We start from the raw sequence: 57,165 nt of genomic DNA, 5'->3' as shown, positions 1-57,165 counted from the left end.
GACGTTCCTTCTTTTGATCGTTCCCCGTATGATGGATTTGCAATTCGATCAGTAGATACAGAAAGTACATCTAGGGATAGTCCTCAAACATTAACTGTTATTGGAGAAATTGGTGCAGGCAGTGTATTTGAAGGCATTGTACGTCAGGGAGAGGCTGTCAGAATTATGACTGGTGCACAGGTTCCGGACGGCTGTGATGCTGTTGTAATGCTTGAGTTAACAAAGGAATTAGAAATAAACGGAAAGCCACATATTCAAATTAAGCGAAATTTCAAGCAAGGTGATAACATTTCGTTTATCGGTGAAGATACCAAAAAAGGCACTGTGCTCGCAGTAAAAGGAACCTATATAAATCCTGGTATTGTGGCATTACTAGCCACTTTTGGCTATGAAAATGTACCGGTTAGTAGTAAACCGAAAATAGGAGTTATTGCTACCGGAAGCGAATTACTAGAAGTTGGTGAAGCTTTACAACCAGGGAAGATCCGAAATAGTAATGCCTATATGATGATTTCTCAAATTGAACGTGCAGGGGGACAGCCGGTTTATCTAGGTCAATTCAGTGATGATCTAGCAACTTGCTATAACCAAGTAAAGGATGCTTTAAGTAAAGTAGATTTCTTAATTACTACAGGTGGTGTATCAGTAGGTGACTTTGATTATTTACCTGAAATTTACCAGAAATTAGGCGCGAACGTGTTATTTAATAAAGTAGGTATGCGTCCGGGGAGTGTTACGACAATTGCTGAAAAGGATGGGAAATTACTTTTTGGTTTATCTGGTAATCCGTCAGCATGTTATGTTGGTTTTGAATTATTTACAAGACCAATTATTCGAACATTTTTACACTCTACACAACCATTTTCAAAGAAAGAAACAGCAGTACTTGGTGCTGATTTTACTAAACCAAATCCCTTTGATAGATTTGTTAGAGGAAACTTGACGTTTGAAGAAGGAAAATTAATTGCTACTCCGGCAGGTTTAGATAAATCAAGTGTTGTCTCTTCATTAGGATTGGCAAATGTTCTTATTGTCCTTCCCGGTGGAACTAGAGGATACCAAAAAGGAATGAATGTAAAAATAATCTTTTTAGAAGATCAAGATGGCACAACATTTAAATCCTTTGTTCATGTCTAGGAAATTATAAAATGGACTGCTGTGGATAATTAATTCCTAAGCTTAGCCACGTCCAGCTCCGGCACCTACCACCTCAAGGTCTTAAGTCAATCCTCTCTGTGGCAAAGAACACCACGCCGAGGCTTGTCTTAAGCTTGTCGGTAGTGAGCTAGGCGCCTGCGCTTTTGTTCATGCTTAAGAACACCATTTGGAAGGGGTTGTATTGTGAAAGAAGAATTATTTGAAATTGTAGATAAACCTATCAAACCAGAAATTTTAGTGAAGAAGGTTGAGAGTAGAGAAGCGGGTGCGATAACAACATTTATTGGTACCGTAAGAGAATGGACTAAGGGGGAGAAAACAGTCTATCTTGAGTATCAAGCATATAAGCCTATGGCAGTCAAGATGTTAAAGACGATTGGGGACGAGATACAAGCTAAATGGCCGAAAACTCTCGTGGCAATTACTCATCGAATTGGTCAGTTAGATATATCCGATATTGCTGTTGTTATAGCTGTTTCTTCTTCACACCGAAAAGCGGCGTACGAGGCAAATGAATATGCTATTGAGCGTATAAAACAAATTGTGCCAATTTGGAAAAAGGAACACTGGGAAAATGGCGAATCATGGCTCGGCGATCAGTTAGAAAATGTTCCGTATCCTGATGGAAAACCAAGTATAAAGGAATGATCTAATGTTTACTGTCCTGTTATTTGCTCACTTGCAAGAAGAAGCTGGGCAAAATCGTTTAGAAATAAATAGTGAAGAAATAACTGTTAGTGAATTTAAAAGAATGTTACAAGACAAATATAAACTAACTCAGTTGGACCAAGTGATGGTTGCAATAAATGAAGAATTCGCACTTAACGACGATACCATAAAAAATGGCGACACTGTTGCTTTAATTCCGCCTGTGAGTGGTGGTTGATTAGAGTAATCACTTTATTGTAGTCTCACTAAAAGAGTTCGTTGACTTAAAAATGTTAAAACAAAACGAAAGAACAAGTGCTAATGTTACACATCTGTATTCATTAGGAGTGAAAGTATAGTGAAAACTGTACAAGTAGTTGGATATAAAAATAGTGGTAAGACAACTTTATCTAGTTTTATCATTAAGAATTTAACAAATCATGGATTGGAAGTTGCAGCGCTTAAGCATCATGGGCATGGAGGTGTCCCAAGTAGTCAGGAGAATACTGATAGTGCTAAACACCATCAAGCGGGTGCGGTAATAGCTGGTGTCCAAGGAGATGATATTCTTCAGTTAACTATTCAAAAATCAACGTGGAATATTAAAAAAATAATTGACTTTTATTCTATCATAAATCCTGATGTGCTAGTAATCGAGGGTTTTAAGAATCTTGATTATCCAAAAATAGTGATGATACGTTCTGAAGAAGATGTTCATTTATTAGATAAGTTAACAAATGTTAAAGCTGTTATAACCGATATAAAGCTAAGCAAACATCAATCTTATCAAATTTTCACTATAAAAAGAAAAGAAGAGTTAATCGAATGGCTATTAACACAATTTAAAAGTAAGCAGTTTTGATAGAACTTACTAAGTACTCTAAAAAGCTGTGGATATAAAGCTAAGGGAGATTTTTTAGTGCCATTTTCATATGTGGGTATTGTGATTGCTGGAGGGAAATCAAGGAGATTTGGATCTCCAAAAGCTTTTGCTAAATTAGAAGGTAAACCACTCTACAGTTATTCTTTATCCGTTTTAAACAAGTATTGTTCTAGCGTGATTCTAGTTACAAGCTCTTCATTAGAGTATTCATTTAAGCAAGAAAACCTACCGGTACAGGTTATTCAAGATAACATAAAATATCAAGGCGAAGGACCTCTGGCGGGAATTTACTCTGCAATGGTTAAGGTTAAGAAAGATTGGTATATTGTTTTACCAATCGATGTCCCTTTCATGCAAGAATGGGTAATTAAAGAGTTAATCAATCAAATTGATTGCTATTGTGATGCAGTTGTCCCTATAGTAAACGGCAAGAGACAACCATTGGTTGCATTGTATCATTACAGGTTGAAGGATAAAATTGAGGATAGCCTTAAACAAGGAAAAAGATCATTTGATGAACTATTAGATACGGCAAATGTAAAATATATATCGAATATAAAGGACGAAAAGCCTTTTATAAATATCAACCGTCAGGAAGATTTTCCTGAATGAAAAAGTAGTTTGAGCTGGAGCGAGGAACTGATGAATAAACTATCTAAACCATTACTAATCTTCTTTGGAACATTATGCTTATCTCTTGGAGTAATTGGAGTGATTTTGCCACTTTTGCCAACTACTCCACTTTTGTTACTTGCAGCATATTGCTATGGAAAATCGTCAAAAAAGCTTAATCATTGGTTGAAAACGAATAAATTTCTTGGCAAATATATAACTCAGTTTCAACAAGGTCACGGTGTTACAAAAAAAACAAAAGTAAAGGTGCTAGTAATTTTATGGATAAGCGCACTATATTCTATACTATTTGTAGTAAATAGCCTTGTCATTTCAATCGTATTATTACTTATTTTTCTCTCTGTATCGTATTATATATTATCACTTAAGGTTATACCCCCAGAAGAAGTAAAAAAATCCTAAGGATTCCTTAGGATTTTAGTGTTTTTACGGTTAATTTTAGTCCACGTCTTTGTCATTAGCAGCACTATGTGCCAATCTGCTTGAGGCAGCTGCGGCTATTGCTCCAACAATATCATCTAAGAAAGTATGGCAACTTCCGCTGGATTTATCATTTAATTTTTCTAAAATTCCTGGTTTTTGTTTATCAATGTAGCCATAGTTTGTAAAACCAATTGATCCATAGACATTAACAATGGAAAAGGCAATAATTTCATCGACCCCATATAAACTCTCATCTCTTTCAATTGTATCCTGCAATGGTTGTTCTAGCTTTTTTTCTTCTGCAAGTACATCAAGCTGAATTCCAGTTACAATAGCATTTTGTACTTCCCGCTTCATTAAAACTTTATCAACATGATGGCGGCAATCGTCCATTGATAGGCTATCGTGGTATTTACTCTGTAAATAATAAACAAGGTCTGCAATATCATCCATGGTAACACCACGTTCTTCCAACCATGTTCTTGCTTTGGTTTCCAATACTGATTGATTTGTAATTTCATCCATAACTTTTACCACACCTAACTTTTTATTCTATAATCTAATTATACCCTTATTAGATACTGATAAATCAAATAATTTGGTTCAAATTCATTTTTCTGAAACATAGACTTTTATAAAGTGGGTTTAATTTTTGAATAATCTTAACTAAAATCCCCTTATTATGAAGGGTTTCACTTTATGGAAGGAGAGAAATAGTTTTGGATGAATTACTATCGCAATATATAGAGAACTTTAATGGAACTAGTACAACAATAGATGGATTTAAAGGATATATAAATGGTAATAATGGTTTTTTTATCATTACAGATTCTAATAACGAGGAGGTTCATTACGAACAAAAAGCAATTAGTGACTTTTTGATATACAACGGCGTACGTAATATTGCAACGCCCTTATTTAATCGACAAGGACAGTTAATTACAACTATTGATAATAGAAATTACATTGTATGCAACGGGACAATGAGTGAAAATAAACGGGATTCGCCAAGTGCAAGACAATTAGCATCATTTCATAAAATTGGTGCAGGTTACCCGTATGAACCCAACTATGTATCAAGTTATGGACAATGGAAAGGGTTGTGGGCAAAAAAGATTGCGGATTTTGAACATATGTACACTAATTATTATGATGAACGACCAGTGTCACGCTACCGTCGTCTATTTATAGATACCTTTCCATATCTAGTTGGACTTTCTGAAAATGCTATTCAATTTTTGCAAGAAGCTGAAACTGATGGGCGTTTTCATACTATTGATCGCCCGGCTATTACTTTTCAGAGATACCATTATCAGCTTCAGCAACAAATTATTTGGTCACATGACTTGGTCCACGATCATCCAGTCAGGGATTTGGCAGAATATATTCGACCAATTCTGCTAGAAGAAGATAAACCATTCACGAAAGTAGAAACTTTTCTAAAAGAGTATGAGAGTGTCCAATCCCTTTCTATTTTTAGTTGGCGATTATTATATGCAAGACTCCTATTTCCAATCCATTTATTTGATTTTTTGGAAGTTGGAGTTAACATGAATGACCAAGAAGCTTTATATCGACAATACAAAATACTGTTAGAAAAACAATATTATTATGAAAGAAACTTAAGAAATTTTTTCAGTGAGTTGGACTTAGATACACAATCCGTCAACATATCTGTTATCGAATGGTAAAACGGAAACTTGGTTATAATAGAAACGAAAATTACCGTAAACCTTAAAAGAGAACACTCTTTTAAGGTTTTTTGTTTTTTAAAAAAAGAAACCTATATATTAGTTTACTGACAAGTAATCAAGTGTTATCGTTTACATTAAACTATTTTTAAAATTTTTAGAAAATTAGTTGTTTGTGCCTTGATAATAGATTATTTGAGAGGTATAATGTCCACTATAGATAAACACATGTACTCTTTAAGAATACATAGGGGGCTAAAGAAAATGAAAGAAATAAATGTAGGATTATGTGGACTAGGCACCGTTGGAACAGGTGTGGTTAAGATATTAAAAGATCACCAGGAGGAAATAAAATACAAACTAGGCTGTGAAATTGTAGTAAAAAAAGTCCTAGTTAGCGATATTAATAAACAAAGAGATGTAGAAATCGATCCAAGTTGGTTAACTACAGACCCTGATCAACTTGTTAATAATAAGGATATAGATGTAATTATTGAAGTAATGGGTGGTATCGAGAATACAAATATTTTGTTAGAACAAGCACTCAGAAATAAAAAGCATATTGTAACTGCGAATAAAGATTTAATGGCTGTACACGGTCAAAAGCTACTAAAACTCGCAAAAAATAATAACTGTGACATTTACTATGACGCAAGTGTTGCTGGAGGCATTCCAATTCTTAGAACTCTATCTGACGGCTTGGCATCCGATCGAATTCAAAAGATAATGGGAATAGTCAACGGTACGACCAATTATATTCTGACTAAGATGACAGATGAAAAGCTAGCCTTTGAGAAAGTGCTGAAAGAGGCTCAAGAATTAGGTTTTGCAGAGGCAGATCCTACTTCTGATGTTGAAGGACTAGATGCAGCAAGAAAAATGACCTTGCTTGCTAATTTAGCATTCAAGATGGAAATTAGTTTGGATGACGTTGTCGTTTCAGGTATTAGTGATATCACACAAGAGGATATATCCTTTGCTAGTAGCCTTGGATACACAATTAAATTGATAGGGATAGCTTCTATTAGTAATGGAAAAGTTGAAGTTAGTGTCGAACCTACTTTACTTCCGCAAGATCATCCATTAGCATTAGTTAAAAATGAATATAATGCTGTATATGTCTATGGTGAATCAGTTGGTGAAACAATGTTTTATGGTCCAGGAGCCGGCAGTTTACCAACGGCAACAGCTGTAGTTTCCGATTTGATGGAAGTAATAAAAAATATTCGTCTAGGCATAAGTGGTAATGCTTATGTATATCCACAATATAAAACGCAGTTAAAGGAAAATAAAGAAAAGTACACTAAGTATTTTATCCGAATGGAAGTAAATGACGAGGCAGGCACTTTTCAGGAAATTACCAATATATTTACTGCAGAGAGTGTAAGCTTTGCTAAAATATTACAATTACCCGGTAGCACAAAAGAAACCGCGGAAATTGTAATGGTTACGCACAAAATAAGTAAACAGCAATTACTGAATAGTTTAGATGAGTTAAAAGGCTTATCTGTTGTTAGTGATATTATTAGTTATTATCGAGTAGATGGGGAGGAATAAAATTATGTCATGGCAAGGTTTGTTATCTGAATACGAAAATCATTTACCAGTAAACGAAAGTACTCCAAAGATAAGCTTGTTAGAAGGAAATACACCATTAATTAAATTAGAAAAATTATCCGAAACTTTTTCAATAAATGTATATGCTAAAGTCGAGGGTGCTAACCCGACTGGGTCATTTAAAGATAGAGGAATGGTGTTAGCGATGGCTAAGGCAATTGAAGACGGAGCTAAAGCGGTTATTTGTGCTTCAACTGGAAATACGTCAGCTTCTGCAGCGGCATTTGCAGCTAGAGCAGGCCTAAAGTGTATTGTTGTTATACCAGAAGGGAAAATTGCGCAGGGAAAACTGGCGCAGGCGGTTATGTATGGTGCCGAAATCTTTTCTATTGAAGGTAATTTTGATGATGCGCTTAAGATTGTAAGAAAAATAAGTGAAAACGAAAATATTACCTTAGTTAATTCTGTCAATCCATATCGAATCGAAGGACAAAAAACTGCGGCATTTGAAGTCTGTGATACTTTGGGTAAAGCCCCAGATTATCTTTTTATTCCTGTTGGAAATGCTGGGAATATTACTGCTTACTGGAAGGGATTCAAAGAGTTTGATAAACAGAAACATACCGGTCTACCTAAGATGATGGGATACGAAGCAAGTGGAGCAGCAGCTATTGTTCATAATAGAGTATTTGAAAAACCTGAGACAGTAGGGACTGCAATTCGTATTGGAAATCCAGCTAGTTGGCAAGCTGCAATTAGTGCTAGAGATGAATCTAACGGGATGATAGATGAAGTTACAGATGAGGAAATGATTGAAGCATATCAATGGTTAGCAGCAAATGAAGGGATATTTGCAGAGCCAGCATCGTGTGCATCAATTGCTGGATTATTTAAAGCTTTAAAGAACGAACAAGTGGTGACAGGTTCAACAATTGTAACAGTGCTAACTGGTAATGGACTAAAAGATCCAAACACTGCGATCGATTATGCAAAAATTAAACCACGTGTATTACCTAATGATGAACAAAAAGTAACTCAAGAGATTATGGGTAGTGTTTTGGTATGAGCTGGGTTATAAAAGTCCCGTCAAGCACGGCGAATCTTGGAGCGGGATTTGATTCTGTGGGATTAGCATTAAACCTGTATCTTGAACTTAAGGTAACTCGTGCAGATGAATGGGAATTCATTCCGGTATCCAATCATTTAAATGGTACACCTAGAGGAAAGGAAAATTTAATTTATCAAATTGCTCTAGAAGCAGCAGAAAAATATGGTATAAGTGAGTTACCGCCGTGTAAGGTTGAAATGAAAAGTGACATACCACTGGCGAGGGGATTAGGTAGTAGTGCAACAGCTACCATAGCAGGAATAGAGCTTACTAATCAGCTATTAGAGCTTAATTTTACCGAGGAAGAGAAGTTGGAAATTGCAACTGCTATTGAAGGACATCCAGATAATGTAGCCCCATCATTAATGGGTGGATGCGTGATAGGACACTATGACTACGAAGTGAATTGGATTAAATTACCTATAGAAGGAATAACATTTTTGGCGGTAATACCAGAATTCGAGCTAAAAACTGAGGAAGCAAGAGCAGCTCTTCCTGAACAGTTTAGCTACCAGGAAAGTGTGCTAGCGAGCAGTATAGCAAATGTAAGTGTTGCGGCAATTTGTCAACAAAATTGGAAATTACTAGGTAAGATGATGAAAAAAGACCGATTTCACCAACCATTTAGAAAGGCACTAATTCCTCATTATGATCAGTTAGAGTCCTTCTTAGAGGATAAGGTTTATGGTACATTCCTAAGTGGAGCAGGACCAACGATGATAGCAATCGTCGAAGATTCAATCGTAGAAAGAAATTTACCAATATGGAAAAAGGAATTTCCACACTTTGATTGGTTAGCATTAAAAGTAGAAAATGAAGGCTTAAAATCATTGAAGTTGAATGTTTCTTATTAGACATTATTAGACATAAAACAAACACCCCTTAAATGAAGGGGTGTTATTTATATCTAACGTTTAAGTTTGGAATCAAGAAAATATTTCTTTATTTTAGAAGACCTGTTCTATCTCAGTTACACCTGGTACTTCAGCCATGAGTGCACGTTCAATGCCGGCTTTCAACGTAATTGTAGAACTAGGACAATTACCACATGCTCCCATTAGACGAAGACGTACAATACCATCGTCGACATCGACTAATTCCACATCTCCACCATCACGTAGTAAGAATGGACGTAGTTTATTTAAAACTTCTTGTACTTGATCGTTCATCATCCATCGTCTCCTTTCTAATACATTATTCATTATAAATGCTTTCTCAGAAAAAATCTATCGCAATTGTTATGAAAGTAAAAAATTTATATTTAATGATAATTTCATTTTATCTTTAGTATATCTTTTTGTAAAATATAAATAACTATATTTTACAAAAAAGGGGAACCGAAATGAAAAATCAACCGGTAAAAGTGACTGTTTATGGAGCTGAGCAAATTTGTGCAAGCTGTGTTAACGCACCAGGATCATGGGAAACCTATGAATGGTTACAAGCGGCTATTTCAAGAAAATATAAAGATGCAGAAATTGATTATCAATATATAGATGTTTTTCAGCTGTTAAATCGAGACGAGAATATAGATGTGGTGCAAAGAATACTTGATGATGATTTATTTTATCCTGTCGTGATGGTGAATGAAGAAATTGTTGATGAGGGAAATCCTAGACTAAAAAAGGTTTACCAAGCATTAGAAAAATTGGGAGTTAACTAATATAAAGACGAATGAATTGCTTTATTTTCTGTTGTCATTTATTTTAATTATAGGGGAATTCATCTTCACTTAATGTAAGAGGAGAGAACGATGAATCCAATTATTGAATTTTGTATAAATAATATAGTTAGTGGATCAAAAAAAGCTAAAGAAGAACTGGAGAAAGATCCAGACCTTGATGTAATAGAGTATGGTTGTACAAGTTTTTGTGGTATTTGCTCTCAGAATTTATTTGCAGTTGTTAATGGTGAACCTGTCACTGCGGATACGCCTGAAGATTTAGTGGAAAACGTTTATAAATATATTGAGGAGAATCCCCTATTTTAAATTATTTTTATATTAGACAGCAGGACGGGTTCACTTAAATACTACATCGTTTGTATATATTAACTTGAGTTTTTAGTGCCATAGGTGGACCTAGTGGTCTTTCTATGGCACATTTGCATACTATATAAATAATTACGGGGGTACAATATGAAAATTCCATTCACTAAAATGCATGGTCTTGGCAATAGCTATATTTTTGTAGACGCATTTAATTTTAAAATAGAAGAAGAATACCTTAGCTCACTTGCCATTGACATTTCTAATGTCAATACAGGAATTGGTTCAGATGGGCTAATATTAATTCATCCATCAACATTCGCCGATGTCGGTATGAAGATATTTAACAAAGATGGTTCGGAAGGTAAAAATTGTGGAAATGGTGTTCGTTGTGTAGCGAAATTTGCCTATGAGAATAACATAGTGAATCAAAAAACTTTTACCGTTGAAACGAAGGCCGGTATTGTTACAGCGGAAGTTCATGAGACTAATAATATCGTAAGTGAAGTGACTGTTGATATGGGAGAACCTTTGTTAAATCGTTCAGAAATACCAATGCTTGGGTCTGATGATGCTCCTGTTATTATGGAGAATTTCCAAGTAAGTCACCATCCTTTACAAATAACTACTGTTTCAATGGGAAATCCACACGCGATATTTTTTGTTGATAATATAGATGAAGCACCGTTATATGAGTTGGGCCCAATTATTGCAAATGATCAGCGTTTTCCAGAAGGGATTAATGTGGAATTTATTAAAGTTATTAATGAAAAAGAAATTGATTTCCGGGTTTGGGAACGTGGTTCAGGTGTAACACAAGCTTGTGGAACTGGTGCATGTGCAGCTGTTGTAGCAACAGTATTAAACGGATATACACAAAAAGGTATGTCTGTTGTTGTTCATTTAAGCGGTGGTGATTTAACTATTAAGTGGGCGGAAGATGGTCATGTATGGATGCGAGGTAAGGCAGAAACAACGGTTATTGGAGAGTTTAAATGGAGTCGAATCAACTAAATGATTGTTGTTAGGTTTTAGCTGGACAGTAAACACAGTGTAGCCAGGATTTTAAATCAGGTGAAACCCACTGTTTGAAGTTTTGTTTAATTCCTAGTATACTTTATTTAGTAATAGATGAGGAGGACATGAAATGGTTCTAAATATTACTGACAATGCAAGTCTTCAAATTAAAGAAATGATGAAAGAAGAAGAAAATCAGGAATCAGTTCGTCTACGTTTTGGAATAAAAGGTGGCGGATGTAGTGGATTGTCTTATTCGATGGGTTTCGATCAAGATGTAAATCAAGAACTAGACTTAGTTGAAGATATCAACGGGATTCCTTTAATTATATTTAAGCAAGATATTCCAATAATTGAGGGCACGACAATCGATTTCAAACAAAACATGATGGGCGGCGGATTTACGATTGATAATCCTAACGCCATTGTATCCTGTGGTTGTGGCTCTTCTTTTAAAGCGAAAGAACGAGAAGGAACACCAGAGAACTGTTAATGAAAAAAGGTGAAGCACTTGGCATTAATTGCCGTGGGCTTCACCTTTTTAGCCAATAATAACAGGACTGAACTATCTAGGATACAGGCCATGCTAATGAACGAATTTTCCTTTTTCGGGTATAGCAATCGTATCAAAGTGATCTGCAAGTTTTTGTAGTTCATTTCTCAAAAACTCTCCATTTATTGGTTGGCCGTGGCCTGTTACCGCCAGTTCAGGTTTCAGATCATTTAATTTTTTTACAGAATCCCAAGCTGCTTTCCAATTAGTTGTGAAATATTTTGGTGGACCACTAACTTCTTGTTGTTGTGTTATAACCTTATATAAAGATTCTTGTTCGACTGTAACAAATGCGTCTCCAGCAATTAATGACCGGTCTTCATCTCTGAATAATGAGACATGTCCCTTGGTGTGACCAGGAGTATGAATAGAGCGCCACCCCTTCATTCCGGGTATTGTGTTATCCGAAGGCAATGCTTGAACATGCTCTTCTAGATTTATACCATGGTTAGGGAACAGTGGAGACATTTTAGCTACTAATCCATCAGCTACGGAGGGATCACCTTCAGGGTAAGAGGCCTTCCCTGTTAAATAAGGCAATTCTAACTCATGTGCAAAAATTGGTACATTCCACGTTCTGGTTAAGTCTACAATGGATCCAACATGATCAAAATGGCCGTGTGTTAATACAATAGCCTGTGGTTTCGCGTTGTTACCAAAGTGCTCTTCAGCTTGCTCAATTATTTCTGTTGACGATCTTGGCATACCAGCATCGACAAGCACCCAGTTATCTTTCGTACCAATAAAGACTATATTTACTATTTGGTCGGTATAACAATAGATATCTGAGGCAACATTTAGTCCAATTCTATTAGCAACAGAGGTAACTGGCATAATTCTTTCTTCAAATTCATTCTCCATTTTGTCTGCCCCACATTTCTGACTTTGTACTTGTTAATCATTGTAAAAATTCATTCTTTTTATGAAAAAATTCAACTGAATTTTTTCATAATTAGTATCCCCAACGATAAACAATTACATTACTTATTTATTGATACAAGAACAACAATTAAAAATAAAACAGCAAAAACAGCCTTTTAAAGAGGCAGTTTTTGCTGTATCAAGATTATAAAATTCTCGTAGAATAGCTACTTGTTTAAAACATGCTCGTTGAATGTTTTGGTTGTACTCGAGCTTCAGGGTCAATATAGGCTTTTGCATTATTGATGGCTGTTGGGCCCTCCCCAAATCCTGCAACAATCAAGTTTACTTTACCTGGATAAGTACAAATGTCTCCTGCCGCATAAACTCCAGGGATATTCGTTTCCATTTTAGAATTGACAATTATGCTATTTTTGTCAATTTCAAGTCCCCAATTTTTAATCGGACCAAGTGATGAAATAAAGCCATAGTTGACTAATACAGTGTCTACATCAATAATTTCCTCTTTGTCACCTTTAACTTCCTTCAATTTAACTTGTTCAATTTTATTTGTTCCAATTAATTGTTCCGGGATATACGGAGTCATAATTTTAACGGTTGATTTCATTAAGTTTTCAACACTATGTTCGTGTGCTCTAAACTTATCGCGTCGGTGAACAAGAACAACTTCTTTGGCAATAGGTTCTAACATTAGTGCCCAGTCAACGGCAGAGTCGCCTCCACCAAAAAGTACTACCCTTTTATCTTTATAAACTTCCATATTTTCAACAAAATAATGAAGATTGTTCCCCTCAAATTTCTCAGCACCCTCAACTGCCAGTTTCCTTGGTTGAAATGCACCGTTCCCTGCAGTGATTATCACGGCTTTTGTATAATGTACCCCTGAATTAGTACTGAGTTTTAAAGAACCGTCTTCCTGTCGTTCAATCGTATCTACTGATTCATTCAGTACAATAGTAGGATCAAATAAATCAGCCTGTTCCTTTAGGTTATCAACTAACTTTTGAGCCCGGATTTTTGGGAACCCAGCTATATCATAAATATATTTTTCGGGATATAACGCACTTAATTGCCCGCCAATATGTGGCAAGCTTTCTATTATTTTCACACTAGCCTGACGTAACCCACCATAAAAAGCGGTGAATAAACCGACAGGTCCGGCACCAATTATAGTAATATCATATATTTCATCGGACATGGGTGATTCCTCCTATAATAAACAAGCATTAATTTACCGATACTTATTTTAACACATTTTTGATTTTCTTTTATAGTGAACAACTTAATAATGAAGACTTAAAATTAGAAATTTTACTTAAATATACTTAAGGGTTGAAAATTATAATAAAAGAGTCTAAGATTAGCAATAGGTTAAAATATTACGAATCTGTGACATTACATAGTTTTACGTGAAATATATCACGATAGTGTAACATGTTTAAAGAATTGAAACAATAAAATTATAAAATGGAAGTGATTTAGGATGAAGAAACCAAACATTGTAGTCCTTGGAGCAGGTTATGGTGGTTTAATGACTACCGTAAAATTGCAAAAGAAATTAGGAGTGAACGATGCTCACATTACCTTAGTTAACAAGCATGATTATCATTATGAGGCAACATGGCTTCATGAGGTAGCAGCTGGAACAATTAGTCCAGATCAAGCTCGTTTTCCGATTAAAGACGTAGTTGATTTAAGTAAAGTGAACTTTTTACAAGATACAGTAGTATCCATTCAACCAGATGATAATAAAGTCATTCTTGAAGACGGTGAATTAGAATATGATTATCTTGTCGTAGCATTAGGATTTGAAGCTGCAACTTTTGGTATCCCTGGGTTGTTAGAAAATGCATTTACACTTGGTAACATTAACTCATCTCGATTAATTAGAGAGCATATTGATTATAATTTTGCTATGTATAACAATGAAAAAGACAAGAAACAAGAGCGTTTAAATATTGTAGTAGGTGGAGGCGGATTTACAGGCATTGAGTTTTTAGGTGAACTTGCCAATCGTATTCCTGAACTATGTAAAGAATATGATATTGATCGTGATCAAGTACGTATCATAAACGTGGAGGGTGCTCCTACAATTTTACCAGGGTTTGACCCACAACTAGTAGAGTACACGTTAAACTCCTTAGAGGCTAGAGGAGTTGAATTTAAAGTTGGTGCGCTGTTAAAAGGCTGTACTCCAGAAGGAATTGTAGTCGAAAAAGATGGTGAACAAGAGGAAATTCCAACATTTACTACTATTTGGGCAGCTGGTGTTAGAGCAAATAGCATTGTAGAACATTCAGGACTTGAACATAACCGTGGGAAAGTAGAAGTTAAACCTGATCTTCGTGCTCCTTCACATGAGAATGTATTTGTTGTCGGTGATTGTGCTTTAATTTGGAATAAAGAAACTGACAGACCTTTTCCTCCAACAGCTCAAATTGCAATGCAGGAAGCAGAAGTTTGTGCACACAATTTAGCGACACTTGTTTCAGGTGGTAATGAGCTAGAAGGATTCGAATTTAATAACATGGGTACTGTAGCCTCATTAGGTCATGGGGATGCCATGGGTGTAATAATGGGAGACAAGAAATTGTTTGGCTGGTCTGCATCAGTAATGAAGAAAATTATTGATAATCGTTCTTTGCTCAAACTAGGTGGAATAGGACTAATGCTTAAAAAAGGTAAATTTAATATCTTTTAAATTTTTATTAGCAAAGACAGACTATCTGTCTTTGCTTTTTCTTATTATTAATAATAAAATAGTTGTGGATAATCTGGTTATGTATTACTAAATGAATCGTGTGAAGAACACAAAGGGAGATAAGTAATGTTACAATTTATTGTTTCAATTCTTTTATTTTTTGTTTTATTTTTCGGTATTGCTTTTATTTTAAATATGTTATTAAGACAGACTTGGCTGATGGCTTTTGTCTACCCGATAGTTATTATGCTTATTGTCGATAAGTTTCCGATATCTAACTATTTTAAGAACCCAGGGACCGCGCTAAGCACAGTTTGGGATAATATTTTGAATTTAAATGGATTTGATATCGTAATCTTAGCATCAGGTTTTGCAGGAACTATTACCTCTGGAATAGTTATAAGGATATTAAGGAAAAGCGGTTATCGAATGTTTTAGGATATTTTTAAATAATACTGTTTTTTTGAAAGTTGTCATCCACATAGTTGGGATAAACCGTTCCCAAACTATAAGTGGATGATATTTGTTACATATGGTAATTATGAAATTGATTCAGTCATTAATGTATAAAATGTACCATTAATGGAAATGATAACACTCTAGAGAGGTGTTATTATTAAAATGATAAAATTTAAGTTTCTAAGAAGAGTTCTGTTGACAGTTTTATTTCTTGGGGCGTTTTACACTACAGTATCATCAGTATCAAATGTTTCGGCAGTTGATATTAAGATTGACTTTTACGAAGGTACTAGTGGTGGAGAGACAACTACTAATTTATCAGATCAACCAACACGTGATATTGCCTTATGGAAAAAATCCTTAAATCATCAAAAGGCTACAACAAGATATATTTCTAGTGAGCAAGTAGAAGAACCGAAGTCATTAGAAGAAGCAATTGACTTTGAACAATATTCTAGTACAACGGTTATGGCTACAGGATACACAGCAGGGGTTGAGTCAACTGGTAAGACAAAAGACCATCCTCAATACGGAATAACTTATTCAGGTGTGAAAGTTAAACGGGATTTATACTCAACAATAGCAGCTGATTTAAATGTTTATCCGATTGGTACAATTTTGTATATACCAGGGTATGGTTATGGTGTGGTGGCTGATAAGGGTTCAGCAATTCAAGGGAATAAAATTGACTTGTATTATCCAACGGTAAAAGATGTTTATGACAAGTGGGGTAAAAGAGAAGTAAATGTTTATGTGATAAAAAAAGGTGAAGGAACATTGACGGAAGAAGTGCTGGTAAACTTAAATGAGACAGAAGCACTTCAAGTCTTTCGTGAACAAGTAAAAAAGAGTTAAATAATAGTTAAAGCAAACAATCCACCATAGCGATGGTGGATTGTTTTAGATTATAGAAATACTGTTGCTTACTATTAGTTTTTGCTAAAATAGCGGATATAGAATAAATGCGAGGACAATACCTGTTATTCCTCCGAAAAATACTTCAATGGGTTGGTGACCCAATAATTCTTTTAGTTCTGCCCTTTTTTCATATTCCTTTTTCTTAGACCATACTTTCGCTTCCTCTATAAAGTAGTTAAAGTCTTTTACAAGCATATTAAGAACAACTGCTTGTTCACCAGCTTGTCTTCGTACACCAGTAGCGTCAAACATAATAATAATACTAATTACACAGGAAACAGCAAATAAACCGGAAGATACCCCATGCTCAATGCCAATTCCTGTTGTTACTGCAGCTACTGCCGCGGAGTGACTACTAGGCATCCCACCAGTACTAAAAGCTAGTCCAGGTTTGAATTTTCTTGTTGCAATATACTGAATAGGAATTTTAATAACTTGTGCAAAAACGATTGCTAAAAGTGCGGCCCAAAGTGGAAAGTTTAAAAATAAATCCAAAAACGAACATCCTTTCTACTAGTCCTATATGTAGCTTTCCCTTTCAATATAAAGCTAAACTAGACTGATATCTACGGTAATTTTGTTTTGATTATATCATATAGCCTAGTCCTTGAGGAAATCAGATGCAAATAAAGGAAGAGACGATGGAAGGATGTCTTTGGTGAGCACTAAAGTTGGCAATTTAGAATAGTTTTCGCAGACTTTCGAAGGTGCACTTGAACTTTTGTTCTTTCTCAATCCACGTGTTAAGTGGGAACTAAATAACTATTATTGACTATAATGTAAAGTTGACAATAACTCCTTAGTTACCACCTAAGGGAAATTGTTAATTTGCAGCATTTGATGTTGTTAGTTTCATTTACTAACTTTAAGCGAATGCTATCAGGATTAAATTTAATTTCTACTGGTCTGTTAATTCCAATTTCAGTTATATATTGTTTAATATCATCTGTTTGAGAGTGTTGTGCTGCATCTTTTATTTTATATGCAAAATCATCATTATTTGAAAACTCTCGAACTATTTTATTTGCATCACCTAATAAAGGTTGAAATGAGTTCGCTGATTGCTTTAGTTGTTCAATATTTACCTCTGGATAAGGTGGTGGGGTTCTTGTTGGCGAAACAGGCAGATTAGTAGTTTCTTTGTAATAGGCGGAATGAAGGGGATAATAGTGATCGTAGCACATATGGATAGCTCCTTTTTTTAGCTTACCGGATTTTTGCACCATTATAGCTGACAAACATTTTTGGAAAACTAAGGTGTTGCTTTGTTTTAGATTATGCATATTGATCACTACGAGTGTGGTTTTTGGTTAGAATTTTTCATAGTTAAAAGTGGAAGGGCGAACAGTAGTTAATCATCGTCCTTCCACTTTTAAATTTAAACAAACTTTTTAAAAGAAACTGAGGGATGATTATGGAACCTCGTTTCAAATTACAAAATTTATTACTTTATAGCTGCGTCAAGAGAAACTTCAATCATTTCGTTAAATGTTGTTTGTCTTTCTTCAGAACTTGTTTCTTCTCCTGTTAAAATGTGATCAGAAACAGTTAATACAGATAATGCTTGGCGGTTAAATTTAGCTGCTAGAGTGTATAAGGCAGTAGTCTCCATTTCAACAGCTAATACGTTATACTCAGCTAATTGTTTGAAAAGATCTAAAGCATTGTCACGGTAAAAACTATCACTAGTGAATACATTACCTACGCGCAGTTTTAATCCTTTTTCTATTCCGCTGTCATAAGCATCTTTAAGTAATTGAAAGTCAGCAGTGGGCGCAAAATCTATGCCTCCAAACACCATTCGGTTCATCTGAGAATCTGTGGTTGAGGTTGATGCTAAGATGACATCTCTAACTTTCACATCCTTTTGGATGGCACCACATGTACCAACACGAATCAATTTTTGAACGTCATAGCTTTGAATTAGTTCATTAGCATAGATAGAAATAGAAGGAACGCCCATTCCTGTTCCCTGAACGGATATCTTCTCACCTTTATATGTACCGGTATATCCATACATTCCTCTAACTTCGTTGTAGCAAGTAGTGTTTTCTAAGAAGTTCTCTGCAATATACTTCGCTCGAAGCGGGTCACCTGGTAGTAATATCTTGTCTGCAATCTCGCCTTTTTTTGCACCTATATGAACACTCATATTGATAACCTCCTAAGTTCTGTCTATTTTCATAAAATAACGTACCATAACAGTTGATGGAACACAAATTGTTGTGCATATATTGTTGATTGACAAAGTAAAATGAATTAAAAAATTAATAAATCAATGTTTTTTTAAAATTAGTTACAAAGTACTTGCCTTTTTTGTTTCTTAACTATAATTTTTCGTATATAATAGTATTAGTTAGTAATTTCACATATAGTAAGGTTTGGATACACAAATTTTATATGTATAGTACTTGATGAAAATAAAGGGAGGATTTCTAATGAAAGAGAAAAAGTTCACAATTACAGATGACACAGGAATTCACGCTAGACCAGCTACATTACTTGTTAATAAAGCAGGTCAATATGAGTCTCAAATTGAGATGAATTACAACGGTAAAACGGTTAACTTAAAATCCATCATGGGTGTTATGTCTTTAGGAGTACCAAAAGGTGCTGAAATTGTAATTACTGCCGATGGAAGTGACGAGGAACAAGCATTACAGGGTGTAGAAGAGACAATAAAAGAGCATCTTGGAGAGTAATAGTACATTAACATGATACTAAAGTGAAAAGCTAGAGAGACTCTCTAGCTTTTTTGTATATTAAAATGTTTTTAGTGGTTTTACTATTACCGGTAACTTTCTTTAGTTCCATGCACCATGTTATCCAATTGGATCAATTTCATAAATAACTTATGCAAAAAGTTTGGAAACGGTTTATTCCAACTATCTGCGGATGACAACTTTCAAAAAATCAGTATTATGAAATTGACTAATCTAAGTTATACTATTAAGTAGATTTAAACAAAACGTGTAATAAGAGGTGTTTATTCGTATGAAAATTCAAGTATCACAGTTACCTGGAATCGGACAGAAAATTTCTTTAAAAACAGCAGAGGATAGCATGTTAGTAGTAATTGTTCATCACACAGGAAAAAGAGAATTATATTTCTTTGACGACGCAGATGGCGATGAAGCAGATTTTGCGATGGATTTAACTCCTGATGAAACTAGAGAACTTGGTGCACAATTACTGGGTGCAACGTATCAACCGGTTAATGCAGAGAAGTTGAAAATGTTTAAACGGCAAATTGTAGTAGATTATATCACGTTAAGTGAAAAATCTGAATTTGCTTATAGAACATTGGAAGATTCAGAAATCAGAAATAAGACAGGAGCAACAATTATAGGCATTGTTCAAGGTGATGATATGATCGCCATCCCAGAACCAGACAGAAAGCTAGAGCCTGGCGATGTACTAATGTCTATTGGGAAAAAAGAACAAATAGAGAACCTAGAAGCGTTATGTAAAGGAGAGGAATGATCATATTTTATTAAGTGATTTTCCATTACTACTAGGAGCAGGATTAGTGTTGCTTGGAATTTTTTATTTAGGATTTTTAAGTATAAAGATTAATTTTCCAAGTGTCATTTTATATATCTTATTTGGTGTGGTTCTAGCTGATTTGTTAAGCGATAACGAAATTTTACACTTTGCAAGTGAGATAGGTATAGTATTGCTGTTTTTTTTACTCGGCCTTGAGTTTAGTGTGAATAGGCTCGGTGGGATAGCGAAAAAAATCTGGCCTTCAGGTTTATTGGATGTATTTCTTAGTTTAGGGGTATCTATGCTCATTGCACTCGGGTTTGGAATGAATTTATTCAGTGCTTTTTTAATAGGTGGAATTGCTTATGCTACTAGTTCCTCGATAACTGCGAAATTATTGGATGATAAAAGCAGAATGGCGAATAGCGAAACAGAATTTATTTTAGCTATTTTAATTTTCGAAGATTTAATTGCTCCAATTGTTATTGCGATTTTAATTGGGATAAGTACTGGTGGAAGCTTTGAGGCAAATGATTTATTTTTGCTTGTAGGTAAGGTTATTGGTTTAGCTGCCTTAGCAATTATTTTAGGTAAAACGCTATTTAAGAAATTTGATAAGTTGTTAGATAAAGTCGAAGATGAAGACTTTAAAATTACATTATTAATTGGGATTGCAGTAAGTTATGGAGGTTTCGCTTTATACCTGGGCCTGTCAGAAGTACTTGGTGCGTTTTTAGCTGGTATGATGTTAGCTGAAATTGGCAAAATTGAAAGAGTCGAACAAACTGTAAATCCTGTAAGAGATCTCTTATTACCAACATTTTTTATTTACTTTGGAACATCGATTGAATTTGGGAACGGGATCCCTATGCCAGTATTTTTGGTAGTACTACTATTGTGGTCGATAATAGCTAAGATAATCGTTGGAATAATTGGTGGCAGATGGTATGGTCTCTCGAAAAAGGTATCCTTAAGAGCTGGACTTTCCTTATGTGCGAGAGGAGAATTTTCTGTTGTTATTGCAAGTGTTGCAACAGGAGCGGTAAAAGTAATGGGTGGTATTTATATTGTAGCAGCTGCTTTTATAGGTATGCTTTTATTTGAACGAGCCCCAGCTATTGCAAATAAATTTTACGGGAAAAAGAAACCTAAGAAAACGGACCTTAAAGTCCCTGGAGAATAACCTAAGTAAAAAGTTACTGCCACAGTTTGCGAGGCTGTGACAGTAACTTTTTACTTATCTAATATAGTTATTAACCGAAATATTGTTGTTCTAAGTCTCCTAAATTTTTCATTGCTTTTTTATTGAAATCAGACTCTTTTGCGCTTAATTTAACTTTTAATGCGTCCACTGACTGCTTAAGAGATACATAATAGTCAGGAACTGCTTCGTTGAAGGGATGAACAGCTGATCTTGAAACATTTGTTTTTTCTTGGAAGCTTAGTGCTTTTCTTTGATGAAAGAAAACATCTTCGGTTTGACCAAAGTTATGAAGGTCTCCTTGCAAGGGGTGTTTTAAAACAGCAATTACTTTTATTAAATAATCTTTACCTCGTTCTTCTATTACTTCACCAATGTAAGTGCCTGAATTGTAGTGAGCTTTTACTATTTCGCCAATTTTAGCATTATCCATTCAAATAACTCCCTATCCTACGTAGTTATATACATTTTGACAGAAAAACCAATGGTAATACAAGTAATTAGAGTTAATTGAATCAATTTCATCATTACCTTATGAGCAGTTGTCATCCGCATATAGTTTGGGTGCTTTCGGCATCCCAACTCTATGCGGATGACAACTTTCAATAAATCAGTATTATAAAATTGACTAAATTAGTTTAAATTATGGTTGTAATTTTGATATAATAGGTAATAAGGACGTGATAATTATGATGGAGTTTCTTTACTTTCCAGAAGATAAATCGTTGTATATTCCTGCTGTAATAAGTCTACTTTTTTTCGTAATGGGTGCATGTGTAACCATGTATTTATTTCATAAATCCTCAAAAAAAGAAGCAGAAAGAATTAATGAAAAATACCAACAAACAGATACATCGTTAACAGACAAGTCAAAACAGAAATAAATTTAAACCTTTATCAGCTGATAAAGGTTTTTAATTTGATTTTTTTTAGGGTTATTGATGATAATTATTGGCGATACTAGATTGGAATATGGAAAAGAAAGGGAGTTTTTTAATGAAGTTAAGGTTAATTTTGACTATTATGGTTAGTTTTTTACTTGTGTTAACTTCATGTCAAAACGAAGAACGTTCTCCTTTGGCGGTTGATATGTACAATAATGAAGGAGATTCAATAGGAACAGCAACTCTTACGGAACAACCAGATGGTGTTCAAATAAAATTATCTGTCGAGGGTATAGAGCCAGGTTTTCATGGGATACACGTACATGAATTTCCAGAATGTGAAGGGCCAGATTTTAAGTCTGCAGGTAATCACTTAAATACAGAAGGTAACGAACATGGTTTAATGCATCCCGAAGGAGCACATTTAGGCGATTTGCCTAATATTGAGGCGGGTGAAGATGGAACAATCGACGACATCAAACTCGTACTTAGTGGTGCGACATTAATGGATGGGAAAAATTCTCTCTTACAAAATGATGGGACGTCTTTGGTCATACACAAAGGACAGGATGATGGAGTTAGTCAACCAGCCGGAGATGCTGGTGAAAGAATTGCGTGTGGTTCGATAATTTTAGATGAGTCAAAAGAGGGAGAGTCTCCTACAGACCCTACTGAATTAAATGAAGATGACGAGTGACAGATATAATAAAAAACGTACTATAAAAACAGTTACCCTCTTTAGGTTACTGCTTTTATAGTGCTAAATGTAATCTACTTTAAATTATCTAAAGCTGTTATAATTCGATTTATTCCTTCTTCTAAAATAACTTTCGGACAGGCAATATTCATTCGCATAAATCCTTCACCTTCTTCACCAAAGGATAATCCATCATTTAAGCCTACTCTTGCTTTACTAGCCATAAATTCCTTCAACTCCTTGTTGCTTAGCCTCATCTCTCTGCAATCCATCCAAACTAAATATGTTCCTTCGGGTTCAACAATGGTGATTTCTGGTCTAGTTTTAAATGAACGGGTAACTAGATCTCTGTTTTCTTCTAAAACGGATAACAGATCCTCTAGCCATGGTTCTCCGAATTGATATGCAGATTCTAGAGCAGTTACTCCCATTGTATTTAACATGTGAAAACCTTGATTATTAAACAAATTTTTTATTGAATTTCGATCTGACTCATTTGGTATAACTGCAAATGACGCTTGTAGTCCGGCTAAGTTAAATGTTTTTGTCGGTGACATACAAGTAATCGTTTGTTCATTAATTTCTTGTGAAAGTGATCCAATTGGAATATGAATGTGATTTGAATAAACAAGATCACTATGGATCTCATCAGAAAACAGCTTCACATTGTATTTTAAAGATAATTCTGCCATTTTGGTTAATTCTTGTTCAGTCCATACTCTTCCTGCCGGATTATGAGGATTACATAATATAAATGCTTTTACACCCTGTTGCATCTTTTTTTCAAGGTCTATAAAATCAATTTCATAACGATTATTTATTAGCTTTAAAGGATTAGTGACTAATTTGCGATCATGGTTTTTAACAAGACCATAAAAAGGAGGATAAACAGGGGTCTGAATCAATATTGAATCTCCTGGTTCTGTTAATGCCTGAACTGCCATATGTAACGTAGAAACAACACCAGGACTGTATAACAACCATGACTTGTTTATTTGCCAATCATGTTTTTTGTTCAACCAATTTATTATAGAAGTATTAATTTCAGAATCTGTAATCGTGTAACCAAATATTCCGTGTTTTGATCTTTCCACTAAGGCATCTATCACCGGTTGAGGTGTCTGAAAGTCCATGTCTGCTACCCACATAGGTAGTACATCCTCCGAACCATAAATAGATTTGATTAAATCCCATTTTACAGATCGAGTTCCTTTTCTAGGGTGAATATTTTTGAAACTCATTAATAGTCCTCCTTCATATTTTAATATAATAAACATTATATTAAAATAAAGATATGATTGGAAATGTTTGAGGTTTTGAACTACCCGCCACTTACCACCCTTACGGGTTGCTTGAAGTGGGGGATTCCTAAGAACACCAACCTATCGGTTAGTTATGGATTAGGCTATCCCCGCAGTTCCTGGGGTTAATCGTAATGCTTCATTACGAAGATTGATACTTGCGTTAATATCCCTTTCGTGATGACTCTTACACATTGGGCATGACCATTCACGTAAGGCAAGATTTTTAACGTCTTTGTGTCTATGACCACAATTGGAACAAGTGTTCGAAATTGCGACCACGATACTTCACTAATGGCTTTTGCTAGATTGTGATTCTTCAACATGTTTTTGACAGACAAATCTTCGATTCCGATGATGTCGTGGTTTTTGACAATCACGGTAGAGATTTTACTAACATGTCTTTTCGTGTGTCTGAACCATTTCATTCACGACATGCCAATAAGAATCTTTCTCTTTTTGCTTGCCAACAAAATAGTTATGCACGAAACGTGAACAACCAGTTGTTTTATTGATAAGTATGACTTGTTTGGGTTTTGGATAGATTCTGAATTTATAGGCTCTTTTCACTAACATTGAGTTTCATCTCCCTTTTATCCATTATACCAAACAAAAAGGCGATTTCGAACACTTGTCTGAAGGCGATTCATCTCCCCCTTACCGTTGGGCTGCGCCCTTCACACGCTTGAAGAGGGAGTTTTCTCGCCTGTTTTAGATAAATGTATAAACTATTAATCTTACTTAAAATGGTAAGACTGTTTATGCTAATTGCAATGGGCTAGAATTCTGTCACAAATGATGTTGGGAACTTCTTCAGGAAGTAGATGACCAGCATAATCAAATGTACAAAGTTCTGCAGCTGGTAAATCTTGAACTAATTTATATCCGATTGATACAGGTAGGATTTCGTCTTTTTTTCCCCAAAAAATGAATGTTTCTGTTTGGATTGTTGCTAGGCATTTCATATCTAAATCACCTTCTCGGTCTCTTACCATTTTTGTTAGGCATAGATAAATCGCATTATCCAAAAAAGGTTTGATATATGTTGTTAACATATCTTTTGTTATTACTGACTCATTGTAAACGCATTGCCTGAGGGTTTCAAAGACACCTTTTCGATAAAGAAGTCTCTTAATTAGTGTAGGGAAGAATGGAAGCCAACTTATTAAGTAGCTAAAACGATCTGCCTTTGATAAGTAACTACAAGGCGCAAGCAGTATTAGTTTCTTAATTCGATCAGGATAATGATAAGCGCAAGTTAAGGCGATTTGTCCACCCATTGAGTGTCCAACTAGATACGCAGAGGGAATCGATTTTGTATTCATAAAATATACAATTATATTAGCTAAATTTGAATATGAATAGGTGAATTTGGTAATTCGATCACTATCTCCAAAAGGTGGAAGGTCGATGGTTATAAGATTAAATTTATCTATCAGTAACGGTACCATTTTTCTAAAACTATACTGTGAAGAGAGAAATCCATGAATGAAAATAATATAAGGCTTATTGGAGTTTAAAGGGTGTTTATATGATTGATAACAAATGTTAGTTCCTTTGTAGTCAATCCATTGTTTTTTTTCTTTTATATTTTCCATGAAAGGTATTACTCCTTCCAGATGTTTATATTTATGGTTTATTATTCTATATGTAACACATTAGTACGTTTAGAAATCTGAAGTAAAAAAAGCAAAGCGATATAATCGCTTTGCCTCACAGGGGGAATACGAGAAAGTCTTACATCTATAGTTATTTCCAAAATTCCTTACTATTAAACATATTATTGCATTTTTTATGATTAAAGTATTAAAATAGACTAATTTCCATAATATTCATTGCCGAAAATGACTTTTTTATGCTAAAATAGATAATTGCGTATAAAGTTTTAATTTTTCCACTAGTAGAACGTTCGTGATAACTTACTATTGGATTGGGTGTTAACATCTGTAGACAAATGTATTCATGAACTTGTTTGCATACCATACAGGTAATTACATCAAGATAAAGATATGAAAAAAAACGGGAGTTGTTCATTATGGGTAACAGTATTGAAGTAGGTCAAGTATTAGAAGGAAAAGTAACAGGTATTCAACCTTATGGAGCTTTTGTAGCTTTAAATGAAGAAATACAAGGGCTAGTTCATATATCTGAGGTAACACACGGTTATGTGAAAGACATTAACGAACATTTAAATGTAGGTGATGAAGTTAAAGTGAAAGTACTTCAAATTGATGAAGCGAAAAATAAATATTCACTTTCTATCCGCGCTACTGAAGAAGCTCCAAAACAAGCTACTAGAAAGCCGCAACAATCTGCTAAACAAACGTATCAACAGGCTGATCAAGAGCAGGGCTTTAATACATTAAAAGATAAGCTTAGTGACTGGATTAAGCAATCTGAAGAACGTGAAAGTACATTTAAGAAATAGTAAAGTTTTAAAAAGCTCCCTTTTAGCTTGAATGCTAAAAGGGAGCTTTTTTATGTTCGTTTCTTTTTACTGATCTGTTTTTGGTTCTCTTCGGTCAGCAACTTCCTCAGATGGTTTGAAAAGTAGAGATAAGCAAACTAATCCACTAATACCTACAAGTGTATAAATGATGCGCGCAAATGCTCCACTTTGCTCCCCTCCACCAAAAATAGCTGCTACTAAATCAAATTGAAACAGACCAATAAGTCCCCAATTAATACCACCAATAACTAGTAACAATAATGAAATTCTTTGTAATGTACTCATTGTTAACCTCCTATTTTTAGATATTTTCATTAGTATCTTTGCTATTTCCTGATAAAATATACGCATGAAACCAGTAAAATAGTGTTATTTTTGTTGGGATTATAAAGAACGTTCAAGTATTCACTTGATTTAATGGAGCAATTTAGGGTAAATTTAAAGAGGTACTATTTTTAAATCTATGGAGGTTTTTCAATGAGTTATGTACGTTTTGAATATGAGAAGGCGTTATCCTTTTTTGGTCAACATGAACTAGATTATCTGAAAGAGCCTGTTAAATTAGCTCACGAAGCAATACATAATCAAACAGGGGCAGGAAATGATTACCTTGGATGGGTTGACCTACCAGAAGCGTATGATAAAGAAGAGTTTGGTCGAATTAAGCAGGCAGCCGAAAAAATCAAATCGGATTCAGACGTGCTTTTAGTTGTCGGAATTGGTGGATCATACTTAGGAGCTCGTGCTGCAATCGAGATGTTAAACCATTCTTTTTACAATGTATTGCCGACAGAAAGCCGAAAAACTCCTCAAGTGTTTTTCGTTGGAAACAGTGTTAGTGCACCTTATATAAATGATTTGTTTGATTTATTAAAAGATAAAGATGTTTCTGTTAATGTTATTTCCAAGAGTGGAACAACAACAGAACCTGCGATTGCATTTCGTATTTTTCGAAAAATGCTTGAAGAAAAGTATGGCGTAGAAGAGGCAAGAGGAAGAATTTATGCTACTACCGATAAAGAACGTGGTGCTCTAAAAACACTTGCTAATGAGGAAGGCTACGAAAGCTTTGTTATTGCAGATGATATTGGTGGTAGATATTCTGTTCTTACTGCAGTTGGATTACTCCCAATAGCTGTAAGTGGTGTGGATATTGATGCTATGATGAGTGGTGCACAAAAAGCACAGGCTGAATTAAGTGAGGGAGATTTGGAAAAAAATCCTGCTTATCAATATGCTGCTGTAAGAAATATTCTTTATAATAAAGGAAAAACAATTGAAATGTTAATTAACTATGAACCATCACTTCAGTACTTTTCTGAATGGTGGAAACAATTGTTTGGAGAAAGTGAAGGAAAAGATTTTAAAGGAATTTTCCCTGCATCTGCAAATTTCTCTACCGACTTACACTCTATGGGACAATACGTGCAAGAGGGAAGAAGAGATTTATTTGAGACAGTTCTTCATGTTGAGGAACCAAAATCAAATATTACAATCGATGAAGAGAAACAAGATCTTGATGGTTTAAATTATCTTGCTGGTAAAACAATCGATTTCGTCAACGAAAAAGCATACCAAGGGACTATGCTTGCTCATACGGATGGACAAGTACCTAACTTAATTGTGCATTTACCAAAACTTGATGCCTATACGTTTGGTTACACTGTTTACTTCTTTGAAAAAGCCTGTGCAATAAGCGGTTATTTACTTGGAGTAAATCCATTTGATCAACCAGGTGTAGAGGCATATAAAAAGAATATGTTTGCACTATTAGGAAAACCAGGATTTGAAAAAGAAAAAGAAGAATTAGAAAAGCGTCTATAAATATAAGAAAAGGGGGATCCTTGTCGACAAACGATAAGGATCCCTTTTTCTAAATGTAGGAAAATATAAAATTTGGCGTTTCGATGTCTAGCTCCATCACCTAGCCCGCCTGAGGCCTTAAGTCAAGCCTGTTTGTGGAAAAAATCGCTACATAGAGGCTTGACTTAAGCTTGTCGTGGCTAACAAGGGCGCCTTTCGCTTTTCTTATAACATAAGTTTTATTTTTTAGGGAAAAGTAATCCTAAAAAAGGAGTAATTCAATGATTCCTGTTTCCTCAAATCTTGAAAATAAAGTTTTCCCTTTATACGAACTAGAAAAGCAACTAAAACCACTTGGCTATGTAATTGGTGGAAATTGGGATTTTCAAGAAGGATCCTTTGATTATAAAATGTCGGATGAAGGTGGATACCAATTTGTAAGAATACCATTTGAAGCTGAAGAAGGATCTCTTGATTCACCTGGTGTTATTGTTCGACTCGGAAATCCATTCATTCTCACACATGTTTTTCAAGCTGGTGTAGAGAATCATTCTGACAATGGTGTAATTCAAGGAGCTTTTAACCAATTTCAATCCCCAGTAGATGAAGACGCTGATGTACCTGAACGATATGTAGAAAAAGGCAAACGCCTAATTGAACAAATTGAGCATTTACTACTATAATCTTGATAATACAATAAGCGTGTCACCTGCTGTTAGTTTATCATCAAAAGGGGGGTTGAGCATCAACTCTCCTTCTCTAATAATGCCTATTAATATTTGTTCATAGGACAGATAATAATCAGAGCATTGTAAAAAAGTTTTTCCTATCATTTCTTGTTTTAAACTAATCTGATGGAATTGCTGATTCGCTAATACCTTTAATAATATATCAAAAGGTTTAATAGGTTCATTTCGGAAAATTTCATGAAAAAATAGCGTACTCATAAATTCATTAGAACGAATGACTGTATCAGCACCAGCTCGAGTGGCATTTGTTGTTTGTTCTTTAGTTAAAACTTCTGTAATAATATAAACTTCTGCATTATTACCTCTTATCGCAACGGTAGTTAAAATACTATTTTGATCAGCTTGCCTTTCTTTTTTTGATGGATCAGAAGTAATTACTACATATTTCGCCTGATTTATATTCGCTTTTTGCAATATCTCATCTTCGGTTGCATCTCCATGCACGAAGTGGAGATAGTGTTTTTGAAATGGCAAGTTATTTAACGTTTTATCAATTAAAACAATCTGTTCATGTGTATTACGTTTTTTTAACATTTCTAATAATTGTTTTGTTCGCTCATTCCAACCAATAAAAATTATATGATTTTTACCTTTATAATTTATATTGCCTTTTGATAATTCTTGCTCATGTTTAATAGTGCCAGCCGAAATGGTGGCCATATAAAAGGTTAAGACGCCCCCACCTGCAAGGATGAGTAAAATAGCAATAACCCTTCCAACTGTACTTAAAGGAACATAATCCCCATAACCGACTGTTGAACCAGTGACGAAAGCCCACCAAATGCCATCAAACATGGTCGGGAAGTGCTTTGGTTCAATGATGTGTATCGTTGCACCAAAAAAAAACATGATAAAAAACACAGTTACTAATAAACGAAGTACAGTTGGCATCCGAAAGTAAAATTGCCAAAATCTATATAAATACATTGTTAATCACCCTACATTTTTCTTATCAGTATTGACAAGAGTAGAGTATTTATAATCAAACACTTTTGTTGTATGAGTTATTTGTTATCCATGGAAAAAACTAAATAGATTTAACAAGTGTTTGTTTTAAACTTTGATAGGCATTATTCCAAAAATCAGTATTATCTTTAAATGATTTTGTTACAAACGTAAAAACTTCTTTCTGTTTTTCTTTGTAATCTGCTGCTTCTTTATTAGGGAGCTTGGAAGTAGCCTCTTCAATAAATTTCTGTATTTCTGGTGCTCTTGGACCCCATTTGGCTATTTCGTTTCCTTTTTCATTTATGAAAATGAAAATTGGGATTGACCTTGCTTTTCCATTTGTTAAGTACTGATCCATCAGTTCCAAATTATTATCTCTTGGTAGCAAGCTAATTTTCATATCTACTTTTTCTACAAGTCGAAGCAAGATTGGGATGTTCATCATCGCATCTCCACACCAATCTTCTGTTAATGCAATAATACGTAAGTTTTGTTTCTTTAATTTTTCAAAAAAATCTTGATCATCTGGTAAAATAAATTGATCATATACGTGTAGAAGGTTGTTTTTGTGTGTTTGCATTGATTCTATGTAAGTATCAGGATCCATTCCCTTTTGGTACCAGTCTTGTAAATTCAAAGCTAAGCCACTTCCTTTTCGGTATTATAGTAATAAAAGTGTAAATAAATTAAATAATTAAGTAAATCAATACGCTCTTTTATTTTAGTGATTACTACTTTTTTTGGTATGATACCTTTATCACGGTTTTATAATATAGGATTAAGGGCCCTGAAATTTAAAGGAGGATTTACATATGGAAGAAATAAGACAGAATTTTTTAATGGAGTTATTACGAACACCATCACCATCAAGCATGGAAATGGAAATACAGAAAAAGTGGATAAATTACGTATCCCCATTTGCTGATGAAATTATCACTGATAATGCTGGTAATGCTATTGCAGTCTTAAACAAGGATGCTGAATTTAAACTATTGTTAGCTGGTCATTGTGATGAAATTGGCTTAGTTATTAATCGAATAGATGAACAGGGCTACTTGCACTTCGATAAGATGGGTGGTATTAATCCAAAGGCTGCTATTGGGATGAAAGTATTAGTGCAGGGATTTAGCAAAACTTTTACAGGTGTAATTGGTGTGAACGCACAACATCACGGTGGAATTAAAGGTGATTTTGAATTAGAAGATTTATTTATAGACTGCGGAGCGCGGTCAAAAGAAGAAATGGAGAAATTGGTTCAGGTAGGTGACTTAGCAGTCTACAATCGTGAACCTGAATTACTGATGGATCGTTATCTAGCTGGAAGAGGATTAGATAATCGTACTGGTGCTTTTATTGTCGCCGAGGTGCTCCGCATACTATCAGAAAAAAATTTGAATGTAGGCGTTTATGCTGCAAGTACAGTTAATGAAGAGACAAACATGGGTGGGGCTTATTTTGCTGCAGCTGGTATTGAGCCAACAATGGCAATTGCTTGTGATGTTACCTTTGCCACTGATTATCCAGGAGTAAATAAGAATAAGCATGGTGACATCCGATTAGAAAATGGTCCGGTTCTTGCTAAAGGCGCACCGATAAATATAAAAATAAATAAGCTGTTAGAAAAGGCGGCAAGATCATTAAACCTAAATGTTCAGTATGAATTGACTTCTAGAAATACTGGAACTGATGCAGATAAGATGCGATTAACCGGTAAAGGTGTCCCTGTTAGCTTAGTATCTTTACCACTTAGATATATGCATTCGCCGGTTGAAACTGCTAGCATAAAAGATATTGATGAGGAAATTGACTTGCTTGTGAAGTTGATTGAGGATTTAACTGGTGAAGAAAGTTTAAAACCATTAGAAAATTAGTGAATAATTTACACATAAAATACTACACAAATTATATTTTTAATCGTATAATAGTAATATAATTAAATATCGATTCTATCTTCGGGGCAGGGTGAAATTCCCGACCGACGGTGATGAGTGATAGCCACTCTTAGTCCGTGACCCACAATAAGGTATTTACGTTGTGGTTGACCTGGTGTAAATCCGGGACCGACAGTACAGTCTGGATGGGAGAAGATTACAGAGCGAGAAAGGTATACTTAGTACCTTTATTTCCTGTTGACTAACCAAACCCCTGAAGCCTTAACATGGCTTTGGGGTTTTTATATGGTTTGTTACTATAGGAAGAGTTCCTCCTTCATCAAAGATTAGAATCGATAATAGGATGAAGGAGGAGAAGATATTGCAAAATAATAAAATGCAATCATCTAAGTTGTTAAAATTAATTGTCTTGGCGTTACTAGGTACTATGTCATTGGTGTTAATGTTTATAAATTTTCCACTTCCATTTTTACCACCATATTTAAAGGTGGATTTCAGCGATGTGCCTGCATTAATTGCTGCGTTACTTTTTTCACCTATTGCTGGGATTGCGGTAGAAGGAATTAAAAACTTACTTTATTTAATTTATACAGGGGCAGGCGACCCAATTGGAGTTGTAGCAAATTTCTTTGCCGGAATTATGTTTGTTGTTCCTGTGGCTGTCTTATACCATAGGTTCAAAGGTGTGAAAAGCCTTATTTCTGGTTTAGTAACTGGAACTATTGTGATGGCAATTGGTATGGGGATTCTAAATTACTTTGTTATTTTACCAGCATATAGTATGTTTATGGGCTGGGAAACAATGAGTGCACAAGTGAAATGGTGGACTGTAATTGCTGGAATTACACCATTCAACGCACTAAAAGGGATTATAATAGCAATCTTGTTCGTTCCGTTATTTACCAAGCTTAGACCTTGGTTTGAACAAAAACGAGCTACAATATCATAGTAAAAAATGCTACCAATATTGGTAGCATTTTTTACTATGATATTAATTCTTAAGTTTGCCGCGTTCAGCTCCAGCGCGTACCCCGCCTGAGGTCTTAAGTCAAGTCTCATCACGGGCAAAAAGCGCCACGCAGAGGCTTGTCTAATTGCCTTAGGGTGACAAGTCCGCCCCTGAGCTTTTGTTATTCATTAAGTTTTACTGGAATGACACCAATTGTACATCTTGAAATAGAGATTAATTGATCATGCTCGTCGACAATTTTTATCTCCCAAATCATTGTTGTTTGCCCTTTATGTATTGGTTTGGCTTTTGCAAATACCCATCCATCCTTCTTGCTTTTTATGTGATTTGCATTTATTTCGATACCAAATATTTGTTGCTTTTCAATATCAACATTGAGTGCGGCTCCGATACTTGCGGCAGATTCTGCTAGTGCAACACTTGCTCCACCATGCAAGAATCCCATTGGTTGATGAGTTTTAGTATTTACAGGCATTTTTATTTCTACAAAGTCTTTGTCGAGTGAAATAGTTTCCATTTCTAATGTATGCATTAATGTATTTTCGAAATCCAATTTAACCTCTCCTTATTAAATGTTTTTTTAATGGAACATAGTTTTTTAACAAGAAAAACGACAAGCTGGCGCACTTGTCGTTACATAGAAAATGAAAAAAACACTTGTAGAAGTAATGATATACTTAATAATAGTCCGTAAGTGGTATTTGTTTGAGCTGTTGCCTTCATTGCAGGCATCATTTCTATGTTTTTTGTTTTTCCTTTAAATCCATTAAATGCTTCAAAGGCTTTCTTGATGCTTAATAAAGTAATAAGAGACCATAATGGAAGGATACCTGATAACACATATATAATTGTTATTAGATAGCTACTTGCAAAGCTAGCCCCTAGTAAGTTAACTGCACTTTGATGACCAATTAAGATTGCAATAGTTTTTCGACCGTTTTCTTTATCTCCTTTTCGATCTCGAATGTTATTTGATAACATAATTGTTCCAATGAAAATTGAAATTGGAAGTGAAATAAGTAGTATGTCACCCGTAATAGTTAGTGTTTGGATATAATAACTAATACCAATAAGTACCGTTCCCATTATAAAGCCTGAAAACAGTTCACCAAAAGGTGTATATGCAAGTGGATAAGGTCCTCCAGTATATAAATAACCAAAAAGCATGCAAATTAGACCTATAGCGCATACCCACCAACTAGATTCTAAGCAAATATAAACTCCAAGTAACATGGAGACGAAAAAAAATACCAATGCTAGTCTGAGCACGGTTGTTGGTCTGACACCGTCTCGGACAATTGTTCCACCAATACCAACGGACTTTTCATTATCAAGTCCACGTGTGTAATCGTAGTATTCATTAAACATATTTGTAGCTGCCTGAATTAGCATAGAAGCAATTAACATGGCTAAAAATAATAGGACATTAACGGATTCATCTAGTATGGCTACCATTGTTCCAATAAATACGGGTATAAACGAGGCTGTTAATGTGTGTGGTCTTAACAATCTCCACCAGACGTGAAATCCCTTTTTTTCATTTAAGGCGTCCGTAAAAGTTTCTTTCTCTATTGATTGCATATTTTTCTCTCCTTAAAACGCCTTTGAAGCGTATCATCATTTTAATTTTATGGAATCGTTGATAGGGTGTCAAATTTAATTTTTAGGTAATTCTTAGGAATTAGCACCAAATGTTGAGAAACCGAGCAAAAGAGAATAAAATAAATATATTAATCAATTTCATCATTACCTTATTGTCATCCGCATATAGTTTGGGAACGTCTATCCCAACTATATGTGGGTGATAACTTTCAGGGAAATTAGTATTATGAAATGGACTTAATTGCTTATTTATTTAAATCTATCTCTATTTATAATATAATAAACACGCCGTTATTGGCTATGCCTCTAACCATATTGGAGGGTTTTGGAAATGATTCAAACTGAAATAAAAAAGCTGGATGAGGCTCTAAGTGAAGCTATTACGATTGCTAAAAATAAGCAAACTCCACAACTTTTTAGTATAACAGAAATGATTGACGATATAGATCCATTTTTATTTTTTGAACAGGCTAAACATATAGAGGGAGATAGGGTGTTTTGGGCAAGTACATCTGAAAACTTCTTTTTGGTCGGAGCGGGTGAGGCCTTTGATATAAGAGCAACAACTGATAGGTTTGAACAAACAGAAGCGCAGTTTAAATTAATGCTGCAGGACGCCTTAATTTTTAATTCATACCGAGTTCCTGGAACAGGACCAATAGCGATTGGTGGCTTCTCTTTTGATCCTAAAAAAGAAAAGACTATTTTATGGGAAAAGTTTCATGATAGCCAATTTCGGGTCCCAGCATATTTATTAACGATTGAAGACGGTGCTACTTACCTAACAATCAATACAATGGTTCGTGCTGAAGATCATCAAAGACAATTGGAATACTCAATCGATCAACATAAAAATATATTATTAGATAGTAATGCTACTTTGCCTGATGGTCCTGTTATCACTAATAAGACAGAGTTAGATCCATTGGGATGGAAGGAATTAGTGGGTCAGGCAACTAGCCATATTAAGGAAGAAAAAGTAGATAAAATAGTATTAGCTAGAGAGATGAGAGTTCATTTTGAGAAAAAGGCAACTTTATCGCCAATTTTATCTAAATTAATCAATACACAAACAAATAGTTATGTTTTTTCCTTTGAGAATGATGATGACTGTTTTTTAGGCGCAACACCAGAGCGACTAGTTCGAGTAGAAAATCAGCAATTATTATCAACTTGTCTTGCCGGTACAGCACCAAGAGGAAACAATGAGCTAGAAGACACTCAAATTGGTTTGGAATTAATTAATGATGTAAAAAACCGTGAAGAGCATGAATTCGTTGTTAAGATGATCCGTGATGCAGTTACTGCTTGTTGTTGGGATGTAGATGTTCCAAAAGAACCAGTGCTCTATCCATTAAAACACTTACAACATTTATATACGCCTGTAAAAGCTAAATTAAAAAAAGAATATTCGATTATTGATGTAGTTAAAAGACTTCATCCCACCCCTGCACTTGGAGGATTGCCTAAAGATAAGTCTCTTCTTTATATACGCGAATATGAGAAATTAGACCGTGGTTGGTATGGCGCTCCAATTGGGTGGATGGATGCATATAAAAATGGTGAATTTGCTGTGGCTATTCGGTCCGCTTTAATACAGGGTACAGAAGCATCACTCTTCTCAGGATGCGGTGTGGTCAAAGAGTCAGATCCAGAAGCTGAGTACCAGGAAACAAACATTAAATTTACACCGATGCTGTCTGTGTTAGGAGGGTAACAATGAATCATATGGAGGCACTAACAAGATATGTAGCTAATTTTGTTGACGAATTATATAGAGGAGGTTTAACTGATGTAGTTATCTCCCCTGGTTCAAGATCGACACCACTTGCAATGACTTTTGCGGAACACGAAAAGATACAACATTGGGTTAATATGGATGAGCGTTCTGCCGCTTTTTTTGCTTTAGGAATGGCAAAACAAAAAAATAAAGTTGTTGCAATTGTTTGTACGTCAGGGACTGCGGCGGCTAACTATTTTCCAGCTATTGTTGAAGCATACTACAGTAGAGTTCCCTTACTAGTTTTAACTGCAGATCGTCCTCATGAATTGCGTGACGTTGGGGCTCCTCAAGCGATTGAACAAATTAACATGTATGGTGAATACGTAAAGTGGTTTCATGAGATGGCGTTGCCCGATGGTAGTCCTGCGCTTTTGTCATATGTTAGAGGTAAGGCCTCCCGCTCGGTTCATACTGCTATGAGTGGCAATCCTGGTCCAGTCCATCTTAATTTTCCGTTTAGGGAACCTCTTCTTCCAGATTTTACAATCTCGGACTTGTGGGGAGAACAAATAGATTCAGCCTATCATTACCATGCTGAGGGTCAACGCAGACTGAGTGGAAGCCAGTTAGACAACATTTTTTCACAGCTTGCTGAACTTAACAAAGGTATAATTGTTTGTGGTCCTCAGATTAGCAATCAGCTTGCAGAAAAAATTGTAGAACTTTCGAAACAATGGGGCTTACCTGTTTTAGCAGATCCTTTATCTCAACTTCGTGCTGGACAACATGATAAAGATAATATTGTTGAGAGCTATGATGCAATATTAAAAAGTAAACGAATTAGAGATAGATTTGATCCTGATTTCATTATTCGGTTTGGTGCCATGCCAGTATCTAAACCGTATTTGTTATTTTTAAAAGAAAAGAATAATACTCCACATTTTGTTATAGAACAAAATGAAGGCTACCGGGAGCCTGCTGGTTTACCAGCTCAATTTCTTTATACAGACCCAGTTCTTTTTTGTGGAGATCTTATCTCTTTTGGACGACTCTCGTTTGATCAAAGCTGGTTAGACACATGGTTGACTATGAATAAAGTTGCTAAACAGTATTTGTTAGAAGAAACATTGGAGCAAGGACTAACTGAGGGCCATGTAGTTAAATACTTATCTGAGGCTGTCCCTGATCAAAGTTCTATTTATGTTGGTAATAGTATGCCTATTCGTGACATGGATACTTTTTTTATGAACACTCCCAAGCAATTGAAATTATTAGGTAACCGGGGAGCTAATGGTATCGATGGTTTAACATCTAGTGCACTTGGTGCAGCGGCGCATGGTGAAAAGGTTACATTGTTACTTGGTGATTTATCTTTCTTTCATGATTTTAATGGTCTTCTTCTTGCTAAACAGTATAAAATTGATTTAACAGTCGTGTTAATTAATAATAATGGTGGAGGGATTTTTTCATTTTTACCTCAAGCAAAACAGGCTAAACATTTTGAAGTATTGTTTGGAACACCAATGGACATTGACTTTGAACATATTATTTCTATGTACCATGGAAGTTACTCTAAACCGAAGACCTGGACTGATTTTCAGCGGGTACTGTCTGAAAGTCATCAACAAAACGGGTTGTCTGTAATCGAAGTTCAAACAAATCGAGCGGACAATGTTGAGTGGCATAAAGAAAAATGGATCCAGATAGAGAAGAATTTACTTAGACTTTTTGAAGGGTGAACACTGTGTACTTTAATATAGACCAAAAACAGTATTGGGTTGAATCAAATGGCGAGGGAATTCCAGTCTTATTACTTCATGGGTTTACGGGAAGTAGTCAAACATGGGGAGCGCTATCCAATTCTTTGCAGGTAGATTATAAAGTCATTACTGTTGATTTACCAGGTCACGGAAAAACAAAAATAAATAAACCGACCAGAATGGAAGAAATTTGCGAAGATTTGTTGACCATACTTAATAAAATGAAGATAGAAAAAACTCATCTTATAGGCTATTCAATGGGAGGCAGAACGGCACTTTCCTTTGCTGTACTCTATCCTAATAGAGTTGCATCGCTAACTTTAGAAAGTGCCTCGCCGGGGCTAGAAGAATCACATGAACAATTAGCAAGACAAGCTAAAGATGAGGTGCTAGCAAATAAATTAGAAGATGAGGGTATAGTGGGATTTGTTAATTATTGGGAAAAAATTCCCCTTTTTGCAAGTCAACATTCTCTTCCTAATTATGTGCGTAAGCGAATTAGAGAGGAAAGGACCAATCAAACCTCCCAAGGCTTGGCTGCATCATTAAGGGGAATGGGGACGGGGAGACAGCCTTCTTGGTGGCAGAAGCTACCAACCTTACCTATACCTGTGTTATTGGTTGTTGGTGAACTAGATGAAAAGTTTGTGGAAATTGCTAGACTTATGAATGACTACTTGAAATATAGTGACCTTAGAATCATTTCTAACACGGGACATGCAGTTCATGTGGAACAAACTCGAATTTTTGGTACAATAGTAAATGAATTTATTAAAGCACATTGAAATGAAATGGAGGAATAATTATGTCAATTGAATGGGTTAATCAACGAAATTATGAAGATATTTTGTATGAAACACATGATGGTATTGCGAAAATAACAATTAATCGTCCAGAGGTGAGAAATGCTTTTCGTCCAAGGACAGTGCATGAGTTAATCGATGCATTCGCATACGCAAGAGATGATTCGACTATTGGTGTTATCGTACTAGCAGGTGCAGGAGATGATGCTTTTTGTTCTGGTGGAGATCAAAAAGTTCGAGGTCATGGCGGTTACGTGGGTGAAGATCATATTCCTCGTTTAAACGTACTTGACTTGCAACGCTTAATTCGAGTAATTCCAAAGCCGGTTATTGCGATGGTTTCTGGCTATGCTATTGGTGGAGGACATGTATTACATATAGTTTGCGACTTAACAATTGCCGCAGATAATGCGATCTTTGGGCAAACAGGTCCTAAAGTTGGAAGCTTTGATGCGGGCTATGGTGCTGGTTATCTAGCGCGAATCGTTGGTCACAAGAAAGCGCGTGAAATCTGGTTCCTATGCCGACAGTATAATGCAGAAGAGGCGTTAGATATGGGGCTTGTTAACACAGTTGTCCCGCTTGAACAGTTAGAAGCTGAAACGGTCCAATGGTGCGAAGAAATATTGGAAAAATCTCCAACAGCACTACGCTTCTTAAAAGCTTCTCTAAATGCTGATACGGATGGTATTGCAGGAATGCAACAAATGGGTGGAGACGCCACGTTGCTCTATTACACAACCGATGAAGCAAAAGAGGGACGAGATGCTTTCAAGGAAAAGCGTGACCCAGACTTTAAACAATTCCCACGTTTTCCTTAAAATAAGTAACAGTTTTTAAAAAAGAGTTTTGCAAAGACCATTACACGACCTGTGTTTTGGTCTTTGTTTTCTAATCTATTGATTTTTAATATTGGTAGTCAATTTTATAATTATGAAATTGATTCCATGTCAGTAGAATTTCAGGTCAAAAATTGATTGAATTTGGAATTTTATTACACATCTTTTAGGCGCAATTGCCACATTTTTATACTATGAAGGGAATTTTAAATATGGCTGAAATTATACCACATTGGTTGGATAAGCAAGCAGATCTATCGCCTCATCAAATAGCTGTTGAAATTCCTAACCAAGCTGTTGTTACTTTTCAACAGTTGAGAGAAAAAGCTAGAAGTTTTGCAAGAAAATTATCAACTAAAGGAGTTTTGGAAGGAAACCATGTAGCAATTCACGCTAATAATTCAGTTGATATGGTGATTGGATTACATGCAATATCATACTTAGGAGCAGTTGCTATCTTATTAAATACAAAGCTATCTGAAACTGAAATAGCTTATCAACTAGTTGATGCTAATGTTTCTTTAGTTATTTGTTCTGAGCAATATTTGCATCAATTTATTGGGGGGGAATCGTACTCATCACAAGTATATTCCTTTGAACAAATACATCTTTTCTCTGAATCTAATGATGTTTATTTGAAGAAAGAAATTAACTTAGATGATTTATTTACAATTCTATATACTTCAGGTACTACAGGATTACCAAAAGGAGTCCAGCATACATATGGGAATCATTGGTGGAATGCAATTTCCTCCGTATTAAATCTTGGATTAAATTACAATGACAAATGGCTTGCAGCAATGCCGTTATTCCATGTTGGTGGATTGTCCATTTTGATGAAGAGTGTCATCTATGGAATACCTGTTTACTTATTGCAAAAATTTGATGTAGAACAAGTGCATCGTGGAATTACCTCTGATGGTGTTACTATTGTTTCGGTTGTATCCGTAATGTTAGATAGACTAATTGAAAGACTAGGAAGTGATTCGTACCCCGCTAGTTTCCGCTGTATGTTACTCGGAGGAGGACCGGCATCTAAATCACTCTTAGAAAAAGCGAAGAATTACGATATTCCGGTTTTTCAAACCTATGGTATGACAGAAACATCTTCACAAATTGTAACGTTAAGCCAAAAAGACACTTTAAATAAGATTGGATCTTGTGGCAAACCATTACTTTCAGCACAGATTCGGATAGTTAAGGATACTGCTATTGCAACTTGTTTTGAAGTGGGGGAGATTTTTGTTAAGGGGCCAATGGTTTCAAGTGGTTACTATAAAAATGAAGAAGCGAATCAAAAATCTTTTCACAATGGTTGGTTGTCTACAGGTGATTTGGGTTATTTGGACGACGAAGGTTTTCTTTACGTCGTTGACCGTCGTAAAGATTTAATTATTTCTGGTGGTGAAAATGTATACCCTGCTGAAATCGAAAGTGTTTTAGCAGCAATTTCAGGTATTAAAGAGGCAGGAGTTGTTGGTAAACAAGATGATAGTTGGGGACAAGTTCCTGTTGCATTTATAGTAAAAAATACCGATTTAGACACAGAAACGATTCTAGCCTACTGTTACAAGAATCTAGCGAAATATAAAGTGCCAAAAGAAATCCATTTCGTTTCCTCTTTACCAAGGAATGCCTCAAATAAACTAGTAAGATATAAGTTAGAAGTTATGTTGAAGAACGTAGCAAATGGTGAGTAAGGAAGGGTTCTTGGTCCTGCTTTATTTAAAATAAGAAAGTATAGGGTTGTGCTTCGATGTCTAGCTCTAGCACCCAGCCTGAGGTTTTAAGTCAATCTTCCATGTTGCAAAGAACGCAAGGGGCGCCGATGCTTGTTATTGCCTAATGGTAAGCACCAAGGAAGGCAACTTAGAATAATCTTCTAAAGAATAAGTGTCTTTCCTATTTCGAAGGCGCCCTGCGCTTTTGTTCGGTGCAAAAAGCGCCGCGTAGAAGCCCGATATAATTCCTTTGGGCTGACCAATTTACTTTTCACTTTGACTCAGTTACTATAACCTGTTTGGTTACATTATGCTTTATGACCACCAATTTTTTGACTGCGATCTAATGTTACTCCAATATCGGTAAAACTGGTTGCTCTTAGAATAGAGGTGGGTCCATATTGATTTCTGATTTGATCCATCACATAGCCAACATCCTGTTTTTTCGTTCTATCTTCAAATAAATTAAGCTGTGTTTCTTCATCATTATATAAATGATCTAATGTGACGAAAACCTTTCTTACCTTACTTTGTCGATTGTAAAATGTGTTGAATAATTGCATGCAAACATGATAAACATCCATTGTTATATTCGTTGGTAAATCAACTGATTTTGACCTGCTGAAACCACCACCCGATTCCTGTGAATAGCCAATACCTAAATGAATGGTTCGACCAGATTTTCCAGCAGTTCTTGCTCGCCGACAAACTTCTTCAGTAAGATCTAGAATAGAGGCGTGTACTTCATCCCCGTGATAATCTCGTAACAATGTAATTCCATGTCCAAACCCTTTTTGAGTTTGTTTTTGGAAATCTCCTATAACGGGACTAAGGTCCACTCCCCAAGCATGCCAGTAAAGTTGTTCACCGATAATTCCAAACCTTTTCTTTAAACGGGCTAGTGAATAGTTAGCCAGTTGTCCTAAGTTAACTATACCCATTCGGTTAAGGTTGTACATCATACGCTTACCAATTCCCCATATCTCTTCAACAGGTATGGGCCACAGTTTTTCTGCTACATCCTCGTAAGTGCATTCAGCAATACCATTTTTTTTTGCATATAAATCCATGACAACTTTAGCTAGAAATTTATTATCACCAATGCCGATTGAACAGTTTAATCCCATTGTATCGTAAAGCTCTTCTTTAATTAATTGAGCAACATTCCAGCGATTCCCGTATATTTTTTTTAATCCATTAACTGTCACCCATAGCTCATCAACAGAATATTGATGAATCGCTTCTTTTGGAACATACTGATTAACTAGCTTTGTAATTTCTACTGACACCTTTAAGTAATCTCCCATTTTTGCTTCGACAACATGAATTGCTGGGTCATTTGGTAATTCAAAATACCGACTGACATTTTTAACACCGTGCCTTTTTTTAAGTTCTGGTGAGGCGGCTAAAATAATACTGCCAGAACGTTTTTTATCACCTACGACAGCTAGCATTGTTTCCATAGGATTTAGTCCTCTTTTGACACATTCTACGCTCGCATAAAATGACCTCATATCAATACATAAAACATCATTTCGAAGGAAACTATCGTAATTCATTACAAATCCACCACCTAGAACATATGTTCTTTTTCACTATAGTATAACTCGATTATTACTTTTTAAAAAGTGTTAATTAATTCCAAGTGGCAGTTAAATTTGTTAAGGTCGTAAGGTTGACTATTAACCAGTCAAGAGACACTGTGATTTTTATTGAGAAAGATTATCAAAATCATTGACGTGAAGACATAAAGCAAATAAACTGGAAATAGAGTAATTATTAAAAAACATGAGAATCATTCTCATTTATTATTAAAATTAGTGTGTGTTGAAACTCAGGAGCTCGTAAGGGAGAGATTGCAGATGGAGACATTAACTGCTAGAGATTTAACGCTTGGATATGGTGACGAGGTAATTATAGATGATTTGAATATCGATATACCTAAGGGCGAAATCACTGTTTTTATTGGTGGTAATGGTTGTGGGAAATCAACGTTACTTAGATCGATGGCGCGCCTTTTGAAACCGAAAGAAGGCGGTGTTGTTCTTCATGGAGAAGAGATTGCTAAGATGCCTACTAAAGAAGTAGCTCAAAAGCTAGCCATTTTACCGCAAAGTCCTGTCAGTCCAGAAGGTTTAACCGTTTATGACCTAGTTAAACAAGGAAGACATCCATATAAAAGTTTATTTAAAAAATGGTCACAAAAAGATGATAAGGCTGTTGATGAAGCCTTACAAGCAACGAATATGGTGGAACTACAAGAACGATCAGTTGATTCGTTGTCAGGTGGTCAACGTCAACGTGCATGGATTGCGATGACTCTTGCTCAAGAGACAGATACGATTCTTTTGGATGAACCAACTACGTACTTAGATATGACACATCAAATTGAGATTTTAGATCTCTTATTCGAATTAAATGAACGAGATGGTCGTACTGTTGTTATGGTGTTACATGATTTAAATCTTGCTTGTAGATATGCACATCATATTGTCGCTATCAAAGATAAGAAAGTTTATGCACAAGGGAAGCCAGAAGAGATTATTAGCTGCAACATGGTTCATGATGTTTTTAAAATGAAATGTGATGTTACGTACGATCCAATGTTTGGAACCCCAATGTGCATTCCGCACGGAAGGGGCCGCTGCTTAATCAAAAATGCTGTAGCGGAATCGCATAGAGCTGCAGCGCAGTAAACTTATAAAGATATGTTAACTCATCAACTTTGTTGATGGGTTTTTTGTACTACTTTAAACAGCACGCCTTCTGTCTTTTTAGTAACAATTATTGTTATTTTATTGTACTTTTTTACAGGTAGTACGCTCATCACGGTCTTCCACAGTAGTACTATTTTTTATTTTATCCTCGATATCTTCACTCAAATAATTTGTTAATATCCTATTTAATTCTTCTTTATCGCAGCGTTGAAAAACTTCTAATAAATCATTGTGATCCATTTGCTCAAGTATAGACTGTACAAACAACTCGAACGAATCGAATTCATTTTCATTAAAGTGTTGTAAATAAAGTTGCACAACATCGTCTGCAAATCTCATTTTATCATCCTTTCAGGAATTTGATGTCTCCTTGAACATACCTTATGCAAAAAGAATAAAAAGTTGTTCATAAATCTTATCTAATGGAGAAAAATATAGGGATAGGAGGGTGAAAAATGGAAAAGAAAAAGTACTATATAAACATAGGCACCCAAGAAATATCCCAAATTCAGTTTGGAAACAATAAAGATTTTACAATTCATGCTACAGAAGAAGAAGTCTTTCTATTAAGGGAAACATTAAATGAAATGTATAATTCTGATATCGTTTCGTTTTGGAGGACTCACGTTCCTTATGTACCTTACCACAACGATCAATCTAATGATGAATATGATGATGGGATAAAATCAGTTTTCCAAACTATCCATAAATTAGGGGATGAGGAGACAAGAAATCATATTGAAAGCATGGGGGTTCTAGACACAAATTAGAAAAGCACAATTAGTAACAAGGGCTTAGATCGTGTATTAAGTCCTTGTTACTAATTTGAACTATACATGACTAAAGCCGCATGATTCTATCATTACTGGAGACATGAGTGTTCTTTTCGTATTCATAAATTAAATGTTTCAATATAATAAATAAAGAAAAACGTTTTAAAAGGTACATAAAAAAGGTATATACATAATAATTAATACAAGAGAGGGGATGAGCTAATGGATAATTATCGTCTATCAAAATGGCTGGTTAGTTTTATTGTACTTATTCCGTTACTTGTATTTCCATATCAAAAAATCGATTCAAAAGTTGTCAAAAGTAATGTTGATGATACTGAAACAATAGAATCTCTTCGTTCATCACATACTGCCTTAAGTGGGGATAGTGGAAAGCTCAAGCCCGAAAAACTATCAACTACCCAAAATAATGATGAGCAAATAGATCTTAGTCATAGCAAAATTGTGTCCATTACAGAACAGTTTATGGAGTTAATTGTTCAAGAAACAGACACCGATTATAAAGTGAAAAATTACAAAACTAAAGATGCCCTAATCAAAGATTTTAAAGAGCTTGCCGACAGAAGTGTAGTTGAAAAATATGTTGATTTTTATTATGAAGAGAATAATGGGAATTTGTATATTATTCCGACTGAAACTCCACCATGGTTTCAAAATGAATCAGATTATGAGATGATGTATTTAAGTGACAATAAGGTAAAAATAATCCAAAAAAACTATAATGATTTGTATGGAGAATACACACTAGAGCTAGAATTAACATTTAATGAAAAGTGGAGGATTTCAAATACGAAACATTCATAATGGAAAAATAAAAGGTAGCTGAAAAAATGAAAACATTTAATGATTATTATAATAATGAGGTAAATCTATCATTCGATGATCACCCCTTTGCACAAGAACCTAAACATGTCTGGGTAATATGCCGATTTAAAAATCAATGGCTTTTAACAAAACATAAAGACAGAGGAATTGAGTTTCCGGGTGGCAAAGTGGAAGATGGTGAATCAGCTGAAGAAGCTGCAATTAGAGAAGTAAATGAGGAAACTGGAGGTATTGTCAAACATCTTATTTATATCGGACAATATTTTGTTTCTGGTAAAGGCGGTAACATAGTCAAAAATATTTACTTTGCGATTGTAAAAGAAGTAAGAGAACAACAAACATACTATGAAACAGATGGACCTATTATTTTACTTGAATTACCAGATAAAATAAAAACGATGCCAAATTTTAGTTTTATGATGAAAGACGGGGTTCTACCTCATAGCCTAAATCAAATTTATCAACTTTCCGAATTTAATTAAAAAGCCTTGCTACAAAATGTAGCAAGGTTTGTCTTTAAGTTTAATTATCTGGGTTTTTAATAAGCCATTTCTCAAGTTTTTCAACGAGAAAATACATAATCGCTGCGAAAAACGCAATAACGAGCAAGCTATATAGTACAAGTGTAAAATTAAATACTTGAAAACCATAGACAATTAAATAACCTAATCCCTTACCTGCAACTAAAAATTCACCAACGATAACCCCAACCCAGGAGAGACCAACGTTCACTTTAAATGTTGAGATCATTGATGGGAAGGAAGCGGGAAAAATCGCTTCTTTAAAGCATTGCCATTTGGTGGCACCGAAACTTTTTAATACTTTAGTAAAATTAGAATCAACCTCTTTGAAAGCTGAATAAACAACGAGTGTAGTGACAATAACTGAAATAATAGCTCCCATCATAATAATCGAAAGATAACCAGGACCTAGAGCAACAATAATAATTGGTCCAAGTGCAACCTTAGGTAGAGCGTTCAATACAACAAGATAGGGGTCAAGAATCTTTGAGAGTCGATCAGACCACCATAAAATTGCTGCTAGTATTATTCCGGAGATTGTTCCTAAAATAAAACCTGCAATAGTTTCAAACAAGGTAACTCTCGAATGAAACCATAGAGAACCATCAACTAAATTTTCTGTGAATAGCATCCAGATTTTGGAGGGAGAGCTAAAAATAAGTTTATCAATCCAACCTAATTGGCTTGAAAGCTCCCATAATCCAAAAAAACTTATAAAAATAACAAATTGCCATAGGATGATTTTAAGGCGATTAATGTTTATTTTTTTTTGATACTGCTTAAAGAGCTGGTCATCAGACAATTGATTTTGCTTCAAGTTTATTCAACTCCTCCCAAACCCGGTCAAAGAGTTGTTGATATTTTAAATGTTTTCGGGCTTGAAATGGTGGTAAATTTCTTAATTCAATGGGTATCTCAAATACTTTTTGAATTTCACCAGGATCTGCTTTCATTAAATAAATCCTATCGCTCATAGCTATTGCTTCACCAATATCATGTGTAACCAGAACCGATGTTTTGTTGTATTGGTGAAGTAGGTTTGAAACAAGATCCTCTAATTTTAATTTTGATTGAAAATCTAAAGCTGAAAAAGGCTCATCTAATAACAATAAATTCGGATCTGTTATCAATGTCCGAACGAGCGCTGCACGCTGTCTCATTCCACCCGACAAACTATGGGGATAAGAGTCGATAACATCTGATAAACCAAGATCCTCTAACATTTGTATTGCTTTCTCTTTTATAGCATTTTTTTGTTTTTGTTGGATTTGTGGACCAATTAGGGCGTTATCAAGTATTGTTTTCCATGGGAAAAGGTAATCTTGCTGAAGCATATAGCCAATATCAGACTTTGAATCAGATATTGGCTTATCCTGTAAGGTTACTTCACCGCGAGTTGGCTCAATAAGTCCAGCAATTATTGATAATAATGTAGTTTTCCCACAACCGCTCGGACCTAATAATGAGATAAATGAGCCTTCGGAAGCTGTAAAAGAGATATCTTTTAACGCTTTCGTATATCCTTTTTTGTATAAATACTGATGAGAAATCTGGTTCAATTTTAGAAAAGACAAAACCCAAACCTCCTATTCACTCATCACATCTTCAGCTATTTGAGTATTCACAAGTTCGTCATGGGCAATATCTGCGGGTAATTCACCTGCTTCATCCATGATGTTTTTTAAATTATTCCACTCTTCTTCATCCAAAATAGGATTCTCTGCAAATGACCCTTGAGATTGATAGCGCTCAATGGACGATACCAATAAGTCAAAATCACTATCTTCAAAGTAAGGTTGAACAATTTCAGCTATTTCGGTAGCTGAATGTTCTTGAATAAATTGTTGTGCTTTATAAACAGCTCTTGTAAATTTCTTTACAGTGTCTTCATTTTCATTGATAAAGCTTTGTTTAGCCATGAAAACTGTATATGGTACATGGCCGGATTCCTCACCGAAAGAAGCGACTATATGACCTCTACCTTCCATAACAAATTGACTTGCAGTTGGTTCAAATAATTGTACGTAATCACCTGTTCCTGATGAAAAGGAGCTTGCAATATTGGCGAAATCAATGTTTTGTATTAAATTCAAGTCATTGTCAGGATCGATGCCTTTTTGTTTTAGTACATATTCGCCAACCATCTGAGGCATACCACCTGTACGTTGACCAAGGAAATCAGTGCCTTTTAAGTCTTCAAAAGAAAAATCATCGTTTGGTTCCCTTGCTACTAAAAAAGTACCATCAGTTTGTGTTAGTTGAGCAAAGTTAATAACAGGATCACTGGCCCCTTGGGCAGCTACATATATGGACGTTTCTGATCCTACTAAGGCAACATCTGAATTGTCAGATAATAGAGATGTCATTACCTTATCTCCGCCAGGTATAGTTTGCAGTTCAACATCTAAGCCTTCATCCTCAAAAAATCCTTCTTCTAATGCAAGATATTGTGGAGCATAAAAAATACTGCGAGTTACTTCTCCTATATTGACTTGTGTAATTTCACCCTCCTGTGAACATGCAGCAAGCATTAAGAAAAGAATAAGCGAAAAAAGGGTACCCATTCTGAACTTTTTCAAGGTATAATTCATCCTTCCGTTAGGGATGTATATTTCTAAACTCAGCATATGTTAAAAAGAAAAAATGTGTGAATGCCTATGTTAAATAAAATAGGAAGATATAAAAATATAAACATTCAACTGATATTAGTGAACGTTATTAATCAGGTTATTTACAATGTGCCGTTAAAATTGAAGTTATTATTTAATAAAAGCGTATAGGGATGTTTGTAATGAGGGAGAATTGGTTTGATTTAATTGACATTAGACAAGCCTTTCGGTAGGATAAAATTCGGGCGGAACTATATTAAGGTGTTTTTCACATCTCTGTTCTTACTGATTGTGATACATGGCGAAATTCATAATTGAATCGGCTGTAGTAAACACTTAGAATATATAGATAATCACCTGTTAAATAGTTTCCGAATAAATATACTAGGAGAAGTTCGTATATAAAGATAACTTGAAGGAGGATTTAGCAGAATGGCTGCAAATCGTCGATTATTCACATCAGAATCTGTAACAGAAGGACATCCAGATAAAATTAGCGATCAGATCTCTGATGCTATTCTAGATGAAATCTTAAAACATGACCCATATGCTCGTGTTGCTTGTGAAACGACAGTGACTACAGGATTAGTATTAGTTGCTGGTGAAATCACTACTTCTACATATGTAGACATTCCAAGCATCGTGCGTCGAACTATTAAAGAAATAGGTTACACTCGCGCGAAATACGGTTTTGATGCTGAAACTTGCGCTGTCTTAACGGCTATTGATGAACAATCACCTGATATTGCGGGTGGGGTTAATCAAGCTTTGGAATCTCGTGAAGGAACAATGACAGAGAGTGAAATTGACTCAATTGGCGCTGGTGATCAGGGGCTTATGTTTGGTTATGCTAACAACGAAACGCCAGAATTAATGCCGTTACCAATATCATTAGCACACAAAATTTCCAAACGGTTGTCTGATGTGCGTAAAGATAAAACGTTAGACTATTTACGCCCTGATGGAAAAACTCAAGTAACTGTTGAGTACGATGAAAATAATAAACCAGTAAGAATTGATACGATTGTTATTTCTACTCAACACCATCCTGAAATTGAATTAAAACAAATACAAGCAGATTTAAAAGAACACGTTATAAAGCCGATGGTTCCAAAGAATTTACTTGACGAAAAAACAAAGTATTTCATAAATCCTACTGGTAGATTTGTTATCGGTGGTCCACAAGGAGATGCTGGGCTAACTGGTAGAAAAATAATTGTAGATACCTATGGGGGCTATGCTCGCCATGGTGGTGGAGCATTTAGTGGTAAGGATGCAACTAAGGTTGATCGTTCAGCCGCATACGCAGCTCGTTATGTTGCTAAGAATATTGTCGCGGCTGGGTTAGCGGATTCATGCGAAGTTCAACTTGCTTATGCAATAGGAGTAGCAGAGCCAGTGTCTATTTCGATTGATACATTTGGCTCAGGGAAAGCAAGTGAGGAAGTACTAGTTGCGGCTGTAAGAGCATTGTTTGATTTGCGGCCTGCTGGAATTATAAATATGCTTGATTTAAGAAGACCGATATATAGAGATACTGCTGCATATGGACACTTTGGAAGAACTGATATTGAATTCCCTTGGGAAAAGACAGATAAAGAGGAAATGCTTTTGGAATATGTTGCTAAAAACGAATAGTAGAAAGAGAGCCAAGTCAACGACTTGGCTCTTTTTTTGAAAGGCAAGAAAGTATAGAGCGACCGAGCTTAGGTCATATCTTATAGAAGAAAAACCTTTATAAGCAGAACTGACTAGTTAATGAAAGTTTTTTCAAAAAAAGGGTTTAATCAGGTACTTGTTGTTACACCTTGAACTTCCTCGCACCTGGATCACTCTGGGTGCTTTTATAGCGATAGCCTAGGTAAAGTTTAATTATTTAGTTTGTAAGCCTTTATAGTATTGCCCCTTTTCCACATAAGTCTCTCTTATTCGTTTCATGTCTTCTATATCTGCGGCGGTTAATTCACGAATTACTTTGGCAGGACGACCAAAGGCTAATGTTTTTGGAGGGATCTTTTTACCTGGAGGAACGAGACTGCCGGCACCGATGAAGGCCTGCTCGCCAATTTCGGCACCATCTAAGATAATCGACCCCATCCCCACTAAAGCTTTATTTCTAATAATTGCCGAGTGCAGAGTTACTTGATGCCCAATCGTAACTTCATCCTCAATGATTAATGGCATATCTGGACTTTGGTGTAACATACATAGATCTTGGACGTTTGATCTTTTTCCGATATGTACAGGAGCTACATCACCTCTAATAACAGTTTTAAACCAGATGCTTGCTTTCTCATCAATGGATACATCACCAGTTATGACAACGTCTTCTGAAATATATGCTGTTTCATCAATAGTCGGTTTTTTGCCTTTATATTCGCTAAACATTTGAATCCTCCTCAAAAGTATGGTGATATAATAAATATACCATAATGATTATTTGATAATTAATAGTAGTATAATATAATAGTTTACATTCTAGAAATGAGGGAATTATATGCGCTTTACTATTCCAAAAACATCCCCAATGTTAATGAGTTTTGTATATCGAAAAATCTTTCCTAGAGTAGATAGAGAATTAAATTATTGGAAGAGTAGAGCAGAAGTTATTCCTGATCTAGAACTTAGAACACAGGCTGTTGCTAGTATAGAGTCAAAACAGTTCCATTGCCAGGGTGGAGCGGTTTATAGTGTTTTGGCAGGTTCGAGGTGGGAAGAGGCAATTAAATTCATTGTAGCCTATCAAACAATAAGCGACTATTTAGATAATTTATGTGACCGAAGTACATCGCTTGATCCAAATGATTTTCGTATGCTTCATCAGTCAATGGAAGATGCGTTAACCCCAGGGAATTCGATGAAGGAGTATTATCGGTTTAGAAATGAAAAAAACGACGGTGAATATTTATCAGATTTAGTTCGAACATGTCAGAACAGTTTAAGAAACATAAAAGATTACCAACAAATTGGAGATTACTTGCTACAGTTGGAGAAATTATACAGTGACTTACAGGTACATAAACATGTAAAAGAAGAAGAACGAGTTTCGAGACTAGAGAATTGGTATTATTCGTATGAAGAAAATTGGCCTGCTCTTAGTTGGTATGAATTTTCAGCCTCAAGTGGGTCAACACTAGGTATCTTCTGTCTTGTTTCTTATGCCATGGGACAGAGAATAACAGAACAGCTTGCAAAAGATATTTTTAGAAGTTACTTTCCATTTATGCAAGGTTTACATATTTTGTTGGATTATTATATTGATCAGCAAGAGGACTTAATGGAAGGGGATTTAAACTTTTGTAATTATTATGAAAGTAGTGAGCATTTAAAGCGAAGATTAATGTTTTTTATTGAACAGTCAAATAAAAATGTGCAACACCTGCCAAACAAACAATTTCATGAAATGATTTACAATGGTTTGGTTGGATTATATTTAGCTGATCCAAAAGTGAAAGAGTTAGAAAGTGGAAAAGAAATCACTAAAACATTATTACGAGTTAGCGGGTTTCGATCTACTTTCTTTCATGTGAATATCAAGGTTTATAATAAAATAAAAGGTAGAAGCTAAAAGGCCAAGGTATAAATAACAAACATACTTGGCCTTTTTTATTATTTTTTTTCAATTGCCAAGACAAATGGGGGACTGTTTTTTTGATTAATAAAGCCATATCTTAATACATTGAATTGTTTTTGGTCATACTCACCTAAATGCTTAAGTAATGCCTCTTTTTCTTCGTCCCCTCCCAGATGGCCGTGATAAACGACGAGAACAATAATTCCGCCTGGTTTTAGATAATTGGCAATAGTTTTAATTGCTGTAATTGTACTATCTGGTTTTGTAATAATCTTCTTGTCACTACCTGGTAGATAACCTAAGTTAAAAATAGCGCCACCTAATTGCTTTTCTATCCTTTCATTTAAATAGTTATCAATTTTGTGGTGACTATCTTGTATAAGGGTCACATTACTAATTGCTTGCTTCTCTAAAATTTTTCTTGTATTAGCAATTGCTTGTTCTTGAATGTCAAAAGCTAACACGCTTCCGTCAACACCAACTAATTTACTTAACATCACTGTATCTTTACCATTTCCGCATGTACCATCAATAACAGTTTCACCCGGTTTAATCGTGACTTTAAGTAACTCATGACCGTAGTCAATAACTCGTTTTAACATGAAATGATGTCCTTTGTATTAAAATATTTGTCTTGCTAACTGTCACGACGTTCTCTAGTTCTTTATCAATTTTATTTAATATCCCACTTTCATACTCCACATTGGACCAATTAACAGTTCAGGAGGTCCGTCTAGTTATCCACTAGTTTATTGTGAATTTCCTTGGATAAAAAATTCAGGATTCCTTTTTCGTACTGCTTGACTAGTGGAGTTCCTTTTAATAAGTGAAGTGGATTAAATGTCACTTAATTGTAGCACGTCTAATAATGATAAAAAAGCACTGTAGAATCTTCCATGTATCCTAGACTGTCTTTTAGAACATCTTATAAGTGAGGTGATGAGAGTGGCTACTAGACAAGCTGTCGAGGATTTAATTGATAAAGCAAACGAGTACCTCTTAACTGCTGGAGAACAGTTAGATATCACCAATCGTAATGGTTTTGAAATTGACGATTCCTACTCACAAGCCCAGCGGAATTTATCTGAAGTGGAGCAAGAAATACAAAACATGATGGACAGTGCTAACCATCAACAAAGAGATCAACTTCATCGGCTCCACTTAAAAGTAAGTCATTATATGAATGACATGGTATTAGACCAGATTGACTTAAATCATTTTGAATAAGCACAGGAAGGCCTCGCTAAAATTGCGAGGCCTTCCTGTGCTTATTTAAATAGATAGTCAAAGGAAAGGTGGCAAACCTTGACAAAGAGGAACGCTTTCATTACAATACGATTACAATAACTAATGAACGACTTAGAGAAGGATTAGTAGTAGAGCTTCAAGTACAAGAGAGACAGCGGACTGGTGCGAGCTGTTCTTGAACTTTATGAACTCACCTTTGATGTTGCAGGAGTGAAACCTTAGTAGTTCTTGCCGTTTTCCGCGTTAAGGATTTAGGAGCGGGCGTACATGATATTGCGCTAAGTTGGGTGGTACCGCGGGAAAATCTCTCGTCCCATTTTATGGGATAGGGAGATTTTTTTATATTGGCAGAACTAGTGTTCTTTGAAATCCTGTATTTCTAAGGTACTTTATAGGAATCATGTAGTTAAATATTGCTAAAATCGAGGAGGTAATGACCATGTCATTTAATCATAATAAGATTGAAGAAAAATGGCGTAATCATTGGTTAGAAAATAAAACGTTTAAAACAAATACTGAGACAAATAAAGAGAAATTTTATGTGTTGGATATGTTTCCTTATCCATCGGGAGCAGGACTGCATGTTGGGCACCCGGAAGGTTACACGGCAACAGATATTATTTCTAGAATGAAGCGAATGCAGGGTTATGAAGTTCTCCATCCGATGGGATGGGATGCTTTTGGATTACCAGCCGAACAATATGCTTTGGATACAGGTAATGATCCAGCTGAATTCACAAAAAAGAATATCGATACTTTCCGTCGTCAAATTCAGGACCTTGGTTTCTCTTATGATTGGGATCGTGAAATTAATACGACGGACCCTAACTATTTTAAATGGACACAATGGATTTTCTTGCAACTATATGAAAAAGGATTAGCTTATGTGGATGAAGTGCCAGTTAACTGGTGCCCTGCACTTGGTACAGTTCTTGCTAATGAAGAAATAATTGATGGTAAGAGTGAACGTGGAGGACATCCGATTGAACGTAAACCTATGAAGCAGTGGATGTTAAAAATAACTGCTTATGCTGATCGTTTATTAGAGGATTTAGAAGAATTGGATTGGCCAGAAAGTATTAAAGATATGCAACGCAACTGGATTGGTCGATCAGAAGGTGCAGAAGTTCATTTTGGTATTGATGGATTTGAAGATACCTTTACCGTATTTACAACTCGACCGGATACTTTATATGGTGCAACGTATGCTGTATTAGCGCCTGAACATCCACTTGTTAAAAAAATTGTAACAAGTGACCAACAAGATCCAGTTAATGCTTATATAGATAAAGTGAAAGCAAAATCTGATTTGGAACGAACAGATTTAGCTAAGGATAAAACAGGCGTTTTCACTGGGGCATATGCAGTAAATCCTGTTAATGAAGAGATGATACCAATATGGGTAGCTGATTATGTTCTCATGACGTACGGATCTGGAGCTATAATGGCTGTTCCTGCACATGATGAACGTGACTATGAATTTGCGAAAAAATACGCGTTAGAAATTATGCCAGTTCTTGAAGGTGGAGACGTTGCAGAAGAGGCATACACAGGTGATGGAAAACATATTAATTCAGGTTTTCTAGATGATCTTAACAAGGACGATGCGATTGAGAAAGTGATTGAGTGGCTGGTTGAAAATGGAAAAGGTGAAAAGAAGGTAACCTATCGACTAAGAGATTGGTTGTTTAGTCGACAACGTTATTGGGGTGAGCCTATCCCGGTTATTCATTGGGAAGATGGCACGATGACTGGGATAGAAGAAGGAGATTTACCGATTGAATTACCAAAAACTACGGAAATAAAACCATCAGGAACTGGTGAGTCGCCCCTTGCAAATATTGATGAATGGGTTAATGTTGTAGACCCTGCAACCGGTATGAAAGGCCGACGTGAGACAAACACAATGCCACAATGGGCGGGAAGTTGTTGGTACTTCTTACGATTTATTGATCCAACAAATAGCGAAAAACTCGCTGATTTTGATAACTTGAAAAAATGGCTTCCGGTAGATGTCTATATTGGTGGTGCTGAACACGCAGTGCTCCATTTACTTTATGCTCGTTTTTGGCATAAATTTTTATATGATATTGGAGTAGTTCCTACAAAAGAACCATTTCAAAAATTATATAATCAAGGAATGATACTTGGGGAAAACAATGAGAAAATGAGTAAATCAAAAGGCAATGTAGTGAATCCTGATGAGATTGTTGAAAGTCATGGTGCTGACACACTAAGATTATATGAAATGTTTATGGGTCCTCTTGATGCTGCTGTTGCTTGGTCAACAAATGGATTAGATGGAGCGCGTCGCTTCCTCGATCGTGTATGGCGATTGTTTATTACTGATGAAGGAAGTCTTTCTACGAAAGTAGTGGATAGCGTTAGTGAGGATTCATTAGAGAAGGTATATCACGAAACAGTCAAAAGAGTTACTGAAAACTTTGAGGACCTTAGATTCAATACAGGGATATCTCAAATGATGGTTTTTATAAATGAAGCATATAAAACAGAAGAAATTTCGAACGACTATGTAGAGGGCTTTGTGAAAATTCTTTCACCGGTAGCTCCGCATCTAGCTGAAGAATTGTGGGCAAGGCTAGGTCATGTAGAATCAATTACTTATGAATCATGGCCTGCGTATGATGAAGCAAAGTTGGTAGAGAGTGAAGTAGAAATAGTTATCCAAGTAATGGGCAAGGTTCGTGCAAAGATGTTTGTAGATAAAAACACTTCTAAAGAGGATTTAGAAAAACAAGCATTAGAAAATGACTCCATTAAAGAACGACTTGAAGGAAAGACGATCAGAAAAGTAATAGCTGTACCAGGTAAATTGGTTAATATTGTAGCGAATTAATTACTAGAGAACCGCGTTCACTTCATCAATAAGTGGAAAGCGGTTCTCTTAACTTTAAATTTTAATAGTAGTGTTTAAAATTATAGCATTTGGGGTAAGTTAATTATAATTCTTGATTTATTCAGGTATCATGTAAAACATGTTGACTTTTCTGGTGAGATAGCATATTATAATTATTGCTGTCGCGAACAATTATGAATTTGATAGATAAGACGGCAATTACCAGAAATTGGAATTGACATTAATCGTCAACGGTGATAATGTTATAGGCAGTGGACAACTTGATCCTTGAAAACTGAACGAAACAACCAGTATGTTAAGTAAGAAATGAAGCTAGTTTTTTGAACGAGCAATCAAGCTCATAAACTTTATGGAGAGTTTGATCTTGGCTCAGGACGAACGCTGGCGGCGTGCCTAATACATGCAAGTCGAGCGCAGGAAGCAAGCGATCACCCTTCGGGGTGTGAACTTGTGGAATGAGCGGCGGACGGGTGAGTAACACGTGGGCAACCTACCTGTAAGACTGGGATAACTCCGGGAAACCGGAGCTAATACCGGATAACACTTTCTCCTG

The 57,165-nt window shown here is 35.4% G+C and carries 63 protein-coding genes, 1 rRNA gene, 2 pseudogenes, 1 riboswitch and 1 other annotated feature (1 of these 68 only partly in view); of the genes and pseudogenes, 41 read left to right on the top strand and 25 right to left on the bottom strand.

From position 1 onward, the window contains the following. The 6 genes from LD272_RS07025 to LD272_RS07000 form a co-directional block, all read left to right on the top strand. Positions 1-1,137, top strand: the 3' portion of a protein-coding gene (locus LD272_RS07025; RefSeq protein WP_226035894.1) for a molybdopterin molybdotransferase MoeA. The gene continues 141 nt to the left of window position 1, outside the view; 1,137 of the gene's 1,278 nt are visible here — the last part of the coding sequence; its start codon lies beyond the left edge, outside the window; its stop codon occupies positions 1,135-1,137. A gap of 204 nt (positions 1,138-1,341) precedes the next feature. Continuing rightward, the gene (locus LD272_RS07020) at positions 1,342-1,806 is read left to right on the top strand and encodes a molybdenum cofactor biosynthesis protein MoaE (protein WP_226035893.1); all 465 of its coding nucleotides are present in this window, start codon (positions 1,342-1,344) and stop codon (positions 1,804-1,806) included. A 4-nt stretch (positions 1,807-1,810) separates the two neighbouring features. Next, complete coding sequence (gene moaD, locus LD272_RS07015) at positions 1,811-2,044, top strand: molybdopterin converting factor subunit 1 (protein WP_226035892.1); 234 nt, start codon at positions 1,811-1,813, stop codon at positions 2,042-2,044. A 120-nt stretch (positions 2,045-2,164) separates the two neighbouring features. Then, the gene (gene mobB / locus LD272_RS07010) at positions 2,165-2,668 is read left to right on the top strand and encodes a molybdopterin-guanine dinucleotide biosynthesis protein B (RefSeq protein ID WP_226035891.1); all 504 of its coding nucleotides are present in this window, start codon (positions 2,165-2,167) and stop codon (positions 2,666-2,668) included. A gap of 57 nt (positions 2,669-2,725) precedes the next feature. Next, positions 2,726-3,301: a molybdenum cofactor guanylyltransferase gene (locus LD272_RS07005; protein WP_226035890.1), complete on the top strand. Its 576-nt coding sequence runs from the start codon at positions 2,726-2,728 to the stop codon at positions 3,299-3,301. Between the two features lie 30 nt (positions 3,302-3,331). Then, complete coding sequence (locus LD272_RS07000) at positions 3,332-3,724, top strand: YbaN family protein (protein ID WP_226035889.1); 393 nt, start codon at positions 3,332-3,334, stop codon at positions 3,722-3,724. A 36-nt stretch (positions 3,725-3,760) separates the two neighbouring features. Here the strand turns inward: LD272_RS07000 and LD272_RS06995 are convergent, their stop codons facing one another. Next, positions 3,761-4,270, bottom strand: a complete 510-nt coding sequence (locus LD272_RS06995) for a phosphatidylglycerophosphatase A family protein (protein ID WP_226035888.1) — start codon at positions 4,268-4,270, stop codon at positions 3,761-3,763. A gap of 194 nt (positions 4,271-4,464) precedes the next feature. On the opposite strand from LD272_RS06995, the gene LD272_RS06990 reads away from it, so the two are divergent. From LD272_RS06990 to thrB, 4 genes are all read left to right on the top strand, one after another. Next, on the top strand, positions 4,465-5,436 hold the full coding sequence (locus LD272_RS06990) for a YutH/CotS family kinase-like spore coat protein (RefSeq protein WP_226035887.1): 972 nt from the start codon (positions 4,465-4,467) through the stop codon (positions 5,434-5,436). 264 nt (positions 5,437-5,700) lie between these two features. Next, a complete protein-coding gene (locus tag LD272_RS06985) occupies positions 5,701-6,993 on the top strand; it encodes a homoserine dehydrogenase (RefSeq protein ID WP_226035886.1) in 1,293 nt (430 codons plus the stop codon). Positions 6,994-6,997: 4 nt separating this feature from the next. Beyond that, positions 6,998-8,059, top strand: a complete 1,062-nt coding sequence (gene thrC, locus LD272_RS06980) for a threonine synthase (protein WP_226035885.1) — start codon at positions 6,998-7,000, stop codon at positions 8,057-8,059. Continuing rightward, entirely contained in the window at positions 8,056-8,955 is a 900-nt protein-coding gene (thrB, locus tag LD272_RS06975; RefSeq protein ID WP_226035884.1) for a homoserine kinase, read from the top strand. Before thrC ends, thrB begins: the two co-directional genes overlap by 4 nt. 93 nt (positions 8,956-9,048) lie before the next feature. Here thrB and LD272_RS06970 read toward each other — a convergent pair whose 3' ends face one another. Next, positions 9,049-9,303 carry a NifU family protein gene (locus LD272_RS06970; RefSeq protein WP_226035883.1) on the bottom strand — a complete coding sequence of 85 codons (255 nt, stop codon included), beginning with the start codon at positions 9,301-9,303 and terminating at the stop codon, positions 9,049-9,051. Between the two features lie 140 nt (positions 9,304-9,443). Between LD272_RS06970 and LD272_RS06965 the strand changes: the two genes are divergently transcribed. The 4 genes from LD272_RS06965 (at position 9,444) to LD272_RS06950 (ending at position 11,598) form a co-directional block, all read left to right on the top strand. Then, positions 9,444-9,764 carry a YuzD family protein gene (locus tag LD272_RS06965; RefSeq protein WP_226035882.1) on the top strand — a complete coding sequence of 107 codons (321 nt, stop codon included), beginning with the start codon at positions 9,444-9,446 and terminating at the stop codon, positions 9,762-9,764. 90 nt (positions 9,765-9,854) lie between these two features. Next, complete coding sequence (locus LD272_RS06960; protein WP_226035881.1) at positions 9,855-10,091, top strand: YuzB family protein; 237 nt, start codon at positions 9,855-9,857, stop codon at positions 10,089-10,091. A 147-nt stretch (positions 10,092-10,238) separates the two neighbouring features. After that, positions 10,239-11,102 (top strand): diaminopimelate epimerase, encoded by an 864-nt coding sequence (gene dapF, locus LD272_RS06955; protein ID WP_226035880.1) that lies wholly within the window; start codon positions 10,239-10,241, stop codon positions 11,100-11,102. A gap of 133 nt (positions 11,103-11,235) precedes the next feature. After that, entirely contained in the window at positions 11,236-11,598 is a 363-nt protein-coding gene (locus tag LD272_RS06950) for a HesB/IscA family protein (protein ID WP_226035879.1), read from the top strand. A gap of 93 nt (positions 11,599-11,691) precedes the next feature. Here LD272_RS06950 and LD272_RS06945 read toward each other — a convergent pair whose 3' ends face one another. Together LD272_RS06945 and LD272_RS06940 are read right to left on the bottom strand one after the other, a co-directional pair. Continuing rightward, positions 11,692-12,519 (bottom strand): MBL fold metallo-hydrolase, encoded by an 828-nt coding sequence (locus tag LD272_RS06945; RefSeq protein WP_226035878.1) that lies wholly within the window; start codon positions 12,517-12,519, stop codon positions 11,692-11,694. Between the two features lie 235 nt (positions 12,520-12,754). Continuing rightward, positions 12,755-13,738, bottom strand: a complete 984-nt coding sequence (locus LD272_RS06940; RefSeq protein ID WP_226035877.1) for an NAD(P)/FAD-dependent oxidoreductase — start codon at positions 13,736-13,738, stop codon at positions 12,755-12,757. A gap of 285 nt (positions 13,739-14,023) precedes the next feature. Between LD272_RS06940 and LD272_RS06935 the strand changes: the two genes are divergently transcribed. The 3 genes from LD272_RS06935 (at position 14,024) to spsC (ending at position 16,555) form a co-directional block, all read left to right on the top strand. Continuing rightward, on the top strand, positions 14,024-15,241 hold the full coding sequence (locus tag LD272_RS06935) for an NAD(P)/FAD-dependent oxidoreductase (RefSeq protein WP_226035876.1): 1,218 nt from the start codon (positions 14,024-14,026) through the stop codon (positions 15,239-15,241). 126 nt (positions 15,242-15,367) lie between these two features. Then, positions 15,368-15,679: a YuiB family protein gene (locus LD272_RS06930; protein WP_226035875.1), complete on the top strand. Its 312-nt coding sequence runs from the start codon at positions 15,368-15,370 to the stop codon at positions 15,677-15,679. Positions 15,680-15,862: 183 nt separating this feature from the next. Continuing rightward, positions 15,863-16,555, top strand: a complete 693-nt coding sequence (gene spsC, locus LD272_RS06925) for a stationary phase survival protein SpsC (RefSeq protein ID WP_226035874.1) — start codon at positions 15,863-15,865, stop codon at positions 16,553-16,555. An 84-nt stretch (positions 16,556-16,639) separates the two neighbouring features. Here spsC and LD272_RS06920 read toward each other — a convergent pair whose 3' ends face one another. The 3 genes from LD272_RS06920 to deoD form a co-directional block, all read right to left on the bottom strand. Further along, positions 16,640-17,113 carry a divergent PAP2 family protein gene (locus LD272_RS06920; protein WP_226035873.1) on the bottom strand — a complete coding sequence of 158 codons (474 nt, stop codon included), beginning with the start codon at positions 17,111-17,113 and terminating at the stop codon, positions 16,640-16,642. 308 nt (positions 17,114-17,421) lie between these two features. Continuing rightward, positions 17,422-17,802, bottom strand: a complete 381-nt coding sequence (locus LD272_RS06915) for a YuzC family spore coat inner layer protein (protein WP_226035872.1) — start codon at positions 17,800-17,802, stop codon at positions 17,422-17,424. A 260-nt stretch (positions 17,803-18,062) separates the two neighbouring features. Continuing rightward, positions 18,063-18,770: a purine-nucleoside phosphorylase gene (gene deoD / locus LD272_RS06910; protein WP_226035871.1), complete on the bottom strand. Its 708-nt coding sequence runs from the start codon at positions 18,768-18,770 to the stop codon at positions 18,063-18,065. A gap of 286 nt (positions 18,771-19,056) precedes the next feature. On the opposite strand from deoD, the gene LD272_RS06905 reads away from it, so the two are divergent. The 3 genes from LD272_RS06905 (at position 19,057) to LD272_RS06895 (ending at position 21,287) form a co-directional block, all read left to right on the top strand. Continuing rightward, the gene (locus LD272_RS06905) at positions 19,057-19,320 is read left to right on the top strand and encodes a phosphocarrier protein HPr (protein ID WP_226035870.1); all 264 of its coding nucleotides are present in this window, start codon (positions 19,057-19,059) and stop codon (positions 19,318-19,320) included. Between the two features lie 292 nt (positions 19,321-19,612). Further along, positions 19,613-20,101, top strand: coding sequence for a cation:proton antiporter regulatory subunit (locus LD272_RS06900; RefSeq protein WP_226035869.1), 489 nt, complete (start codon positions 19,613-19,615; stop codon positions 20,099-20,101). Positions 20,102-20,147: 46 nt separating this feature from the next. Then, positions 20,148-21,287, top strand: a complete 1,140-nt coding sequence (locus tag LD272_RS06895) for a cation:proton antiporter (protein ID WP_226035868.1) — start codon at positions 20,148-20,150, stop codon at positions 21,285-21,287. Positions 21,288-21,357: 70 nt separating this feature from the next. Here the strand turns inward: LD272_RS06895 and kapB are convergent, their stop codons facing one another. After that, positions 21,358-21,738 carry a kinase-associated lipoprotein KapB gene (kapB, locus tag LD272_RS06890; RefSeq protein WP_226035867.1) on the bottom strand — a complete coding sequence of 127 codons (381 nt, stop codon included), beginning with the start codon at positions 21,736-21,738 and terminating at the stop codon, positions 21,358-21,360. Between the two features lie 256 nt (positions 21,739-21,994). Between kapB and LD272_RS06885 the strand changes: the two genes are divergently transcribed. Continuing rightward, entirely contained in the window at positions 21,995-22,189 is a 195-nt protein-coding gene (locus LD272_RS06885) for a hypothetical protein (protein ID WP_226035866.1), read from the top strand. Positions 22,190-22,301: 112 nt separating this feature from the next. Further along, positions 22,302-22,886, top strand: a complete 585-nt coding sequence (locus LD272_RS06880) for a superoxide dismutase family protein (RefSeq protein WP_226035865.1) — start codon at positions 22,302-22,304, stop codon at positions 22,884-22,886. 74 nt (positions 22,887-22,960) lie between these two features. On the opposite strand, the gene LD272_RS06875 is transcribed toward LD272_RS06880, so the two are convergent. The 4 genes and pseudogenes from LD272_RS06875 to LD272_RS06860 form a co-directional block, all read right to left on the bottom strand. Then, a complete protein-coding gene (locus LD272_RS06875; protein WP_226035864.1) occupies positions 22,961-24,127 on the bottom strand; it encodes a MalY/PatB family protein in 1,167 nt (388 codons plus the stop codon). Between the two features lie 159 nt (positions 24,128-24,286). Beyond that, positions 24,287-24,594, bottom strand: a pseudogene (locus LD272_RS21605) (zinc ribbon domain-containing protein); the annotation flags it as partial. Next, entirely contained in the window at positions 24,581-24,763 is a 183-nt protein-coding gene (locus tag LD272_RS21745) for a helix-turn-helix domain-containing protein (protein ID WP_226035862.1), read from the bottom strand. The gene LD272_RS21745 and the pseudogene LD272_RS21605, both read right to left, overlap by 14 nt. A 188-nt stretch (positions 24,764-24,951) precedes the next feature. Beyond that, a complete protein-coding gene (locus LD272_RS06860) occupies positions 24,952-25,785 on the bottom strand; it encodes an alpha/beta fold hydrolase (RefSeq protein WP_226035861.1) in 834 nt (277 codons plus the stop codon). Positions 25,786-26,222: 437 nt separating this feature from the next. On the opposite strand from LD272_RS06860, the gene yugI reads away from it, so the two are divergent. After that, a complete protein-coding gene (yugI, locus tag LD272_RS06855) occupies positions 26,223-26,615 on the top strand; it encodes a S1 domain-containing post-transcriptional regulator GSP13 (RefSeq protein WP_226035860.1) in 393 nt (130 codons plus the stop codon). Between the two features lie 66 nt (positions 26,616-26,681). Here the strand turns inward: yugI and LD272_RS06850 are convergent, their stop codons facing one another. Then, complete coding sequence (locus tag LD272_RS06850) at positions 26,682-26,921, bottom strand: DUF378 domain-containing protein (protein WP_226035859.1); 240 nt, start codon at positions 26,919-26,921, stop codon at positions 26,682-26,684. A 192-nt stretch (positions 26,922-27,113) separates the two neighbouring features. On the opposite strand from LD272_RS06850, the gene LD272_RS06845 reads away from it, so the two are divergent. Together LD272_RS06845 and LD272_RS06840 are read left to right on the top strand one after the other, a co-directional pair. Beyond that, entirely contained in the window at positions 27,114-28,460 is a 1,347-nt protein-coding gene (locus LD272_RS06845) for a glucose-6-phosphate isomerase (RefSeq protein ID WP_226035858.1), read from the top strand. Positions 28,461-28,720: 260 nt separating this feature from the next. Then, positions 28,721-29,122 (top strand): YugN-like family protein, encoded by a 402-nt coding sequence (locus tag LD272_RS06840; RefSeq protein WP_226035857.1) that lies wholly within the window; start codon positions 28,721-28,723, stop codon positions 29,120-29,122. Here the strand turns inward: LD272_RS06840 and LD272_RS06835 are convergent. Both LD272_RS06835 and LD272_RS06830 read right to left on the bottom strand, forming a co-directional pair. Beyond that, positions 29,117-30,115, bottom strand: coding sequence for a potassium channel family protein (locus LD272_RS06835; RefSeq protein WP_226035856.1), 999 nt, complete (start codon positions 30,113-30,115; stop codon positions 29,117-29,119). The two genes, LD272_RS06840 and LD272_RS06835, sit on opposite strands and share 6 nt — an antisense overlap. 100 nt (positions 30,116-30,215) lie before the next feature. Beyond that, a complete protein-coding gene (locus LD272_RS06830) occupies positions 30,216-30,773 on the bottom strand; it encodes a thioredoxin family protein (RefSeq protein ID WP_226035855.1) in 558 nt (185 codons plus the stop codon). A 175-nt stretch (positions 30,774-30,948) separates the two neighbouring features. On the opposite strand from LD272_RS06830, the gene LD272_RS06825 reads away from it, so the two are divergent. Then, positions 30,949-32,007, top strand: a complete 1,059-nt coding sequence (locus LD272_RS06825; RefSeq protein WP_226035854.1) for a M20/M25/M40 family metallo-hydrolase — start codon at positions 30,949-30,951, stop codon at positions 32,005-32,007. A gap of 73 nt (positions 32,008-32,080) precedes the next feature. Next, positions 32,081-32,229: riboswitch (FMN riboswitch) on the top strand. A gap of 175 nt (positions 32,230-32,404) precedes the next feature. Then, positions 32,405-32,977, top strand: a complete 573-nt coding sequence (locus LD272_RS06820) for an ECF transporter S component (protein WP_226036039.1) — start codon at positions 32,405-32,407, stop codon at positions 32,975-32,977. Positions 32,978-33,158: 181 nt separating this feature from the next. On the opposite strand, the gene LD272_RS06815 is transcribed toward LD272_RS06820, so the two are convergent. Together LD272_RS06815 and LD272_RS06810 are read right to left on the bottom strand one after the other, a co-directional pair. Then, entirely contained in the window at positions 33,159-33,551 is a 393-nt protein-coding gene (locus tag LD272_RS06815; protein ID WP_304511934.1) for a PaaI family thioesterase, read from the bottom strand. Between the two features lie 80 nt (positions 33,552-33,631). Continuing rightward, positions 33,632-34,579: a 1,4-dihydroxy-2-naphthoate polyprenyltransferase gene (locus LD272_RS06810; RefSeq protein ID WP_226035853.1), complete on the bottom strand. Its 948-nt coding sequence runs from the start codon at positions 34,577-34,579 to the stop codon at positions 33,632-33,634. A gap of 352 nt (positions 34,580-34,931) precedes the next feature. On the opposite strand from LD272_RS06810, the gene LD272_RS06805 reads away from it, so the two are divergent. The 5 genes from LD272_RS06805 to LD272_RS06785 all read left to right on the top strand — a co-directional run bounded on the left by LD272_RS06805 (position 34,932) and on the right by LD272_RS06785 (position 41,425). Beyond that, positions 34,932-36,317 (top strand): isochorismate synthase, encoded by a 1,386-nt coding sequence (locus tag LD272_RS06805; protein WP_226035852.1) that lies wholly within the window; start codon positions 34,932-34,934, stop codon positions 36,315-36,317. 2 nt (positions 36,318-36,319) lie between these two features. Then, the gene (gene menD, locus LD272_RS06800; RefSeq protein ID WP_226035851.1) at positions 36,320-38,062 is read left to right on the top strand and encodes a 2-succinyl-5-enolpyruvyl-6-hydroxy-3-cyclohexene-1-carboxylic-acid synthase; all 1,743 of its coding nucleotides are present in this window, start codon (positions 36,320-36,322) and stop codon (positions 38,060-38,062) included. Positions 38,063-38,067: 5 nt separating this feature from the next. Next, positions 38,068-38,868 carry a 2-succinyl-6-hydroxy-2,4-cyclohexadiene-1-carboxylate synthase gene (gene menH, locus LD272_RS06795; RefSeq protein WP_226035850.1) on the top strand — a complete coding sequence of 267 codons (801 nt, stop codon included), beginning with the start codon at positions 38,068-38,070 and terminating at the stop codon, positions 38,866-38,868. Between the two features lie 20 nt (positions 38,869-38,888). Next, the gene (gene menB, locus LD272_RS06790) at positions 38,889-39,707 is read left to right on the top strand and encodes a 1,4-dihydroxy-2-naphthoyl-CoA synthase (protein ID WP_226035849.1); all 819 of its coding nucleotides are present in this window, start codon (positions 38,889-38,891) and stop codon (positions 39,705-39,707) included. A gap of 230 nt (positions 39,708-39,937) precedes the next feature. Then, complete coding sequence (locus LD272_RS06785) at positions 39,938-41,425, top strand: o-succinylbenzoate--CoA ligase (protein WP_226035848.1); 1,488 nt, start codon at positions 39,938-39,940, stop codon at positions 41,423-41,425. Between the two features lie 329 nt (positions 41,426-41,754). Here the strand turns inward: LD272_RS06785 and LD272_RS06780 are convergent, their stop codons facing one another. Next, positions 41,755-43,005 carry a Y-family DNA polymerase gene (locus tag LD272_RS06780; RefSeq protein ID WP_226035847.1) on the bottom strand — a complete coding sequence of 417 codons (1,251 nt, stop codon included), beginning with the start codon at positions 43,003-43,005 and terminating at the stop codon, positions 41,755-41,757. A gap of 303 nt (positions 43,006-43,308) precedes the next feature. On the opposite strand from LD272_RS06780, the gene LD272_RS06775 reads away from it, so the two are divergent. Then, positions 43,309-44,142 carry an ABC transporter ATP-binding protein gene (locus LD272_RS06775; protein ID WP_226035846.1) on the top strand — a complete coding sequence of 278 codons (834 nt, stop codon included), beginning with the start codon at positions 43,309-43,311 and terminating at the stop codon, positions 44,140-44,142. A gap of 99 nt (positions 44,143-44,241) precedes the next feature. On the opposite strand, the gene LD272_RS06770 is transcribed toward LD272_RS06775, so the two are convergent. After that, positions 44,242-44,502, bottom strand: coding sequence for a DUF6154 family protein (locus LD272_RS06770; protein ID WP_226035845.1), 261 nt, complete (start codon positions 44,500-44,502; stop codon positions 44,242-44,244). Positions 44,503-44,618: 116 nt separating this feature from the next. Here LD272_RS06770 and LD272_RS06765 point away from each other — a divergent pair, with 116 nt between their 5' ends. The 3 genes from LD272_RS06765 to ytkD all read left to right on the top strand — a co-directional run bounded on the left by LD272_RS06765 (position 44,619) and on the right by ytkD (position 46,264). Beyond that, positions 44,619-44,933: a hydrolase gene (locus LD272_RS06765; protein ID WP_226035844.1), complete on the top strand. Its 315-nt coding sequence runs from the start codon at positions 44,619-44,621 to the stop codon at positions 44,931-44,933. A 225-nt stretch (positions 44,934-45,158) separates the two neighbouring features. Beyond that, entirely contained in the window at positions 45,159-45,761 is a 603-nt protein-coding gene (locus LD272_RS06760) for a hypothetical protein (RefSeq protein WP_226035843.1), read from the top strand. 26 nt (positions 45,762-45,787) lie between these two features. After that, on the top strand, positions 45,788-46,264 hold the full coding sequence (ytkD, locus tag LD272_RS06755) for an RNA deprotection pyrophosphohydrolase (protein WP_226035842.1): 477 nt from the start codon (positions 45,788-45,790) through the stop codon (positions 46,262-46,264). Between the two features lie 40 nt (positions 46,265-46,304). Here ytkD and LD272_RS06750 read toward each other — a convergent pair whose 3' ends face one another. Genes LD272_RS06750 through LD272_RS06740 form a run of 3 tightly spaced genes read right to left on the bottom strand, consistent with a single transcriptional unit; the run spans position 46,305 to position 48,882 of the window. Continuing rightward, a complete protein-coding gene (locus tag LD272_RS06750; protein ID WP_226035841.1) occupies positions 46,305-47,120 on the bottom strand; it encodes an ABC transporter permease in 816 nt (271 codons plus the stop codon). Continuing rightward, positions 47,098-47,877 (bottom strand): ABC transporter ATP-binding protein, encoded by a 780-nt coding sequence (locus LD272_RS06745; protein ID WP_226035840.1) that lies wholly within the window; start codon positions 47,875-47,877, stop codon positions 47,098-47,100. The genes LD272_RS06750 and LD272_RS06745 overlap by 23 nt, the downstream gene beginning before the upstream one ends. A 12-nt stretch (positions 47,878-47,889) precedes the next feature. Beyond that, on the bottom strand, positions 47,890-48,882 hold the full coding sequence (locus LD272_RS06740) for an ABC transporter substrate-binding protein (protein WP_226035839.1): 993 nt from the start codon (positions 48,880-48,882) through the stop codon (positions 47,890-47,892). Between the two features lie 462 nt (positions 48,883-49,344). Between LD272_RS06740 and metK the strand changes: the two genes are divergently transcribed. Further along, positions 49,345-50,550, top strand: a complete 1,206-nt coding sequence (gene metK / locus LD272_RS06735; protein ID WP_226035838.1) for a methionine adenosyltransferase — start codon at positions 49,345-49,347, stop codon at positions 50,548-50,550. A gap of 234 nt (positions 50,551-50,784) precedes the next feature. On the opposite strand, the gene LD272_RS06730 is transcribed toward metK, so the two are convergent. Further along, complete coding sequence (locus tag LD272_RS06730) at positions 50,785-51,300, bottom strand: gamma carbonic anhydrase (RefSeq protein WP_226035837.1); 516 nt, start codon at positions 51,298-51,300, stop codon at positions 50,785-50,787. Positions 51,301-51,409: 109 nt separating this feature from the next. Between LD272_RS06730 and LD272_RS06725 the strand changes: the two genes are divergently transcribed. Continuing rightward, the gene (locus LD272_RS06725) at positions 51,410-52,480 is read left to right on the top strand and encodes a tetraprenyl-beta-curcumene synthase family protein (protein ID WP_226035836.1); all 1,071 of its coding nucleotides are present in this window, start codon (positions 51,410-51,412) and stop codon (positions 52,478-52,480) included. Positions 52,481-52,521: 41 nt separating this feature from the next. Here the strand turns inward: LD272_RS06725 and mnmM are convergent, their stop codons facing one another. Both mnmM and LD272_RS21740 read right to left on the bottom strand, forming a co-directional pair. Then, entirely contained in the window at positions 52,522-53,088 is a 567-nt protein-coding gene (gene mnmM / locus LD272_RS06720) for a tRNA 5-(aminomethyl)-2-thiouridylate-methyltransferase MnmM (protein ID WP_226035835.1), read from the bottom strand. After that, a pseudogene (locus LD272_RS21740) lies at positions 53,069-53,318 on the bottom strand (hypothetical protein); the annotation flags it as partial. The gene mnmM and the pseudogene LD272_RS21740, both read right to left, overlap by 20 nt. 113 nt (positions 53,319-53,431) lie before the next feature. On the opposite strand from LD272_RS21740, the gene LD272_RS06715 reads away from it, so the two are divergent. From LD272_RS06715 to LD272_RS06705, 3 genes are all read left to right on the top strand, one after another. Further along, positions 53,432-53,713, top strand: a complete 282-nt coding sequence (locus LD272_RS06715; protein WP_226035834.1) for a DUF2524 family protein — start codon at positions 53,432-53,434, stop codon at positions 53,711-53,713. 124 nt (positions 53,714-53,837) lie between these two features. Beyond that, positions 53,838-54,053 (top strand) — a binding site (T-box leader). Between the two features lie 120 nt (positions 54,054-54,173). After that, positions 54,174-56,591 (top strand): leucine--tRNA ligase, encoded by a 2,418-nt coding sequence (gene leuS, locus LD272_RS06710; RefSeq protein ID WP_226035833.1) that lies wholly within the window; start codon positions 54,174-54,176, stop codon positions 56,589-56,591. Positions 56,592-56,958: 367 nt separating this feature from the next. Continuing rightward, positions 56,959-57,165 (top strand): 16S ribosomal RNA (locus LD272_RS06705); the annotation flags it as partial.

Source organism: Aquibacillus saliphilus, assembly GCF_020404745.1.
Lineage (GTDB): Bacteria > Bacillota > Bacilli > Bacillales > Amphibacillaceae > Aquibacillus > Aquibacillus saliphilus.
This window is presented reverse-complemented; position numbering and strand designations above follow the sequence as displayed.

Bases quoted from the DNA above. Each gene is read 5' to 3' on its own strand.
- LD272_RS06805 (WP_226035852.1), top strand. From the start codon at position 34,932: ATGATTCAAACTGAAATAAAAAAGCTGGATGAGGCTCTAAGTGAAGCT.
- thrC (WP_226035885.1), top strand. From the start codon at position 6,998: ATGTCATGGCAAGGTTTGTTATCTGAATACGAAAATCATTTACCAGTA.
- LD272_RS06760 (WP_226035843.1), top strand. From the start codon at position 45,159: ATGGATAATTATCGTCTATCAAAATGGCTGGTTAGTTTTATTGTACTT.
- menD (WP_226035851.1), top strand. From the start codon at position 36,320: ATGAATCATATGGAGGCACTAACAAGATATGTAGCTAATTTTGTTGAC.
- thrB (WP_226035884.1), top strand. From the start codon at position 8,056: ATGAGCTGGGTTATAAAAGTCCCGTCAAGCACGGCGAATCTTGGAGCG.
- LD272_RS06770 (WP_226035845.1), bottom strand. From the start codon at position 44,502: ATGAGATTTGCAGACGATGTTGTGCAACTTTATTTACAACACTTTAAT.
- LD272_RS06940 (WP_226035877.1), bottom strand. From the start codon at position 13,738: ATGTCCGATGAAATATATGATATTACTATAATTGGTGCCGGACCTGTC.
- spsC (WP_226035874.1), top strand. From the start codon at position 15,863: ATGATAAAATTTAAGTTTCTAAGAAGAGTTCTGTTGACAGTTTTATTT.
- LD272_RS06845 (WP_226035858.1), top strand. From the start codon at position 27,114: ATGAGTTATGTACGTTTTGAATATGAGAAGGCGTTATCCTTTTTTGGT.
- yugI (WP_226035860.1), top strand. From the start codon at position 26,223: ATGGGTAACAGTATTGAAGTAGGTCAAGTATTAGAAGGAAAAGTAACA.
- LD272_RS06915 (WP_226035872.1), bottom strand. From the start codon at position 17,802: ATGTGCTACGATCACTATTATCCCCTTCATTCCGCCTATTACAAAGAA.
- leuS (WP_226035833.1), top strand. From the start codon at position 54,174: ATGTCATTTAATCATAATAAGATTGAAGAAAAATGGCGTAATCATTGG.
- LD272_RS06960 (WP_226035881.1), top strand. From the start codon at position 9,855: ATGAATCCAATTATTGAATTTTGTATAAATAATATAGTTAGTGGATCA.
- menB (WP_226035849.1), top strand. From the start codon at position 38,889: ATGTCAATTGAATGGGTTAATCAACGAAATTATGAAGATATTTTGTAT.
- deoD (WP_226035871.1), bottom strand. From the start codon at position 18,770: ATGAGTGTTCATATAGGTGCAAAAAAAGGCGAGATTGCAGACAAGATA.
- LD272_RS06825 (WP_226035854.1), top strand. From the start codon at position 30,949: ATGGAAGAAATAAGACAGAATTTTTTAATGGAGTTATTACGAACACCA.
- LD272_RS06930 (WP_226035875.1), top strand. From the start codon at position 15,368: ATGTTACAATTTATTGTTTCAATTCTTTTATTTTTTGTTTTATTTTTC.
- mnmM (WP_226035835.1), bottom strand. From the start codon at position 53,088: ATGTTAAAACGAGTTATTGACTACGGTCATGAGTTACTTAAAGTCACG.
- LD272_RS06900 (WP_226035869.1), top strand. From the start codon at position 19,613: ATGAAAATTCAAGTATCACAGTTACCTGGAATCGGACAGAAAATTTCT.
- LD272_RS06775 (WP_226035846.1), top strand. From the start codon at position 43,309: ATGGAGACATTAACTGCTAGAGATTTAACGCTTGGATATGGTGACGAG.
- LD272_RS06860 (WP_226035861.1), bottom strand. From the start codon at position 25,785: ATGGAAAATATAAAAGAAAAAAAACAATGGATTGACTACAAAGGAACT.
- moaD (WP_226035892.1), top strand. From the start codon at position 1,811: ATGTTTACTGTCCTGTTATTTGCTCACTTGCAAGAAGAAGCTGGGCAA.
- LD272_RS06995 (WP_226035888.1), bottom strand. From the start codon at position 4,270: ATGGATGAAATTACAAATCAATCAGTATTGGAAACCAAAGCAAGAACA.
- LD272_RS06835 (WP_226035856.1), bottom strand. From the start codon at position 30,115: ATGTATTTATATAGATTTTGGCAATTTTACTTTCGGATGCCAACTGTA.
- LD272_RS06945 (WP_226035878.1), bottom strand. From the start codon at position 12,519: ATGGAGAATGAATTTGAAGAAAGAATTATGCCAGTTACCTCTGTTGCT.
- kapB (WP_226035867.1), bottom strand. From the start codon at position 21,738: ATGGATAATGCTAAAATTGGCGAAATAGTAAAAGCTCACTACAATTCA.
- LD272_RS06905 (WP_226035870.1), top strand. From the start codon at position 19,057: ATGAAAGAGAAAAAGTTCACAATTACAGATGACACAGGAATTCACGCT.
- dapF (WP_226035880.1), top strand. From the start codon at position 10,239: ATGAAAATTCCATTCACTAAAATGCATGGTCTTGGCAATAGCTATATT.
- LD272_RS06970 (WP_226035883.1), bottom strand. From the start codon at position 9,303: ATGAATAATGTATTAGAAAGGAGACGATGGATGATGAACGATCAAGTA.
- LD272_RS21745 (WP_226035862.1), bottom strand. From the start codon at position 24,763: ATGTTAGTGAAAAGAGCCTATAAATTCAGAATCTATCCAAAACCCAAA.
- LD272_RS06850 (WP_226035859.1), bottom strand. From the start codon at position 26,921: ATGAGTACATTACAAAGAATTTCATTATTGTTACTAGTTATTGGTGGT.
- LD272_RS06725 (WP_226035836.1), top strand. From the start codon at position 51,410: ATGCGCTTTACTATTCCAAAAACATCCCCAATGTTAATGAGTTTTGTA.
- LD272_RS07000 (WP_226035889.1), top strand. From the start codon at position 3,332: ATGAATAAACTATCTAAACCATTACTAATCTTCTTTGGAACATTATGC.
- LD272_RS06730 (WP_226035837.1), bottom strand. From the start codon at position 51,300: ATGTTTAGCGAATATAAAGGCAAAAAACCGACTATTGATGAAACAGCA.
- LD272_RS06765 (WP_226035844.1), top strand. From the start codon at position 44,619: ATGGAAAAGAAAAAGTACTATATAAACATAGGCACCCAAGAAATATCC.
- LD272_RS06935 (WP_226035876.1), top strand. From the start codon at position 14,024: ATGAAGAAACCAAACATTGTAGTCCTTGGAGCAGGTTATGGTGGTTTA.
- LD272_RS06820 (WP_226036039.1), top strand. From the start codon at position 32,405: ATGCAATCATCTAAGTTGTTAAAATTAATTGTCTTGGCGTTACTAGGT.
- LD272_RS06875 (WP_226035864.1), bottom strand. From the start codon at position 24,127: ATGAGTTTCAAAAATATTCACCCTAGAAAAGGAACTCGATCTGTAAAA.
- ytkD (WP_226035842.1), top strand. From the start codon at position 45,788: ATGAAAACATTTAATGATTATTATAATAATGAGGTAAATCTATCATTC.
- LD272_RS06840 (WP_226035857.1), top strand. From the start codon at position 28,721: ATGATTCCTGTTTCCTCAAATCTTGAAAATAAAGTTTTCCCTTTATAC.
- metK (WP_226035838.1), top strand. From the start codon at position 49,345: ATGGCTGCAAATCGTCGATTATTCACATCAGAATCTGTAACAGAAGGA.
- LD272_RS06810 (WP_226035853.1), bottom strand. From the start codon at position 34,579: ATGCAATCAATAGAGAAAGAAACTTTTACGGACGCCTTAAATGAAAAA.
- LD272_RS06780 (WP_226035847.1), bottom strand. From the start codon at position 43,005: ATGAATTACGATAGTTTCCTTCGAAATGATGTTTTATGTATTGATATG.
- LD272_RS06985 (WP_226035886.1), top strand. From the start codon at position 5,701: ATGAAAGAAATAAATGTAGGATTATGTGGACTAGGCACCGTTGGAACA.
- LD272_RS06785 (WP_226035848.1), top strand. From the start codon at position 39,938: ATGGCTGAAATTATACCACATTGGTTGGATAAGCAAGCAGATCTATCG.
- LD272_RS06950 (WP_226035879.1), top strand. From the start codon at position 11,236: ATGGTTCTAAATATTACTGACAATGCAAGTCTTCAAATTAAAGAAATG.
- LD272_RS06880 (WP_226035865.1), top strand. From the start codon at position 22,302: ATGAAGTTAAGGTTAATTTTGACTATTATGGTTAGTTTTTTACTTGTG.
- LD272_RS06885 (WP_226035866.1), top strand. From the start codon at position 21,995: ATGATGGAGTTTCTTTACTTTCCAGAAGATAAATCGTTGTATATTCCT.
- LD272_RS06965 (WP_226035882.1), top strand. From the start codon at position 9,444: ATGAAAAATCAACCGGTAAAAGTGACTGTTTATGGAGCTGAGCAAATT.